Origin of the sequence: Prevotella bivia DSM 20514 (genome assembly GCF_000262545.1) — a bacterium.
Classification (GTDB): Bacteria; Bacteroidota; Bacteroidia; order Bacteroidales; family Bacteroidaceae; genus Prevotella; species Prevotella bivia.
The window spans coordinates 57,672-101,399 of sequence record NZ_JH660660.1 but is presented as its reverse complement, the minus strand read 5'-3'; the positions used below and the strand labels follow the sequence as shown (position 1 = coordinate 101,399).

The following is a 43,728-nucleotide window of genomic DNA, read 5'->3' as shown; positions in this document are numbered from 1 at the left end:
CTTTGGGCCACTGCTCGTCAAAAAGCGTACCCGTCCAGTCGCTTGCACTCTCAGGCAGGCGTTTCTCGCTGCGCCTGCCAAATACCATGCGCTCAAGTTCAAGAATACGACGGGACTTTTGTTCCAGCTCAGCATCCTTAGGCTCAGTAGAAATTTAGTGGGGGATATTTTCATAATTGTTTTATTTTTCTTTCCTTTGTATTATGGAAGAGAAATATCTTTATCAGTTAGCCGAGTTAGTTCTTCCCAGCGAAGTCCTTCGGTATTTTTCAATAGTTAGGATAGAAAAGGATTCTACCTTGTTTCGTATTTATTTAGATGAGAAGATGGAAACGGAACTTCTCGATGACCTCCACTTTGAATCAAAGGGTTTTATGGCAGTAGTTGATATAACGGACTTTCCTATTCGTGATCACAAAGTAATCCTTTCCTTTCGCCGTCGTCGCTGGGTTGATACTCGTACAGGTAAAAGCTTCTCCTTGCCCTTACCCATAGATCTTACTTCCTCTGGAACTCGTTATAGTAAAGAGTTCGGAGCTTTTTTAAAAGAAACGTATGGAGACATCCCCCGTGACCTGCCGTACGCTTGAGGAATTTTATCATATAAATGGACATACTTTTGAGAAGCAATACAAGGAAACTTTAAGTGGTTATAGGGATTGGGAGCAGTTGTCCCATGCTGATAAATGGGTATTGTTTTCCGAGAATATAGGTAAGTTTCTTGCTATTGACGAGGTGGCTCTCTCGAATGGTGAATTATATACCCTCGTTACTAATCGTGATAAACACGGTAAAGAAGGCTGTTTGGTAGCTATTGTGGCAGGTACAAAATCAGATGAAGTCTGTAAGATATTAGATAAAATAGATGAACAACAAAGAGAACAAGTAGAAGAAGTTACTTTAGATTTATCTGATACAATGCGTAAAATTGTACATCATTGTTTTCCTAAAGCTCAAAGAGTTATTGATAGATTTCATATCCAAAAGTTAGCCTGTGATGCAGTACAACAGATAAGAATAGATTATAGATGGGATGCAATACAGGAAGCCACTGATGATATGGAAAATGCTAAATTAGAGGGTAAAAAATACGAACCATTTATTTATGAAAATGGAGATACGCGTAAAGAGTTATTGGCAAGGAGTAGGTATTTACTATTTAAGTCTGCTGATAAATGGACTACAACACAAAAACAGAGAGCTAAAATATTATTTAGAGAATACCCCAAACTCAAGATAGCGTATGGACTATGTCATTCGTTAAGGATGATTTTTGCTAAAAATACTATTAAAGATGCTGCAAGACTAAGCATGGCTAAGTGGTATAATAAGGTAGAAGAAGCTGGATTTCATTCCTTTAATGTGATTGCTGCAACATTCTATGAACATTATAATGATATACTCAATTTCTATAACAACAGAGCTTCAAATGCGGCAGCAGAATCGTTTAACTCAAAAATAAAATTATTCAGAGCCAATCTAAGAGGAGTTACGGATAAAAAATTCTTTATTTTTAGATTAAGTAAACTATATGGATATCCCCACTAAATTTCTACTGACCCGTTTTACGACTGACCCAAAATAAATAGATCCTAAATAAGATGATCAAACCGATAGCATTCCCAAAGCATACAAGACTACCAAAACAACAAAGAGAAGCTATTATAGCTTCTCTTTTGTACACCCTTAGGGATTCGAACCCTAGACCCACTGATTAAGAGTCAGTTGCTCTACCAACTGAGCTAAGGGTGCAAAAATAAAATGTATATACGTGCATCAAAACTGTACACCCTTAGGGATTCGAACCCTAGACCCACTGATTAAGAGTCAGTTGCTCTACCAACTGAGCTAAGGGTGCTCATTTTGTTTTTGCGAGTGCAAAGGTACTACTTTATTACCAAACTGCCAAAACTTTCTATTATTTTTTACAGATATTTTTTACTTAACGACCTCAACTTCATATAAGCACAGCCATACTACTTTATCTTGCACACAAAAATACCACCACGAAATAAAAACAAATATTTGAAAACTTTTCTATCTGAAGCTTCTATTTCAGCTATTTCAACTTGTATCCTGCGCTAAACGCCACAATATGTGCAAGTTCCAAAACGAAGTGCAATAAAAGAGTAGCCCTCACCGAGAGATGCAGACGTTCTCGAAGCGTAGCGAGAGGTTGTCTGCATCTCTCGGTGAGGAAAAAGAAACAACCAGCAATACAAATAAAAAAAAGGAGACCTCTGTCTCCCAAAGATTAACTAACTTTGTATTGTTTATGTATCATCAATTAATCTCGGAGCAAAGGTCGCAAATTTTCGCCTTACTCCAAAAGAAAACAGGGAGAAAAGAGATTGCCGCAATCGTCGGCATCAGCCAGTCAACACTTTCGCGTGAAATCAAACGCAACAGTACGTCATCGGGAAAGTATATTTGGACAAAGGCACACGATATGGCTATGCAGCGCAGAAAGAGAACGGTAAAGAACGCCAGGCTCTCCGATGAATTAGTCTGGAGGATTAAGGAATATATCACTAATGATCAGTGGTCTCCACGACAAATATCAGGTTATCTGCGCAAGAGTGAGGGGATAAAGGTATCCCACCAATCCATTTATAATATCATCCATAATGATACAACAGGGGAACTTGCCAAACACACAAGACATAAGATGAAATACAGGCATCGTCCCAAGGGCAGACATCTTCCAATTAAAGATAGGTTGAGTATCCATGAAAGAAGTAAGGAAGTTGACGGGAAGAGATTCGGAGATTTTGAGATGGACTTAATCGTAGACCCTGACCAGCATGCCATACTCACACTGGTGGAGAAATCCACCAATATGCTACTTATGCAGAAACTGCCATTTGGAAAGCAGTCAAAGCCTCTGGCAAAGGTAGTTAGGAAACTACTGCTACCATACAAAGACAGTCTGAAGACCATTACAACAGACAACGGACCTGAATTTGCAGCACATAAGGACATTACCAAGTTCTTAGGCGTACCCGTGTACTTCGCTGATCCATATTGCTCATGGCAAAAGGGAGCTATTGAGAATACAAATAAACTAATCAGACAATATATACCGAAAAAGGATTCGTTTGAACATTACACAGACAAGAGAATAATGTCGATACAAAAGAAATTGAACGAAAGACCGAGAGAAAAATTAAACTTTTCTACACCAAAGTGTGAATTCTTCAAATACGTTTTATAATTTTGCACTTGCTAGTTGACTCTACGTATGTCTATCAAATACTAAAAACTACTAACAAGTTGATTTTTTACTCTTTCTTTTTCTTATCTTTGCATAAGATAGGCTGCATTCAGCAATAATCAAGCAAGCTTGTATTGCATTCACTTGCACTATCTTTGCATAAGATAGGCTGCATTCAGCAATAGCCAAGCAAGCTTGTATTGCATTCACTTGCACTATCTTTGCATTACAATTAAAATATAAGATACAAAACTTAAGAAAAAGAAAATGAAACCAACATTATTACTTTTGGCTGCTGGCATGGGTAGCCGTTACGGTGGTTTAAAACAGCTTGACGGCTTAGGTCCAAATGGTGAAACTATCATGGATTACTCTATCTATGACGCTATTCAAGCTGGCTTTGGCAAGATTGTATTCGTTATCCGTAAAGACTTCGAAGAGCAATTCCGCACACAAGTATTATCAAAATATGAGGGACATATCCCTACTGAACTCGTTTTTCAAAGCATTGATAATATTCCTGAAGGCTTCTCTGTTCCTGAAGGCAGAGAAAAACCATGGGGTACTAATCATGCCGTACTTATGGCAAAGAATGTTATCAATGAACCTTTCTGTGTTATCAATTGTGATGACTTTTATAGCCGCGATTGTTTTAAGGTAATAGGAAACTTCCTTGCCAACCTACCAGAAGGAGCTAAAAATCAATATGCGATGGTTGGCTTTCGTGTAGGCAACACCTTGAGTGAAAACGGAACGGTATCACGTGGTATCTGTACAACAAACGCCGAGAAGCATCTTGTTGACGTTGTTGAACGTACAAAGATAGAGCGTCGCAACGGAAAAGTACAATATATTGGCGATGAAGGCGAATGGGTTGTTACCGACGATAACACCCCTGTATCTATGAATGTTTGGGGCTTTACACCTGACTATTTCGAATATAGTGAAGCCTACTTTAAAGAATTTCTTTCTGACAAGAAAAACATCGAGAATAAGAAGTCAGAATACTTTATTCCGCTCATGGTAAATAAGCTCATCAACGATGGCACTGCTAGTGTAGAAGTACTTGATACTACAAGTTCATGGTTTGGTGTAACCTACCCAGAAGATCGCGAAAGTGTTGTAACTAAAATACAATCATTAGTAGACGAAAGTGTTTACCCTAGCAAACTTTTCTAACTATAAGCTATTGCAATAAAAAGAATATATCAAAGAACATATCCTTTCGATATGTTCTTTTCCATATAATATTATATGTTTGAACTATTAGAACGGCAAGAGACCGCTCAACTAAAAGAGGCTATCTCTGCTGCCAACAACATTGTTATTTGCGCCCACAAGTCTCCTGACGGCGATGCTATAGGCTCTACCTTAGCGTGGAAGCACTTCCTGCAGCAGCAAGGTAAGCAAAGCGTAAAGGTGTGCTACCCCGATGCCACTCCCGACTTCTTACAGTGGCTTCCTGGCTTTAAAGAAACTCTAAGATACGATAGGCAGACTATACAAGTAAAACAAGCTTTCAACAATGCTGATCTTGTTTTCTATCTCGACTTTGGTCAAAGCTCACGTACTGAAGATATGCAAACAGTATTAGACACTTGTCAAGCACCTATTATCCTCATCGACCATCATCTACAGCCAAAAGGCAATTACCTCCTTCAGGCATCATTTACGCAGCTATCAAGTACTTCAGAAATTATATTCAATCTTATTTACCAACTAGGTGGTTACGATAATATGACAAAGGCTTGTGCCGAATGTATCTATTGCGGTATGATGACTGATACAGGCGGGTTTACTTATAACTCTACCCGACCAGAGATTTTCTCTATTATCAGTTTGCTATTACAAAAAGGCATTGATAAGGACAATATATATAATAAGGTGTTTCATAACTATTCAGAACATGCTTTGCGCCTTCGTTCTCATATCATTTTAAACAAAATGAACTATATAGAAAACCTCCATGCTAGCTATTTCATAATAACCAAAAGCGATCTTCAAAAATTTCACTTTATAAAAGGCGACTTAGAGGGTTTAGTCAATACCCCACAACTCATCAAGGGACTTAAACTTAGCATCTCTCTTCGTGAAGATACAGAAAAGCCAAACCTTATTCTTGTAAGTCTTCGCTCGTCAAATGGTTTTCATTGTCAACCTATGGCAACCAAATTCTTTAATGGTGGAGGACATGCTGATGCTGCTGGAGGCAAACTCCACTGTTCTATGGAAGAAGCCGAGCAAGTTACTATTAAAGCACTGCTTGCATATAGAGGTGAATTAGAAAAGAATTAGAAAATTAGCTCACAAAAACCGTTCATTAACAAAAAAAATACAAAAGCCGCTCTACAATTGTAGAACGGCTTTTTTATATTAAAGTTTGATATATCTTTAGAAGAATAGATAGCGATTATCAACTACATGTGCCTTTAACACTAGATCTTGCATATAGTTACCTACTAGTTGCATTGCTTGTTGAGCAGATTGCTGTTCAAGCTGTGTCTCATTAAACTTAGAACCTGCACGCATAGCCTTCTTTACAACATGGAAAACATATACACCAGCATTACCCTTTACAGGAGCTTTTGAGAACTGACCTTGTGCAGTTGCAGCAACAGCACCAGATAATGCGGGTTCTACTGAACCTACAGCTTGAATAAATGCTGGAGAAGCAAAAGTAATTTGGTTAACAGTAGAAACCTTAGCGCCCTTAGCTTGAGCTGCAGCAATAGAGTTTACACCCTTTAGCTTAGCCATTAGCATTTCTGCTTTCTTATCCTTCATTACTTCACGCTTTAGCATTTCCTTAACCTCAGCATCATCCCAAGGACGATAGCCTTGTTGGTGAATACCATTAAGAGCAAGTACCATCATGTGATCGTTATCGCCTACTTCATAAAGTGGAGAAATATCACCCTGCTTAGCATCAAAGATCCATTTCAAAACATCGCGTGTACCACGAATACCTGCCACATAATGTTCAGCAGTTGTAATACCCTTCAAATCTTTAACTGAATAACCATATTTACCTGCATTCTTTTGAATATCAGCTAAAGTAGTATTCTTAGCTACAAACTCTGAGAATTTGTTGTAAGCAGCTGCACGTGTATCTTTAGAGAAATCAATAGCTTTCTTAATAACAGCAGCTACGGTCTTTGTTTTCATAGCTTTCTTATCAAGCACCTGAAGGATAACATTACCTTGGGTTAAAGCTACGTTCTGCGTAGCGTTTACCTCACCCTTCAAAATTGCCATCAAGAAAGTACGATTATCTTGACCCATGCTAGCAGAACCTTCATATTGTTGTCCTGTCAACCATGTTTTATCTGCTGTCTGACCATAACGCTTAGCAATAGCAACGAAATCGGCTCCACCAGCTAAAGCCTTCTGAATAGAGTCAGCCTTTGCCTTAGCTTCATCAGGAGTGTTTGCAACAACCTGAATCTGACGGAACTGTATAGAGTCAGGCAATTGCTCCTTAGATAGTACACGAATAATGTTTAAAGTATTATCTTGCACGTTTTCAATAACCCCTGTTGTACCTACTGCCAAAGAATCAATCTTAGATGCAATATCAGGATACTGCTGATAAGCCTTACTGCTTACAGGAATACCAAGATAAGGAATCATACTACCGCTCTTGCTTGCAACAGAAGCAACATCTGTAGCAGAAGCCAATTGCTTTTGGATATTGTTCATATCTTTTACAATAGCATTACGATCAGCAGCACTTGCCTTTATTTGAACATCAACATACTTTACATCACGTGTTTCAACAGTCTGACGGAAAGCACCTTTCAACTCCTCATACTTAGCTTTTAGATCCTCATCAGTGATCTTAACATCAGCATCCTTAACACTACTATAAGGAAGAGCTGCAAGCTGAATTTGAGCTTCCTCATTGTTGTCCTTGAAAGCAAGCTTAGCTTCTGCCTTATTAGAAAGCACACAAGAAGCTAGCAATCCTTGATACTTCTGAGCAAGAAGTTGAGAGCGAAGGTTCTTTTCTACAAATAGCCAATAGTTATAAATGCTCTGCATTTGCTCTAGCTGTGGAGATTTTGCAGCCTTAGCCTTATTATAGCTATCAATAAACTGCTTCAACGCATTTACATCGAAACGACCAGTTTGCTGATTAACAAAAGGAGTTTGAGCAAGTGCAGGGTTAGTACCATCATTCAATACATTTTGCATTTCCTGCTCTGTTACTGTTAATCCCACTTTCTTAGCATCAGCTTCTAATACACGATTGCTAACAAGTTGTTGCCATACCTGATCTTTTACCTGATTGAGTTCTTCCTCAGATAAATTATCACGTTGCATTGTTAATTTAATAGCCGACTGATATTCTTCAATCAACTTCTGGAAGTCTTGATTACTGATCTTCTCGCCAAGAATTTCACCCACTTGTGAATGTTGTTCAGCCTTCAAGCCTGAACAAGAGCGGGCACCTTCTTCAACAAGAAAACCAAGCAAGCCTAAACCGATAACTATCATCAGTAAGGCTCCTTTGCTTCTAATTTTTCCTAATGCTGCCATTTTAGATATTTATTTTATTTTTAATTATTATCTTTTCAAAAAGTGCCTACAAAAATACAAACAAAAATACAATTAACATAATTTCTGATGCATTTAATCTTTAGAAAGTACCTTTAATTTAACGAGTTCTATTTTTGTCATAGTCTTTTTTATAATTCGGATTTCATAATTATCAACTTTGACAATCTCGTTTAACTTAGGAAAACTTTGGTAAGTATATAAAACCAATCCACTAAGCGTCATATATTCATCATTCTCTGGAAGATCAAGATCAAACATATCATTAACCTTGTCTATTTCCAAGCGAGCCGACAATAAATACTCGTTATTACCAAGATCTTTAGCTATATATTTGGCACTATCATGCTCGTCTTCTATATCACCAAATATTTCCTCCACAATATCTTCTAACGAAACAATACCACTAGTCCCTCCAAACTCATCTACCACTACTGCTAAACTCTTTTTTTGCAAAAGAAAGATCTTCATAAGATTTTGAGCAGTCATTGTTTCTGGCACAAAAGGCATCTCAAGAATATGCTCCTTCCAAGTTTCTTTATGACGGAAAAGCTCTGAAGAATGGATATACCCTTTAATATGATCAATATCATCAGTATAAACTAATATCTTAGAATGTCCGCTCTCGATAAAGCGTTGTTGAAGTTCTTCTGTACTACAATCTTCCTCTACTGCGTTCAGTTCGGTTCGAGGTACCATGCAATCACGCACCTTTGTATCAGAGAAGTCTAAAGCATTCTGAAAGATTTTTACTTCATCTTCTATTTCATCATCGCTCTTTGCATTATCAATAGAACTTTGTACAAGATAATCAAGATCAACCTTCGAGAAAGTGTTAGTATCCCTTTCTTTATCTATCTTCACACCCACTATACGTAAAAGTATATTAGAAATAAATGTAGCAAACTTACTAATAGGCCAAAGAACAACAAAAAAGAGGTAAGCTAGAGGGGCAAAGAAGGTAAGCAAACGGTTAGGATTACTCTTAAACAATGATTTTGGCACAAACTCACCCGTAAAAAGAATAACAAGTGTAGACAGAAGTGTATCACAAATTACTCTTGTTGCTGGCTCAAAAGCATAAAATAAAGTGGTATCGAAGATCTTAGCAAACAAAATACCATAAATCACGAGTACAATGTTATTGCCTACTAACATCGTAGAAACAAAACCATCTGGGTTTTTATAAAAAACAGATAAACATCGCTGTGCTAGCCCATTTTTTTCCTTATCCATTTCAGCTAACAAACGATTACTTGACACAAACGCTATCTCCATTCCTGAAAAGAATGCAGATAGTATCATGGTAATAACAATTCCTATAATCGAGTCAATATCCACTTATAAGCAAGTTTTATTTTTTAGTTCGGTTAAACACAGGGCCTTTCATGTTATCTTCATGCAGTGTGTCTATAGGAGCAGACGAAGACATGGGGGGCATTGATCCACTGTTCATATTAGGTTCTGCAAAAATACTCCAACCTTTTGGATTTCGGATTTCGTAATCCATCATTTGTTCATCGCTCTTAAACCACGTGCCGCGCATTTCCTTATCTGGTGTCTTTAGATAAGAATAAGCATGCGACCATATTTGATGTTCGCGCTCGTCCCATGTTAGCTGACTACTCCTAAAGACTAACCCATTAGCTGTAAGCACATTTACACGTCCACGAAGCACCCAACGCTGTAGCTGATCATAGTATATTGCAGAGTCGCTTTGAATATATCCTACAACATGTTTCTTTAAGTCGAACTGTGTGAGGAGAATACCTTTATTAAATATCCAGCGAGAAGGGTTACGAAGTTGGTTTACTTCCCACTCTTCAGTTACGATACGATATTTTATCACACCAGAATCGGAAATTAATGTGTTCACACCATAAGTCGTCATTACAGACACCGAATCGCGATCGTGAATGGCAGGTGCAGTATGCTCATGCTCTTGAGAACATGAAAACAATAGCGTACAAAAGCCACTTACAGTAACCAATAAAAATGCTAAATAATGGAATGAACTTTTCATTAATCCCTATTCTACCTTAAACTTAGCAAACCAACGCTCATTAAAGGTTAATCCAACATTAATACGGAACATATTTTCCTTTATCATACCTATAACGCTCTGATTAACCCACTCGGCACTAATATTCAACATGCCTCGGTTGCTATAACCATTTGACAAAGGCAATCCAAGCCCAATTGAAGCAGATAGCTCTTTAGGGCCTTCCTTGCCGTTGATTTTTAAATAAGGTGTTGCATAACTTACACCAGCACGAAAGTGCATACGGTTAATGTATCCACGATACTGATCGCCATTGGTATAATCGGCTCCAAGCGAAACCTTATGCCTATCCTTATATTGATTGGTTACTAGCCCATAGCTTGACACACCCTTAGCATTAGTAGTAAACCGCGGTGCTTCTAAGCTCGACCATTTTTGTAGTTGATAATCAATACCTAATTTTAGCTTATTGCTATGATTATACATCAAGCCTGCTCCAAAAGTGTGTGGGATTTTTAAGCCATCATCAATTTTAAACTGTGTAGTATCTGAAATTGCAGTTTGGGAGTTGTTAGAAATAAGCAAGCATGCTGGATTACCATTTAGTTTATGTCCCAATGAATAGGTTGCACCAATGGTAAGCTCATCTTTCTTCGATAACGGAAGCGTATATTGCATTCCTAAATCAAGCTTATAACTTCTTACAGTCGTATTATAACTCTTTGAAAGTGTCTTTACATAAGCATCGCTATAAGTATTTACGACATTGCGTTCTAAGTTTCCCCAAAGATAAGCAATATTAAAACCAAAGGAGAAATTGCGGAAAGGCATATAACCAGCACCTAGATAAACAGCATGAATACCGCCCTTGCCTGAATAGGTATTAGTGTAAGTAGCATTAACCGATGATGTACTTGGAAAAGCATTTACGTTAGCAGTGTTGCTATAATCGTAACCAATGTTTGTGTATGGCACTAAACCAAAACTCACACCAAAATGCTTAAAAGCACGAAAGGAAGCCACAACATACTCAATATCGGCATTTTTTGCATTTCGCTTTGTACCATTTTCATTAAAATTGGTAAGCTGAATACTTAAACCTGCATCAAAGATGAAACTAAGCGAGTCGACGGATGCGTATGAAGCAGGGTTCTGATAGTTCACCTGATTATGTTCATGAAAACCATAAGCCACGCCAGCCATACCACGATTAAAACTTGTAGATTGTGGAGCTATGGTTCCTAAGCCAAACTGACTATATGGAGAATTGGTGCCACTCTGGGCAAATGCGCCAACTGATGACAAGCCAATTAAAGCTAATGCTATTACTTTTTTCATTCTGTTTGTGAGTGCTTTATTATTTACACATTATATACAATGGGTACAAAGTTATGCAAAAAAATTGGTATTGATTGAAACACATTAGTATAATTTGTTTTTTTAAGGCTTTCTTTGGCATATCCTTTTTTTCTGTTACCTTTGCAAGAAGAATGAGAATACGCTACTTTTACATATTGCTCCTTAGTTTGTTTGCAAATTTGCAAATATGGGCTGATAGTCCTAAAGTAGAACCCTTCGCATTCAATCCTAAAACTTTACAGATTTCTCTCCTTACTTGTTCTCCCGGGAAAGAGGTTTGGTCGCTATTTGGACATACAGCTATTCGCTTCAAAAGCGAGCAAACTAACACCTACGATGGCAATATAGACATCGTGGTAAACTACGGAATGTTCTCTTTTAATCAGCCCAACTTTGTTCCTCGTTTCGTTCTTGGTAAGACCGATTATCAAATGGGCATTATCCCAATGGAGCTATTTATGAACGAATATGCTTACGAAAATAGAGGCGTAACAGAACAAGTACTCAATCTTTCTGAGAAAGACAAAGAAGCTATTGCTAAAGCACTTCTAGTAAACTATCAACCAGAAAACGTAACATACAGATACAATTTCTTTTATAACAACTGTACTACTAAGGCAAGAGATCTTATTGTAGACCATCTAAGTAGTAAGGTAACCTATAATAATAAGGTAGCGGATGTTAGCTTTAGAGAACTTACTCATCGCTATAATGCCGTGGATAAATGGGCACAATTAGGCGATGATTTGTTGCTTGGAATGAAAGCCGATAGTCCTACCAATAGGTCAGAGCAGCAATTTCTACCCAATAATCTGATGTACGATTTTGCCACTGCCACTTATAATGGTAAGCCTTTGGTAAGCAAGACTAACCAACTACTCACCATCACCCCACATAAGGAGAAATCGGGAGAAATAGATTACACTCCTATCTTTCCACCATCCCCAATGTTGTGCGTAATAATATTTACATTTATCGCATTTATTATTAATCTTATAGAGGTAAAAAAGGTAGTCGCTTTTCGTCTCTGGGATGCGTTATTGATGCTCATTACAGGACTAATGGGCGTGGTATTCACCATTATGATTTTCTCCGAACATCCATGCGTTAGTGCTAACGGACTACTCCTTATCTTTAATCCGCTGTCGCTTTTCTTCCTTTATCCTACGATGAAAAAGGACAAAACGCTAAAGAAAAACTTATGGTGGAGACTATGGGCAGTGCTAATTGTAGTGGGGCTTTTAGTGGGTTTTATACAATACTACCCTACTCCTATTGTAATTATGGCACTATTCTTGCTTCTTAATTGTGGCGTTCATGTTTTGCTTGAACACGAAAACAAATTGAAAACAATAAGATAATGTCTTCGATAAAAATGAATAAATACATCACAGCCCTACTCGTTGTACTTGCAACAACTGGCGTAGAAGCACAGACTTACCAATCGGCATTAAAAGCGGTGTTGGGCGATGTAGCTATCGAAAATCCTAATTATCATCAAGTCTATAAGGAGTTTGAGGATAATATTATCAATATCCTTAAATCGATAAACGAAGAAAACGACGAAAATAAAGTAGAACCAACGCATGCAAAACTTTTTGCTTGCCAAATTGACATAACGCTTTGTCAAACCATAAAAGACAGTTATTCATTAAATATTCCGAAGAATAAGATAGTATTACCCAGTCCTTCTACAAATTCTAGTATCTTTATTCGAGGTCCCAATGCTTAGTAAATAATCTCAACAGTTTTTGTTTATTCATTAAACAATGATTGTTTGAAGAGTAAAAGGTACCCTTTTATGAAGCAAAAGGTGATCTTTTACACACTAAAAGGTAACCTTTTACGACATAAAAGATCACCTTTTTAAAAGCATTAGGTAAAGATCTCATTATAAGCAATTTACAGAAGAAGTAATAATAAATAAAGAATAAAATAGAAAAGTAATGAATTTCAACAAAATATTAAAAGCATTATTCGGAGATAAGTCATCACGCGATTTAAAGCTTATCCAGCCATTTGTAGACAAAGTAAAGGCGGCATACCCTGAAATACAAGCACTTAGCAACGATGAACTTCGTGCTAAGACAAAAGAAATACAGCAGTATGTACAAAATGCAGGTAAAGAGCAACGCGAGAAGATAACAGAGCTTCGCGCAACCATCGAAGAAACACCGTTAGAAGAGCGCGAAACTATTTTTGCACAAATAGATAAGATTGAGAAAGAAGCACTCGACAATTACGAAACAGCCTTGAACGAGGTAATGCCAGTAGCTTTCTCTATTGTAAAAGATACCGCTCGCCGATTTGCAGAAAACGAAGAAACAGTGGTTACTGCAACTGATTTCGACCGTGATCTTGCTGCTGATCCTACCAAGGACTTTGTTTCTATTGAAGGCGACAAGGCTTACTACCATAATCATTGGACTGCTGGTGGCAACGACTTGAAGTGGGAAATGATACACTATGATGTACAGCTCTTCGGTGGTACTGTGCTTCATCAGGGTAAGATTGCTGAAATGGCAACAGGTGAAGGTAAGACCCTTGTTTCTACCCTACCTGTATTCTTAAATGCGCTGACTGGCAATGGTGTTCACGTTGTAACAGTGAACGACTACTTAGCTAAGCGCGACTCTGAATGGATGGGGCCTTTGTACGAATTTCACGGACTTTCAGTAGATTGTATCGACAAAACTCAACCTAACTCTGAAGAACGCCGTCGTGCTTATCAAGCAGATATTACTTTTGGAACTAACAATGAGTTTGGTTTCGACTACCTCCGCGATAATATGGCAACATCGCCAGCCGACTTAGTGCAACGTCAGCACAACTACGCTATTGTCGATGAGGTCGACTCTGTTTTGATTGACGATGCGCGTACACCTCTTATTATTAGTGGTCCTGTTCCAAAGGGCGACGATCAGATGTTTGAGGAGTACCAACCATTGGTACAAAACCTATATGAAGTGCAGCGCAAGCAAGCTACAGAATTGCTTTCGGAAGCTCGCCAAAAGATTAGTGAGGGGTTAAAGATGGGCAGTAGCAAGGAAGCCTCTGCAGTGTTAGAAGAAGGTTTCTTAGCGCTTTATCGCTCTTATAAGGCTTTGCCTAAGAATAAGGCTTTGATTAAATTCTTATCAGAAGAAGGTATCAAGGCTGGTATGCTCAAGACTGAAGAGTACTACATGGCTAACAATAACCGTGAAATGCCAAAAGCGGTAGAACCTCTTTACTTCGTAACAGAAGAAAAGATGAACTCTTGCGACTTAACAGATAGGGGTACAGCATGGTTAGCAGAACAAGTAAATGATGCTAAGCTGTTCATATTGCCAGACATTACTACTGAGCTTTCTGCGCTTGAAAAGCAAAAAGACGATAAGGTTTTGACTGAGCAGGAGTACATCGACAAGAAAGATGAAATGATGAACCATTATGGTGTTCAGAGCGAGCGTGTTCATACGTTGCAACAGTTGTTGAAAGCTTACACCATGTTTAATAAAGACGACGAGTATGTTGTTTTAAACGGTGAAGTCAAGATTGTCGATGAGCAAACAGGTCGTATCATGGAAGGTCGTCGCTGGAGCGATGGTCTACACCAAGCTGTAGAGGCTAAGGAACATGTTAAGATAGAGGCTGCTACACAAACCTTTGCAACAATTACGCTACAGAACTACTTCCGTATGTACCACAAGTTAGCAGGTATGACAGGTACCGCTTCTACCGAGTCGGGAGAGTTTTGGGATATTTATAAACTAGATGTAGTTGAAATCCCTACCAACCGTCCTATTGCACGCCATGACCTTGAGGATCGTGTTTATAAGACAGCACGTGAGAAGTATGCGGCTGTTATTGAGGAAATAGAAGCGATGCGCAATGCTGGTCGCCCTACGCTAGTAGGTACAACCTCTGTCGAGATCAGTGAGCTTTTGAGTAAAATGTTGAATATGCGCAAAATCCCTCATCAGGTATTGAATGCTAAACAACACTTGAAAGAAGCACAGATTGTTGCAGAAGCTGGTCGCTCTACTGATGGGTTAGGTGCGGTAACGATTGCTACTAATATGGCTGGTCGTGGTACCGACATTAAGCTTACACAAGAAGTAAAGGATGCTGGTGGTTTGGCTATCATTGGTACTGAGCGCCACGAAAGCCGTCGTGTTGACCGTCAGTTGCGTGGTCGTGCAGGGCGTCAGGGCGATCCTGGATCTTCTGTATTCTATGTTTCGCTAGAAGATAAACTGATGCGTTTGTTTGGATCTGAACGCATAGCAAAAGTTATGGATCGTCTTGGTTTTGAAGAGGGCGAACGTATCGAAAGTTCTATGATCTCTAACAGTATTGAACGTGCGCAAAAGAAGGTTGAAGAAAACAACTTCGGTATTCGTAAGCGTTTGTTGGAATACGATGACGTAATGAATAAGCAGCGCACTGTTATCTATGAGAAGCGTAGGCATGCTTTGATGGGTGAGCGTATTGGTATGGACATTTCTAATACCATTTGGGATCGTTGTGTAAGCATTATTGACACCAATAATTATGAAGGTTGCGTAGAAGATTTCTTGAAAGTAATGGCTATGGAATGCCCATTTACTGAGGAAGACTTTGACACTGTTCGTCGTGAAGAACTTTATGAGAAGGCTTTCCAAGAAGCAATGAAGAACTTTGAGCGCAAGACTGAACGCATTCAAACTGTGGCATGGCCTATTATTAAAGAGGTATATGAGAACCAAGGATCTATCTACCAGCGTATTATGGTGCCTATTACCGATGGCAAGCGTGTATATAACATTCCTTGCGACTTAAAGGAAGCATACGAGACGGAAGCTAAATCGGTTGTTAAGCAATTTGAGAAGAGCGTGCTTCTAAGTATCATCGATGATGATTGGAAAGAAAATCTTCGCCAGCTTGACGAGCTTCGCCACTCTGTACAGAATGCTTCTTACGAGCAGAAAGATCCATTGTTGATCTTTAAATTGGAAAGTGTGAAACTATGGGACAATATGATCAACGATCTTAACAATCGCGCAGCAAGCGTATTGATGCGTGGTCAGATCCCAGAGATGCAAGCAGAAGCTCCTATAGAAGAAGCTGCTCCAGAAGCTCCAACACCAAAGTATGTTGAGCAAAAGGAAGAAATCTTCGATAAAGATCAAGCGAGAGCAGCAGCTCAAGATACACGTGAGACAGCTAGTAGTGCTAACCACACTCCATACGTAGCAGAAAAGACTCCACGCCCTAACGACCCATGTCCATGCGGTAGTGGTAAGAAGTTTAAGAATTGTCATGGTCGCAACTTGTAATAGTCCAACCATATAACACGTTACAGAAGAGGATAAGGCTTACGAGTTTTATCCTCTTTCTGCTAGATAAAAATCCTATATATATTGATTATATATAAAAAGATGCGTATAATATTTTTTATTCTCAACTCCCAACTCTCAACTAGATTGACTACCTTTGCATAAGATAGGCTGCATTCGGCAAATTATAAACAAGTTTATTTTGCACTCATTTGCACTATCTTTGCATAAGATTTAAGTAATCTAAAAACAAAACAAAGAATGAAAGTTTGCATAGCAGAGAAACCCAGTGTAGCACGAGATATTGCACGTATTCTTGGAGCTACTAATCAAAAGGATGGTTACCTAGAAGGCAATGGCTATCAGGTAACATGGACATTCGGACACCTATGCGAACTGAAAGAACCAAACGATTATAGTGAAAATTGGAAGCGTTGGAGTTTAGCAGCTTTACCGATGATCCCACCCAGATTTGGTATAAAGGTTATCCCTGATGAAGGAATTAAGAAACAATTTTCTATTATAGAGAAACTTTACCAGCAAGCTGATGAGATTATCAATTGTGGTGATGCTGGACAAGAAGGAGAGTTGATACAGCGATGGGTAATGCAAAAAGCGGGTGTTAGTTGCCCTGTTAAACGTTTGTGGATTTCATCAATGACTGATGAGGCCATACGCGAAGGGTTTCAAAATCTAAAAGATCAAGACCAATATCAACCGCTTTATCTCGCAGGATTATCGCGTGCCATAGGCGATTGGCTCTTAGGTATGAACGCCACACGCCTTTATACGCTTAAATATGGCAATAATGGCTTTGGAAAAAATGCGCAAGTACTGTCTATTGGGCGTGTACAAACCCCTACTCTAGCACTTATTGTTCAGCGACAAAAAGAGATCGACAACTTTAAGCCTGAACCTTATTGGGTGCTTGCTACTATTTATCGCGGCACACAGTTTACAGCTACTAAAGGGAAATTTACATCGAAAGAAGAGGGTGAACAAGCTTTTTCTACCATAGAAGGAAAAACATTCGAGATTACAAGCGTAACGAAGAAGAAAGGCACAGAGCAGCCCAAACAGCTCTATGACCTTACCTCGCTACAGGTGGATTGTAATCGTAAGTATGGCTATTCGGCAGAGATGACACTCAATCTTATCCAAGCACTTTACGAGAAAAAAATAACTACTTATCCTCGTGTAGACACACAGTATCTTTCTGATGACATTTATCCTAAGTGTCCTCAGATAATGAACGGTATCTTCCAAACTAAATTTGCAGGTGTGGCACCATATACCAATCTAATAAAAACACTTGGAGGAAAACCTCTACTAAAATCAAAGCGTGTGTTCGATACATCAAAGGTTACCGACCACCATGCCATAATCCCTACAGGTATTGTGCCTCAAGGATTGTCTGATGCAGAACAACATATATTTGATCTGATAGCTAGACGATTTATTTCTGTATTTTATCCTGATTGTAAATTCTCTACTACAACGGTGCTTGGACAAGTAGATACCATTGAATTTAAAGCTTCAGGCAAAGAAATTCTTGTTCAAGGCTGGCATGTTTGCTATGCAAAAGAACAGGGGCAAGACAATAGTGAAGAACTAAAAGATAAAACCGAAGAAGCACTCTTACCCACATTTGTCAAAGGAGAGAGTGGTTCTCATTCTCCAACGCTTACAGAAAAACAGACGATTCCTCCTAAGCATTATACCGAGGCTTCACTGCTTCGTGCAATGGAAACGGCTGGTAAGCTAGTAGACGATGATACCCTTAGAGCTGCTCTTAAAGAGAATGGCATTGGGCGACCATCTTCACGTGCGGGTATCATTGAAACGCTCTTCAAACGTCATTACATTCGCCGAAAGAAGAAGAACCTTGAAGCAACAGAAACGGGCATAGCACTTATTGATACCATACAAGAAAAGCTACTAACCTCGGCTGAGCTGACTGGTATTTGGGAGAAGAAACTTCGTGATATTGAGGCACGAAAATATGATGCAGCTACATTTATCAATGAGCTTAAAGAACAAATAAATACGATTGTGTGTGAAGTTCTAGCTGATAATAGCAATAGAAAAATTGCTCACAACGAGGCAAAATAAAACTGTTTACGATGATAAAACTTCCTGAAGCATTCGAGACATATACACGTAACTTAATGGGCGAAGAACTATATAACACGCTCATTAGGGGATTAAACGAAGAGGATTATCCTACTAGTATCCGACTTAATCCTTATAAGCCTTGCCGTGTTAATTTGGAAATTGTGAAAGCTCCAGTACCATGGTGTAAGGATGCTTACTATCTCAACACACGACCTGCATTCACTTTCGATCCTCTATTTCATGCAGGAAGCTATTATGTGCAGGAAGCATCATCTATGTTTATAGATCAAATCATACGACAATATATAACAGAACCGATTTTAGCACTGGATCTTTGTGCTGCCCCCGGAGGGAAAACGACCTGTGTACGTGCGGCTTTGCCTAAAGAGAGTATTCTTATTGCAAATGAACCTATGTGCAAACGTGCGCAAATTCTTTCAGAGAATATCTTAAAGTTCGGACACGATAACGTTGCTGTAACCAATAATTACCCTAAAGATTTTCAAAAAACAAAGCTTCTCTTTGATCTTATCATAGCCGATGTGCCATGTTCTGGCGAAGGAATGTTTCGTAAAGATGCCAATGCTATTGAGGAGTGGAGTGAGGAAAATGTAGAGAAATGTTGGCGTTTACAGCGTTCTATCATTGAGGATATTTGGGACAATCTAAAGCCTGGAGGAATTCTTATTTACAGCACTTGCACCTTTAATGCGCATGAAAATGAAGAAAATGTGGCATGGATACTCTCACAATTCAATGCAGAAAGTATTCCTGTAGAAGTGAAAGAAGATTGGAATATCACAGGATCTCTGATTGGAAATCCTTTCCAATATAAAGAGTTACACTCATCATCTCCTAATATGCAATCTCCGATATGTCATTCGAATTTCTTCGTATATCGCTTTATCCCTGGGAAAACACAAGGTGAGGGCTTATTCATGGCGGCTTTGAGGAAGAATATCAATGACGCTCATTGTGTCAGTACACCTTTCAGTTTTGCTTCAGAGCAAAGGGATAAGGTTGTCAATAAGCTAAAGAAACTCAAGGTAATAAACTTTGGTCCTAAAGAAGGTATCTTAAAAGGAAAAAACATTATACCAGATACAAGTATGGCTCTTTCTGCTTTTGCTGACAATTCGGAATATCCACAAGTGGAGATTGATTATACTACTAGCATTAATTACCTACGTCATGAAGCCATCACTCTGGCTAACAATGCGCCATGTGGTATTGTAGTCCTAACATACAAAGGGCATCCACTAGGCTTTGCTAAAAATCTTGGCAATAGAGCAAACAACCTTTATCCGCAGGAATGGCGCATCAAAAGTACGTATATTCCAGAAGAACCAATCATTGTAAGATAAGATACAAGTAAAAATAAAATAATGAAACAATACTTAGACTTGCTACGCCGCATCACTACAGAAGGTGTGAAAAAAGAAGATAGAACAGGTACAGGAACGCTTTCTGTGTTTGGGCATCAAATGCGCTTTAATATGGCTGATGGGTTTCCTTTGCTCACTACAAAGAAACTCCATTTAAAGAGTATCATTTACGAATTATTGTGGTTTCTTAATGGTGATACCAATGTAAAGTATCTTCAAGAGCATGGTGTACGAATATGGAATGAATGGGCAGATGAAAATGGCGATTTAGGTCCTATTTATGGTCATCAATGGCGTTCGTGGCCAGATTATAAAGGTGGGGCTATCGATCAAATAAAGAATGTTTTAGAGCAAATCAAAAATACACCAGACTCACGCCGTATGCTTGTCTCTGCATGGAACCCTGCTGAAGTAGAAAATATGGCTCTCCCACCTTGCCACTGCCTTTTCCAGTTTTATGTAGCAAGTGGTAAACTATCTCTACAACTCTATCAACGTTCTGCCGATACGTTCTTAGGAGTTCCTTTCAACATTGCATCTTATGCCCTCCTTCTTCAGATGATGGCACAGGTAACAGGACTAGAGGCTGGTGAATTTATCCATACAACGGGGGATACCCACTTATATCTAAATCACCTTGAACAAGTAGAGCTTCAACTTACACGCACTCCTCGTCCTCTACCAAAAATGAACATTAATCCTGATGTTAAAGATCTCTTTAGCTTCAACTATGAAGATTTCCAACTAGAGGATTACGCCCCTTATCCACATATTTCAGGTATTGTTGCTGTATAATTCAAAGTTGAGAATTGAGCCTATTTAAGTTTAAAAGCTAATATAAAGAGGCTCAATTCTCAACTCTCAATTCTCAACTCTCAACTCTTATTTATGCACCTTTCTATTATCGTAGCCATTGCACAAAACAATGCTATTGGTTACCAAAACAAACTTATTTACTTCATCAAAGAAGATCTAAAACGCTTCAAACAGCTAACAACTGGGCATACCATTATTATGGGACGGCGCACATTTGAGTCATTACCAAAAGGAGCTTTGCCTAATCGCCGTAATATCGTACTAAGCAGAAGCGAAAAAAGCTTCCTAGGATGCGATGTTTATCCATCACTTCAGGAAGCTCTTGCATCGTGCCATAATGATGAACACGTATATATAATAGGTGGTGTTTCTGTCTATAAAGAGGCATTAACCATTGCAAATGAGTTGTGCCTTACAGAGATTGAAGCTACTCCAAAGAATGCTGACACTTTCTTTCCGCTCTTCGATCGCACTCTATATACAGAAACTTTCTGCGAAGAACACGAAGCTACAGACGATCACCCAGCGTTTAGATTTGTAAATCTTGAAAGAAGAAAATAAAACCTTACTCACCCTCTTCAAGTTCGAAAATATCATCTACACGCTTCTCAAACACACGTGCTATCTTGAGGCTAAGTAGTGTAGAAGGAACATATTTCTCACTCTCTATTGCTACTATCGTTTGTCGAGACACACCTATGAGCTCGGCAAGTTGTGCTTGTGTCATTCTCCTAATAGCCCGTTGCACACGAATATTATTCTTCATTGCTATTCCTCCTCATTTGATACAAATATAGTTGAAAACGTATAATGAAAAGCACATGGAACAATATGAAAGCAAAGAGAACTACATAGAGATAAACAAAGCCAAAACAAAACCATGTAGCTAGAATTAAAAAGAGAGTAAATACTTTAAAAGACCAAACCAAGGCACGTAAACGTAAGCTATACATAAACTCATCTTCTTCTGCCTCTTTTGAAAAACAAATAATAGAGAGTGAACCTAACGTAAGGATATACAATAACTCAAATAACATGCCTTCATTATTAAGCCTTATAATAGGGCTATTACCAAAAGGACCTACTCCTACTGCTAATGTAGTAAAGTTAATAGTAGAATCATCTAACCAATTTAAGCTATCAATACCAAGCATCATTAATACCAATAGAATAAAACAAGGAACAAGCATACAGTAAGCAAACTTTTTGTACGCATGTGGAAAAAGAAATTCAGATTTCATAAGCTTAATTATTTAGTACACAACACAAAAATACAGTAAACTTTCCATAAAGTCAAGTTTACTATACATAAAATCTGATATATTTAAATTTATTTAAGCAAATAGTGTTGCTTTAACTTTAGTATTAACACTCCTTTTATTCTATTCTAATCTCGCTTAGTGGCTTCATAACAAACTCACGTTCAAGCATCTTGGGATGAGGAATAATAAGTTGTGGAGTATTAATATGCAGATCATCATAAAAAAGAATATCAATATCCATTGGTCGATCGGAATAATGCCCATCTACCGACTTCTTTGTTCTCCCCATTTCCTTTTCAATTGCTTGTGTGGTATTTAAAACTTTCCATACAGAAAGTTCAGTTTCAACCTTTACACAAGCATTAAGGAAAGTATTATTGCTTACAAACCCCCAAGGCTCTGTTTCATAGAAAGAAGATTGGCACAAAATTGTGCCAATCTTCTTATTTATCTGATCTATTGCCTCAAGCATTAATGCGTGCTTATCGCCAAGATTAGTGCCAAGGGCAAGGTAAATAGTGTGCATCGTCCTCTAATCGTTCAGTATTAACATAGAATCGCCAAAACTTCCGAACATATAGCCATTCTTAACAGCTAAATCGTATGCCTCCATGATAAGATCATAACCACCGAAAGCCGCTGTTTCCATCAAAAGAACAGAATATGGATGATAAAAGTTTACAAGCATAGAATCAGCCAAGCCAAAGTTGTATGGAGGGAAAATAAACTTATTAGTCCACCCATCATACTCTTTTAGCAATCCATCTGTGCCTACAGATGACTCACAAGCTTTAACGACACTAGCCCCAACAGCACATAATTTATGACCTCCTAGCTTTGTCTTATTTACTATTTCACAAGCCTCTGCATTGATGTGCATCTCCTCTGAATCCATCTTATGCTTGGTCAAGTCTTCCACTTCAATATCGTGAAAACTGCCCAAACCGCAATGCAAGGTAACAAAAGCACTTTTCAAGCCTTTTATTTCCATCATCTTCATCATGTGTTCTGAGAAGTGGATATTCGTACCAGGAGCTGATACTGCACCTTCATTCTTTGCAAATACCGATTGGAAATTCTCTAAATCATCCGCTGTAGCATGCGCAAATTCTTCTCCTTCTTCCTTAGGACGATTATCAATTATGTAGCGTGGCAATGGAGCTTCACCCAATGCAAAGAGTTCACGCTTAAATTCTTCATGATCACAATCGTAAAGGAAGCGAAGTGTACGACCACGTGAAGTAGTATTATCAATCACCTCTGCCACCATAGTTCCCGACTCGTCAAAGAACAGTTTATTACCAATACGGATTTTACGAGCAGGCTCTACAAGAACATCCCATAAACGCATTTCAGCATTCAATTCGCGCAAAAGGAAAACTTCTATCTTAGCATCAGTCTTCTCCTTTGTGCCATACAATCGTGCTGGGAAAACCTTTGTGTCATTAAAGATAAAGGTATCGCCCTCACCGAAATAATCTAGCACATCGCGAAAGCGTATGTAATCTTCCTCCTTAGGTTTGTCAGTAATATCACCTTTAAACATATCTATTTTACCAGATTTGCGGTGAACTACCATTAAACGACCTTCATCACGACGAACAACAGTAAACTTCTGCTCACTTCCATCTGCGCGCTTTAGCACACGTTCAGAAGAATGTGGATAGAGAGCTACTTGCTCTTCGGGTAAGTTGAATTTAAATTGTGAAAGCTTCATATCGATATTTTATTTTTCTTCGTTTTCTATTGTTTGAGTGTTCAACCATGCTTCAAATTTATCATAGTTAACACAATCGTCTACTTTTATTTCGCCTACTCGTGTTCGTCGCAAAGCAGTAAGATAAGCCCCGCTATTAATAGCTCTTCCAAAGTCTCTTGCCAATGCACGAATATAGGTTCCTTTTCCACAGACCACACGAATGGTAATCTGCATTTTATCTTGATCAAAGGTAATGAGTTCTATCTCATCTATTTGAACTGTTTTTGGCTTCAACTGCACATCTTGACCATCACGCCGCAAAGAATAAGCTCGCTGACCGTCCACTTTCACTGCACTATAAGTAGGTGGCACTTGCTGTATTTCTCCCACAAAGGTTTGTAACGTATTTTTTATCAAGTCCCCTGTAATATGCTCAATTGGAAAAGTTTCGTTCTCCTCATGTTCCATATCATAGCTAGGGGTAGTAGCTCCTAACTGCAAGGTTGCTACATATTCCTTTGTATGCGCCTGAAGCGTTTCAATGAGCTTTGTTTTCTTACCCGTAGCAAGGATTAATACACCTGTTGCTAGCGGATCGAGTGTGCCTGCATGACCTATCTTCACCTTACCGCCATTAGCTTGTGTGCAAAGATAACGCACATGAGCCAATGCCTTAAAGCTGGTAATGCCATAAGGCTTATCTATCGGAATAATTACTCCTTCTCTAAAATTCATATATATAATTAAGGTAGAGCAAAAAATCGTTTAACCGACCATATTCAAATCAACACCCATTGCCAATAATGCTAAAATGATGCCACCAACAATAATACGATACCAACCGAACATACGGAAACCATATTTTGTAAGGAAACTAACAAACCATTTCATTGCCAATAATGCCACGACAAAGGCAACAACACAGCCAAGTCCTAAAACTGTAAGGTTGTGAGTAGTAACCCAACCTGTACCCTCTTTCATTAAATCGAATAAGTCGAGTACAGTAGCTGCAGCCATTAAAGGCACTGCTACAAAGAATGAAAACTCAGCAGCACGCTTACGCGTCAAACCATTTGCCATACCACCTACAATCGTAGACATAGATCGACTCATACCAGGAATAACCGAAAGACACTGAAACAAGCCAATACGCAAAGCTCGCCTTACAGTAACTTTATTTTCTTCTCGTCCTTTATTGAAAATTTTATCGCAGAAAAGCATAAAGAAACCACCTAATACCAAGGTTATAGCAACTACAGACACCGAGTCGAGCAACCAATCGAGTAAGCCGCTTTTCTTAGCAACTAAGCCAACAATACCTGCTGGTAAACAGCCTATAAAAAGCAACCAATAAAAGTTGATAAAACGCATAAAAGGGGTTTTACCATCATCCTCCTCATAAGATGGTACATGCTTAAAACTAAAGAACTTCTTCCAATACAAACATACCACAGAAAGGATAGCCCCAAACTGGATAATGAAGGTAAAAGCATGCACAAACGGATCGCCTTGCTTTACACCTAAAAGATTTTGAGTAATAATCATATGTCCTGTCGATGATACTGGCAAGAACTCCGTCAACCCCTCGACAATGGCAATGATAATCGTTTGAATTAAAGTCATTATTCCTCTGTGTTGCCTTTAGGTTTATAAATAATAGCTCCAATAATAGACACAAAACCTATAAAGGTTACAATAGGAGCTAATGTAATGCGACGGAAGCTAAATATGTCAGTATTAAAGAAATGCTCATTAGAGCTGCTTCCACTCATTAATATAAACCCTAGGATGACAATAGCTATTCCTATTGCCATCAAGATAAAATTAGCTTTACTAAAAGCCAAGTTCTGCTTATCCATATTAAAAAATATCTGAATATGTTTTCTTAAATCTTATACAAATCTCCAGCTTTCATACGCAAGAAGCGATTGACTGATAACCATGAACACAAGGTTGCAATAAAGATACCAAAACCTAGCATAATTACTGCTGTTATCAACAATATTCCCCATGAAAGCACAGTGGTGATCTCTGGCTCGTATGTGTACAAAGAGAATACACAACCACCCAAAACCAAAATCGCTATCAACCCAGAAACAAAGCCTTGCAATACGGCACGTTTCAAGAAAGGTGCACGAATATAATTCCATGATGCACCAACGAGTTTCATCGTATGAATGGAGAAACGGCGTGCATAAACGCTCAAGCGGATAGTGTTATTGATCAACGAAAATGAAACGATAGTAAGCAAAATAGCGATCACTACTAGTACAATTCCTATCTTGCTTAGCATATCATTTACACTCTTTACGAGATCTTGGCGATAAGTAACATCGCTCACACCACGATGCGATTTTAAATCTTTTGCAATCCAAGCAATAGAATCGTTATTAGCATAATCAGCTTTCAAGTTTACCTCTATCTCTCCCGTAAAAGGGTTCTGACCAGCAAATTCAGCAGGGTTAGCACCAAGCTCTTTTGTTCCATCTGCTAATGCTTGTTCTTTGCTTGTATAATTAGCAACATTCACAAAACATTCTGATTTTACTTGCTGATATAAAGTAGCAGCTTCTTGCTCGTCCATATCAGGCTGTAAGATCATCGTAATACTTAGATTTTCTTTCACAAAAGAACTCAAGTTCCTACTAGTAAACACTGTAAGAACCACCATTCCTATTAATATTAACACCATAGCAGTGCTAATACAAAGAGTTACTATTTGTAAACTATGCTGTTTGCGGGCTTTATTTCGCTTTTTTACCATATTCATCAAAGGGTATAATACACCAAAATTTCCACAAAGTTACTTTAAAATCAGGGAATCACAAAAGAAATTATGCTTTATTTAGACTATTCAAAAAGTTTATAAATAAACAGCTTTCCTTATAGCATAGGTTTATAGTAACTTTATTACACTATCAACTAGTACTATAATTTATCCTTCACCCATAAAAGCATAAAATCCCTTTGCAATGTAAAAGGTAATCCTTTGCCATAGTAAGAGCTATTTCTTTTCGAGAACATAGCAAAATAAAAAGACAATTACACCTATATCCAACCTAATTATCCTATTCTGTTTTGCTTAACAAAAAATTCACCTAGTTGAAATCCTTCATTATACAAAGCTTCCAATTTTGCAGTATCTTTTTCCATTCTACTCACTTCTACAGGATGCTCAGGGCGAATGACTATAATTTTGCCTGCTGCTTCAAGCTGATCCACTAGTTTAAGTTGAGCATTATAAACAGCTATTCGCCGACTTAATACTTTACGTAAATTAGGATAATTGCGATAAAGGAAAGGTGGGATTTTTATATCACGACCACTGTTGCGCCACCCTTTGTTTCGTGTGCATACCACAACATTTGTTTCGTGTCCTTTATCAATAGCACGTTCTATAGGAATTGAATCGACAATACCTCCATCAAGCATTGGAACACCATCAATATTAACAATCTTACTAACAAAAGGCAAACTTGAAGAAGCTCTGGCTAATTTATTTACCCTCTGTATATTACCTTCAGTTTCTTCCAAATACTCAGCTTTTCCCGTTAAACAATTCGTCGTAACAAATTCGAAGGAACATCCTCGACTGATATTATTAAAATACTCGGTATAATCGAAAGGAATAAGCTCCAAAGGAAACTTCTCATACAATAGCTTTGGATCAAAAATACAGCCTTGAGTAATCAAATGGCGCAAACCAATATAGTTATATTTGTTGAGCATTTCTATATTTGATATACGTGCACGGCAAGGTTGGCGACTCATATACGATAAGCCATTACATGCCCCTGCCGACACTGCTACAATATACTGAAACCATTGTCCATACATCATAAAAGCATCTAAAACGCCCGATGTAAAAACGCCACGCATCCCACCACCTTCTAAAACAAGCCCTGTATTCTTATTTATTTGCATAAAGTTTCGAATTTTTACATGACAAAGTTACATAATTAAAATGAAATTACTTATCTTTGCAGCATAATCAATATACTATAAAACTTACAACATGTTTAGCAAAGATACATACATAGAAAGGCGTAATGAGCTAAAAAAGCTTGTTAAAAGTGGTATCATTGTTTTATTTGGAAATAATGACTCGCCTGCAAACTGCCCTGCAAATGGATATTCTCCATTTCGACAAGATTCTTCTTTTCTCTACTACTTTGGACAACAAAGAGAGGGTTTGGTTGGTGTTATTGACGTTGATAACGACAAGGAGTTATTAATCGGTAATGATATTGATATAGAAGATATTGTTTGGTTTGGTAGTGTTGACTCTGTAAAGGATATGGCTGAAGCTGTAGGCGTAGCTGCTACTGCTCCAATGAAGCATTTAGATGAGGTATGCCAAGAGGCTATACGCTTAAAGCGTAAAATTCATTTCTTGCCACCTTATCGTGCAGACATTAAAATTCAAATCTTCGATTTGTTAGGCATTCACCCTAGCAGGCAGAAAGAAGCAGCTAGCTTAGAGTTGATTAAAGCCGTTGTCAAGATGCGATCGGTAAAGAGTGTAGCAGAGATTGAAGAGCTAGAACGTGCTGCTATTATTGGCTATAACATGCACACAACGGCAATGCGTATCACCAAGCCTGGACTAACAGAGAAGTTTGTCGCTGGTCAGATAGAAGGCATTGCTAACTCGTTAGGGTCAATGGTTTCGTTCCCTATTATCTTCTCACAACATGGTGAGATTATGCACGGAAATCCATCTATGAACATTTTGAAAGATGGACGTTTGGTATTATGCGATTGTGGCGGTGAAACGATGGAGCATTACTGCTCTGACAATACTAGAACATTTCCTGTAAATGGCAAGTTTACTCAACGTCAGTTGGATATTTATTCTGCTGTAGAGGAAGCACACGATGCCGCATTGGCTATTTCTAAGCCAGGTATGAAATATAAAGACGTACATTTTGCAGTTTGTCGCATTATCTTCGATCGTATGAAGGAACTAGGTCTAGCAAAGGGCAACACCGATGATGCGCTTGCAGCAGGCGCACATGCTATATTTTTACCACACGGCTTAGGACACATGATGGGAATGGATGTACACGATATGGAGGCACTTGACCAAATTAATGTTGGCTTTGACGAAGAAACACGCCCTAACCTAGAACAGTTTGGTACTAACGCTTTACGTATGGGAAGACGTTTGGAAGAAGGCTTTGTGGTTACTGATGAGCCTGGTATCTACTTTATTCCTGATCTTATTGACGATTGGAGAGCAAGTGGATATTGTGCAGACTTCTTAAACTTCGATGATCTTGACAAGTATAAGGACTTTGGAGGTATTCGTATAGAGGACGACATCTTAATTACAAAAGACGGTTGTCGCTTCATTGGTAAAGACAGAATTCCTTATCATCCAAAGGATATTGAGGATTATATGGCTTCGAATTAATAACTAACTATTTATTAACTATAAAATTTAAAACCTCTAATAAGACTCAAAGATTATAAAAAGACAGAGTTTGAAAGGGGCTAAAAAAAGAAGTATGAATAAAATTCTAACATTGACAGCTGCCGTTCTTTTTGCGACATCTGTAAGTGCAGCCGATCAAAAGGAAGCTGCAAAGGCTAACAAGCCTGTATTTACTATTGTAAAGGAGAACCCTATTACAAGTATTAAGGATCAAAATCGTTCAGGTACTTGTTGGGACTACTCTACTTTAAGTTTCTTTGAAGCAGAGATCTTAAAAAAGACAGGCAAAACTTATGATCTATGCGAGAGCTTTGTTGCTAACAAAAACTATATGGATCGTGCTAAAACCGTTGTTCGTATGCACGGTGATGCTCAGTTCTCTCAAGGTGGCTCGGCATATGATGTACTCTATGTTTTAAAAAATTATGGTATTTGCCCACAAGACGCTATGCCTTTCCCTGGTTCTTTGACAGGCGACTCTCTTTATAACTTCAATGAGTTCTTCTCTGTTATGGAACCTTATGTAAAAGCTGTTGCTACTAATAAGGCTCCTAAGATTTCTAACCAATGGAAACAAGGATTACAGTCTATTTTAGATGCTTATCTTGGTAAGTGTCCAGAAAGTTTCACTTACAAAGGCAAGACCTACACTCCAAAGTCTTTTGCTGCTAGTCTTGGACTAAATTGGAACGATTATGAAACATTTACCTCTTATACCCACCATCCTTTCTATACAGCATTCCCTGTAGAGGTACAAGACAACTGGCGTCAGCCTGCTTCATGGAACTTACCTATGGAAGAAATGATGAAGATCATTGATAACGCTGTTATGAATGGTTACACTATTGCATGGGGTGGTGATGTTAGTGAACCAGGGTTCACTCGCGATGGTCTTGCATACATGGTTGATGGCAAGAAGATTCAAAGCACTAAAGGTAGCGATATGGCTCGTTGGTTGGGTCTTTCTGCTGCTAAGAAAAAAGATATCATTGCCGAACTTGGCGTTAACGTGCCAGAAGTAAAGGCTTCACAAGAGCTACGTCAGGAACGTTTTGATAATTGGGAACTTACTGATGATCACGGTATGGTAATCTTTGGTATTGCTAAAGATCAGAATGGCAAGGAATACTATATGGTAAAGAATTCTTGGGGTGAAACAGGTGCTTATAAAGGTATTTGGTATATCACAAAGACCTTCATTGCAGCAAACACAATGGACTTCATGGTTAACAAGAATGCAGTGCCAAAGGATATTCGTAAGAAGCTAGGCATATAATATTGTTAGATCAAAAGAAAATATTAAAAGCGTAAATCTTAACCGATTTACGCTTTTTTTTGTAACTTTACAGCTGAAACAAATTTAAACAAAATGCACTTTACGTGGAAACATATATCACCAACTCAGCAAGAAGAGAGTGCTGCTAAGGAATTAGGAGAGAAGTTGAGCATTAGCCCTATACTCGCCCTTATTCTAATAAGGCGTGGCATCACTACTGAAAGTGCAGCTAAACGCTTCTTTCGTCCGCAGTTAGCCGACTTAATTAATCCGTTTCTAATGAAGGATATGGATGCTGCCGTCGATCGTTTGAATGATGCTATGGGGCGTAAAGAACGTATTCTTGTTTATGGCGATTATGATGTAGATGGATGTACATCGGTAGCATTGGTTTATAAATTCTTGCGTCAATATTATTCAAATATTGATTATTATATTCCAGATCGCTATGAAGAAGGCTATGGAGTAAGCAAAAAAGGTATTGATTTTGCTAAAGAAACAAGTGTAAAGCTAATCATTATTCTCGACTGTGGCATCAAAGCTATAGAAGAGATTACTTATGCAAAGGAGCAAGGCATCGACTTTATTATCTGCGATCACCACGTACCTGACGAAATAATGCCTCCAGCTGTAGCTATTCTTAACCCTAAACGCAAAGATGATAGTTATCCTTTTAAGCATCTTTGTGGTTGTGGTGTGGGCTTCAAGTTTATGCAAGCTTTTGCAAAGAATAATAATATTCCTTTTTCTAGGCTTGTTCCCCTACTCGACTTTTGTGCTGTAAGCATAGCAGCCGACTTAGTTCCTGTTGTAGATGAAAACCGAATTTTAGCCTATCATGGGTTAAAACAATTGAATCAAAACCCTAGTCTCGGCTTGAAAGCTATTATTGATATTTGTGGGCTATCAGAACGTGAACTAGAGATGAGCGACATTATTTTTAAGATAGGACCTCGTATCAATGCTAGTGGACGTATGGAAACAGGCAAAGAGAGTGTAGATCTTCTTGTAGAACGCGACTTTGCTGAAGCTGTAAAAGCAGCTAAACACATTGACGAATATAACGAACAGCGTAAGGGCGTGGATCGTCAGATGACAGAAGAAGCAAACAATATTGTAGAGCGCTTGGAAAACCAGAAACATCAATCGAGTATTGTACTGTATGATGAGCATTGGAAAAAAGGTGTGGTAGGTATTGTAGCTTCACGATTAACTGAAATCTATTTTCGCCCAACTATTGTCCTTACTAAAGATGGAGAGTATGCTACAGGATCAGCTCGTAGTGTGGCAGGCTTTGATATCTACGAGGCTATAAAAAGCTGTCGAGACCTATTAATCAATTTTGGAGGTCATACTTATGCTGCAGGCTTAACCCTTAAATGGGCTGATGTAAAAACTTTCCGTGAACGATTACAAGCCTTTATTGACAACCATATTCAGCCACATCAGCAAGAACCAATTCTTAATATTGATGCCAATATTGATTTTAAGGACATTACTAAGAAATTGCATAACGATTTAAAGCGCTTTGCTCCCTTTGGTCCTAGCAATCCTAAACCAATATTCTCGACAGAAGGTGTATACGATTTTGGTACTAGCAAAGTGGTGGGTAGAGAGCAAGAACATATTAAATTAGAGCTTGTTGACTCGAAATCAAACAACGTAATGAATGGTATTGCCTTCGGACAAAGTGCCTCTGCAAGATATATTAAATCGAAGCGATCGTTTGACATCGCGTTTACTATTGAGGAGAATGTGTTCAAACGCAATCTAGTGCAATTACAAATAGAAGATATTCGACGTACCGAGAGTGAATAGTTTTTTTCTTTTCCGCTTTTTACAGATTAGTACCCATGACCTATAAAGATATTCTACAACAGTATTGGGGGTATGAGAACTTCCGGGGCATACAACAAAACATCATAGAAAGTATAGGTGAGGGGAAAGATACTCTTGGCTTGATGCCTACTGGTGGTGGTAAGTCAATTACTTTCCAAGTACCTGCTTTAGCTAAGGAAGGAGTATGTATTGTAATCACACCCCTTATTGCTTTGATGAAAGATCAAGTGGATCATTTAAAGCGAAAAGGTATCCAAGCGGCTGCAATTTATTCTGGTATGAACCGTAACGAAATTGTAGCTACGCTTGAAAATTGTATTTTTGGAGGTGTAAAATTACTTTATATATCGCCAGAACGTATAGCTTCCGACATTTTTCAGACAAAACTAAAGCGCATAAAAGTGAGCTTCATCACAGTAGATGAAGCCCATTGTATTAGCCAATGGGGCTATGATTTTCGACCATCCTATCTAGCCATTGCAAATATCCGAAAACTTATTCCCAACATACCAATCCTAGCTCTTACAGCAACTGCAACTCCAGCAGTCATTGATGATATTCAAGAACAACTCTGTTTTGCTCATAAGAATGTCTTTCGTATGAGTTTTGAACGTAAGAACCTTGCTTATATTGTACGTGAAACAGAGGATAAGAATGCAGAGATGATCCATATCCTCACTGCCATTCCTAAGACTGCTATTGTATATTGTAGAAGTAGAAAACGAACAAAGGAAACTGCTGAACTACTACTTAAAAAGGGAATTTCAGCCACTTGGTATCATGCAGGGTTAGAGCATACTGTGAAAGATCAAAGACAGACCGAATGGCAAGCTGATAAAGTGCGTGTAATGGTGGCAACAAATGCCTTTGGTATGGGTATAGATAAACCTGATGTTAGGTTGGTTATTCATATTGATTGTCCTAGTTCGCTTGAAGCTTACTTCCAAGAAGCAGGAAGAGCTGGAAGAGATGGAGAAAAGGCTTATGCCGTAATGCTCTACAATGGACATGACAAAGCAAAACTTACCAACCGTATAGAGGAAACTTTTCCACCAAAAGAATATATAAGACAGGTATATGATCACCTAGCTTATTTCTATCAACTAGGTGTAGGAAGTGGTGCAGGGCATACCTTTGAATTTCCTATCGACAAGTTTAGTGTTAATTTCAAACACTTTCCTACTCGTGTTAATTCGGCTTTACAAATCATTCATCGTGCTGGGTATCTTAACTATGAGCCTAATCCTGATAATAGTGCGCGTGTACACTTCTTATTAAATCGTGATGATCTTTACCGTCTCAACGCTCTATCAAAAAATGAGAACGATGTCGTTACAGCGTTGTTACGTTGTTATGGTGGATTATTTTCTGATTACTGCTTTATTGATGAGAGCTGGGTAGCACAGCAAGCAGGCATAGATACGAACCAAACTTATATGGCATTGATAGAACTTAATAAGAAACGTATCATTAGTTTTATTCCTCGCCGTAAGGTGCCTCTTATCACCTATTTACGTGATCGTGAAGATGGTGAGAACCTTATTCTATCAGAGCATATATATGAAAATAGAAAAGCAGAGTTTACAACGCGTATAAATGCAGTGATAGCCTATGCTGAAAATAAAAGAGTATGTCGCAGTCGTCAATTGTTGAGCTATTTTGGTGAAACAAAAACAGAAGATTGTGAGCAGTGTGATGTTTGCCTTTCCGATTATCACAAAAAAGAAAAAGCACAAGCAGCGAATATAGAAGAGCGAATAATGATACTGCTAAGTGATGGTAAACACCATCATATAACAGAGATAAAAGTCATATACGTAGACGAGGTAATAACCTTAAACATCCTTGAAGAGATGTTAGCAGAGGAAAAGGTTATAATAGAAGGAGATATGATAATGTTAGTAGAGCGTTGATTGCTCTATCCTACCCACTCTCACCCCAAGATTAAAAGGACGAGCTTTAAGATACTGATAGAGCGTTTCAGTAGGCTCCACAACCTTACTTCCATTCTTCTTTAAGCTAGAAGCATTCAGTAAATAAAGTCCGTCTTTATGCCAAATGGCTATTCCGAGATGAGTAGTATCTAGGTTCTTCTTATTAGTTACTAACCCTAGAATATCCCCATTATGAATTGCCTTACGTAGGGTAGTATTATCATTGAGTGCAGAAGTAGGAATATAACGTACCACCTTACCATTTGTTTTATCCTCTAAAAGCTTTAATGCTTTTACTCGTTCAGGGTGATTTCGCAGCATATTATACGACAGATAGTTTTCACTCATATAATTTATCTTGAGTGTTTGTGTAGCCGTAAAAGGAAATTCTAGGGTATTCATCTCTTTTACAAATCCCTTCTTCTCATTATCTTCTAACCACCAATCAAAGTAATGTAAACGGTTTTCATAACTAAGCTTACCTCCACGATAACGCACTTGCTTTATCGCATTAAGAAAGTCAGACCATTTTGTTTTATTATTAAATGCACATTGAGCAAAGGCTACCACGTTTTCAACATAAGTGGTGCAGTCCATTCCTTTTAAAGTGATTACTAACCGTTCATCATCTGTTTTATCAAGCGTATGTGCTACATAGGGTATACCAACAAACTGTCTTGCTATATAAATTAAGGTAGTCTCTTTGCTATGCTTCTGGTTATAAATAGCAAACAACTTCATAAAATGCTCTATCTGCTTAACTTCCTCCATATCCATGTTTACAATGTATTTAATATTCATTGTATCACAAGCAAGCGTTTTTAATTGGTCTGGAGTATTCCGTTGAAAAGTTTCTCGCTGTTTAGCCTTGGCAGTACATGATATTAGCAAGATAGCAGTTATTATAGTTATTATCAAATTCATAATTTCTTTTTCTTTTTGGATGCCTTTTTTCTACCAAAGTTTAAACCAGCATAGAGGTTCACACTACCAAAAAAGTTATTCGTAGAAAAGTTTTCTTTCCGATAATTGTAAGCATGTAGAATAGCACTCATACCTGCATACCACTTACTATTATTATATACTAATCCAAACCGACCAATAGCGTCAATATTGATATTCTTAAAATCAAAGTTACCTATATTATTATTACTCTTTAGATCACCCGAACTAGTTTTGTATGCCAGTGCCAAAGATAATGAAGCTGCTAAAAGCCAATTCTTTTTGAACACCCAATTATAAGCATAACCACCACTTATGGATATATCTTTATATTTCACTTGTTCAAACATTATGGTACTATCAAGTTGAGCTTCTGGATTTGTACCCTGCAAGCGATCATGGATAAGACTATTTAGCTCATCCCAATTTACAGACAACTTATGACTTGTATAACCAACACCAATAAGTGGGCTACCTGCCGATTTTCTTTGTACGGTACTCTGACTAAATGCTGCAGGATAAGAGAAATGCCTATGATTAAAAATATAGTAAATATTGAAACCACGGATACTTGAGGATAATCCTCCAAAATCCACCCCACGTAAAGTCTCTGTATTAATATCTTTACCCAAATAGAGTTGGCGAATTTTAAAATCGCTACCTGTTTTGCGATAATAAAGATCAATCCCTATCATGGAAGTATACAAACTCAAATCGTATTCTTGCTTCGTACTTTTACTACCACTAAACAAATCGAAATGGCGTACATCAAGCGTATAGCCTAAAAATATCCACCTCCAGCCAAAATAAGGACCTATCTTTATACTAGCTCTAGGCGCAAGTGAAATACTCTGATGCGATGAGCTACTAAGTCGATAATGTTCGTAAGTATTAGTATTTTGCAACATAACAGTAAAGTTATATCGCTGTGGCTCTATATAAGTTGTGTCTATTTCGTTAAAGCGATGCACTACTTTTCTAGCCTTGCGCAATTGTCGTTGATACCATTGGGAAGTAGTATCTCTTCTCATCCACCGCACAGTATCTAAATTACTTTCCACAATATCTTTCTCCTTTATCTCATTAGCAAAGGAAACTTGTGTAAAGTAAAGAAAAAGAAGGCATAATAATCCTAAGCGCAAAACAAATGTTTTCATAAAAAAAATCGTAGTGAGTTTTTTCTCACAACTTTCCCTAGATCTTACCCAATATTCTATCCATAACCCAATTAGTAGGTGTTGCACTAATACTTGTACATTGGCATACTCCCAATCCCTGCATATCCTCAATAACCGATTTGATAATAGGCAACTGAACATAGGCAGGATTTTCCACTTCTATATTCTTAATCCCCTCACTCGTATGTAAACGAATAGGGTCATAAGTATATACAGAGAAAGCTAGCCTACCCTTTTCGCCAAATATTTCTATTCTATCTTCACGTGCGCTCTCGTGGGCAGCAAAGCACCAAGCACCACTAGCCGTCAGCCCACTCTCAAAGCGAAATACAGCATTAACAGTATCTTCTACTCCATTATATAATCCTCGCCTATTTGCCGTATAGCCATGCGCCTTTACGATAACACCAAATATGTCTTGCAACAAATCGAGCTGATGTGGGGCGAGATCATAAAAATAACCACCTCCTGATATATTCGATTGCAAACGCCACGGAAGTTCCTCGCCTTGAGTATAGTCAAGATCGCGTGGTGGAACAGCAAAACGCACCTGAATAGTAAGTACTTTGCCCACAACCCCTTCAGTAATCATCTGCTTTACTTTCTGAAAATAGGGCAGATAACGTCGATAATAAGCCACATAACATGGCACTCCCGTTTTCTCCGAAATACGATTAATACGCACACAGTCATCATACGAAGCTGCCAATGGCTTTTCGATATAACAAGGCTTACCTGCCTGCATTGCCATAATGGCAAAAGTAGCATGGGCAGCAGGTGGCGTTGCTATATAAATGGCATTTACATCGGGATCGTCCACTAAAGCTTGAGCATCGGTATACCACTTTCTTATATTGTGTTTTTCTGCATACTTGCGCGCTTTTTGTTCGCTACGGCTAAACACAGCCATAACATGCGAACCAGCAATTAGATTAAACGCTGGACCAGATTTCTGCTCGGTAACCTCGCCACAGCCTATAAACCCCCAATTTATTTGTTTCATCATTGCGTATTTTCTGCAAAAATACAAAATTCTCTTAACCTAACAACCACTACTGTTTACTTTTTAGTATCTTTGTAACTAAATATTTAGCAATTATGATTATTAAAAATTCAGAGTTTACAATATCTGCTCCCACAGTTTCTAAATGTCCAGAAGATAACAAGCCCGAATATGCTTTTATAGGCAGGTCAAATGTGGGCAAATCAAGCCTCATCAATATGCTTTGTAATCATAAAGGTTTAGCAAAAACTTCATCTAAGCCCGGTAAAACATTGCTTATCAATCATTTTATTATCAACAAAGAATGGTATCTTGTCGATCTTCCTGGCTATGGTTATGCAAAGAATTCTAAATCTGTTCGCGCCAAACTAGAACAGATGATAGCACAATATATCTTACAACGCAAACAACTCATGAACGTGTTTGTTTTGATAGATATTCGCCATGAACAGCAAACTATCGACCGCGAGTTTATCGACTGGCTAGGTAAGAGCAATGTGCCTTTTTCTATTATATTTACAAAGGCTGATAAGCTGACGGCAGGTAGAGCAAAGTCGAATGCGCTCCTTTGGATGAAAAAGCTAGAAGATACTTGGGAAGAGTTACCCCCTTATTTCATTACCTCTGCCGAGAAAAAAACAGGAAAAGAAGAGGTGCTTGATTATATTGAAAGTATAAACGCTAATATTCAGCAGGGGTTGGAAAAGCCACACTAATTTGACCCACGCTGGCAAGTATTTTAGACCCAGTAAGGTTAAAATAACCAGCCCCACCTTGCCAAAATAAGAATGACCCTTTGAAACGCTAGTTTTTTAGGGTCATTTTGTAGTTTTGTGTTACTGTCCTGGTCGGCATTAAAAACATAAAACTATTATTTATATGACAAAATTAAAGAATTTATTGCGCTGTTACGCATCTGGTATGGGAATAAGAAGTATTTCTAGTACTTTCCATATATCTCGTAACACCCTCCGCAAGTATGTCCGTAAATTCCAAGAAAGTGGCTTGTCTATGGAGCAAATTCTGTCGCTTTCAGATGATAAGCTAGCGGACTTGTTTTCAGATGGGCATTCTCGTAACCGTCCGCCTTCTGCTCGTAAGTTGGAGTTAGAGGCACTTGTTCCTGATTATGTGAAACGGCTTAGCAAGAAGGGTGTTTCTATCTTATCTCTTCACACGGAGTATCTCAAAACTCATCCTAATGGTTACCAGTATTCTACTTTCAAACACGCAATCCATGCCTACAGATGTCAAACACGAGCCGTAGGACATGTAGAGCACCTTGCTGGCGATCAGATGTATATTGATTATGCGGGTGATAAACTAGAGATAGTCGAAGAACAGACGGGTGAGGTGCGGAAGGTAGAGGTTTTTGTGGCTACCCTTCCATGCAGTCATTACACCTATTGCGAGGCAGTGTGGTCGCAGAAGAAGGAAGACCTTATCGTTGCTTGCGAGAATGCTCTTCATTTCTTTGGTGGTGTACCCAAGGCTGTTGTGCCTGACAACTTAAAATCAGCCGTTATCCGCAGTGATCGTAATGAGCCTGTTATCAATGACGACTTCGCTGCTATGGCTGAATTTTATGACATGGCTGTTTATCCAGCTAGGGTGCGCCGTCCCAAGGACAAGGCACTGGTTGAGAATGCTGTAAAGCTAATGTATCGGTCGGTATATGTAGATATTGAAGGGCAAATTTTCCATAATCTAGAATCACTTAATATTGCTATACGCACATCTTTAGAAGCATTTAATAGCCGTAGATTGAGTGGACGTAAGGAATCCCGCCAAGAACTATTTGAGGAAATGGAAAAAGATTTTCTTCGTCCTCTTCCTACCGCTCGCTATCAGATGAAGTCTAGAAAGTCTGCTACTGTCATGGCTAATAGCTTCGTTATGCTAAGAAAGCATAGTTATAGTGTTCCAACAGAGTATATCGGCAAACGTATGGAGCTTATTTACGATAATGACAATGTTCAAATCTACTATGGGTTAAAGTTAGTTACCATCCATCAGCGAGATGATACTCCCTATACCTACTCACAGAAAGATGCACATAATCTTCCTGGTCATCATGGTAGCTTTGAAAAGGATTTGGAGGAAATATATCAACGGGCAGGGCAAATAGACAACATCCTTCTGCTTTATCTCAAGGAAGTCGCTACGCAGATGAAATATCCACCAAAAGCCTTCCGCTCTTGCCGTGGTATCATGTCGCTGGAGAAGAAGTATGGCATGGCTCGTCTAGTAGCAGCTTGTAACTGTGCTTCGGAAGGACGACGCTATGGCTATAATGAGATAAAGGATATACTACAGAAGGGTGATGATGCTTCCTATATATCTATGGATGAAGATAATATGGAGCTATCTCCTGAATATAAATCAAAAACGCATAAGAACATACGAGGCAAGGATTATTTCTCAAAGCAATTATCCAATAATAACAATAATAGCAAACAATTAAAGTAAACAACTATGGAACTAAATAATAATAAGACAGCACCTATTGTGCAAGAAATGGATAAGAATCAGTTATCTCTTGATTTAATGCATAGAATGAGGCTTACGGGTATGGCAACTGCCTTTGAAGAAAGTCTAACAACTACAATTGCAGATACGATGACACCAGATGCCTTTTTATCATGGCTCTTATCTCGAGAATGGGACTATCGTTCCGCAGCTGCTATTGAAAGACTCATAAAATCAGCAGGGTTTAGATATAAAGCCTATCCTGAGCAAATAGATTATAATATCAATCGCAACCTTAGCCAAAACAAAATGGAGAGAATACTCTCACTTGATTTTATCAAGCAAGGACGCAATATATTTATTACTGGTTCATCAGGAACTGGTAAAAGTTTTATCGCTACAGCTATAGGCTATCATGCTTGTAAAAATGGTATTAGAACGATGTATGCTAATATGTCAAAATTACTAGGGATACTTAAAGTCGCCAAGAATAAAGGAACGTTAGAAACAGAGCTAAAGAAGATAGAGCGATGTCGCTTGTTAATCCTCGACGATGCCTTCCTTGTACCTGTAGATGCAAAAGAGCGTCCTATATTACTTGATATTATAGAAGATAGGCATGAAAGGAAGTCGATTATCATATCTTCTCAACTTCCTGTGGACAACTGGTACGATGCAATAGGCGACCCTACCGTGGCAGATGCTGTACTAGATAGAATCGTGCATAGCTCATATCAAATAGAACTAACTGGAGAGAGTCTTAGAAAGATAAAAGCAAAGAATATTGGTAGGTAATAGCGAAATAAAATGACCCACCCGACCAGGGCATTTAGTGGGTCAATAATAAATCGTTTTACTGGGTCTAAAATACTTTGCCAGCGTGGGTCAAATTAGTGTGGCTTTTCCAGGGGTAAGACAAATGGCACAGAAACCTTATTTAGATGTCCAAAACTTATCAAAGAGTTTTGGCGCACAAGTTCTGTTTACTGATATGTCTTTCTCCATTGCAGAAGGACAACATGTGGGACTAGTAGCTCAGAATGGTACAGGAAAGTCTACCCTACTTTCAATTCTAAACGGTAAAGAGAGCTACGACGCAGGAAATATTGTTTATCGCAATGATATCAAGGTAGGACTACTCGAACAAACAACACAGTTTGACCCTACAGAAACTGTGCTTGATGCTTGCTTCAATCATCAAGGCAGTGAGGAGAAAATTTTAAAAGCTAAACAAATCCTCACTATGCTGAAGATCTATAATCTTGAGCAACCAATGGGCGAACTCAGCGGGGGACAACAGAAGCGCGTGGCACTGGCTAACACTTTGATTTTAGAGCCCGACTTTCTGATCCTCGACGAACCTACCAATCATCTCGACCTAGAAATGATAGAATGGCTGGAGAATTATCTTCAACGTGGCAACAAAACCATCCTTATGGTTACCCACGATCGTTATTTCCTAGATAATGTATGTAATACGATCATTGAACTAGACAACAACACGATATATACTTATAAGGGCAATTATGCCTATTACCTTGAGAAACGTCAAGAGCGTATTGATAACACAAGAGCAGAGATTGCTCGTGCCAATAATCTATACCGTACAGAGTTAGAATGGATGCGCCGTATGCCACAAGCACGTGGACACAAAGCACGCTATCGAGAAGAAGCTTTTTATGAACTAGAAGCAAAGGCTAAACAAAGAATTGAGGACAGACAAATTCGCTTGAAATCGTCTAACGTATATATAGGTAGCAAGATCTTTGAGTGTCAATATGTGTCGAAGAAGTTTGATGATAAAATTATCCTTAAAGACTTCTATTATAACTTTGCACGCTTCGAAAAGATGGGTATTGTGGGTAACAATGGTACAGGAAAATCTACGTTTGTTAAGATGCTACTTGGAACAGTTGCTCCCGATAGCGGTAAGTTTGACATTGGAGAAACCGTGCGCTTCGGTTATTTTTCGCAAGATGGATTACAATTTCGTGATGATCAGAAAGTTATTGACATCATCACGGACATAGCCGACTATATTGACTTAGGCGGCGGGCGCCACATGACAGCATCGCAATTTCTACAACATTTCCTTTTTGAGCCAGAGCAACAACACAACTATGTGTATAAACTTTCTGGAGGAGAGAAACGCAAGCTATATCTATGCACTGTACTCATAAAGAACCCTAACTTCTTAGTACTTGACGAACCTACCAACGACCTAGATATTCAGACACTACAAATATTGGAAGAATATTTACAGGACTTTCCCGGATGTGTCATTGTAGTTTCGCACGATCGCTATTTTATGGATAAGGTGGTAGACCATTTGTTGGTGTTCAAAGGCGAGGGCGAAGTGCAAGACTTCCCCGGTAACTATACTCAATATCGCGACTATAGCCGTTTGAAGTCGAAAGAACAAGACGCCGTAAAGCCTGCTAAACAAACATATACCGCTACTCCAACGCCTAAGAAAAGCAACAACAGTTTAGGTGTTCGCAAGATGTCCTTTAAGGAGAAATACGAATACGAACAGATAACGAAGAAAATAGAAACGCTAGAGGAAGAAAAACAAGCTATAGAAGAAGCACTCTGTTCGGGTACGCTTTCCACAGAAGCGTTGACCGAGAAGAGCAAACGCCTTCCCCTTATCAGCGCAGAACTCGATGAACTAGAAATGCGCTGGCTGGAGTTGTCTGAATTGATAAGCTAAATTGTCGCCTTTCACAATGAAAAGTAGGCATAGTGAATAAGAGCCTTTACTATAAAGTATGGTACTCTTATTCGCTGTATAAAGCTACCTCACATATAAGGATGGATGAGCTTTTTTATAGCAATAGATTATCATCTTTATCCTAAAACCTTACCTATTATTATGTAAAAGGTTATCTTTAGCGTTTATTTTTAATTTATTTTTAGTTTTAAAATAAATTAAAAACGAATCAAAAATAAATTATTTTTCAACTCCAAACTTTACGTTTTATACAAAAAAAGCTTACCTTTTATTGTTTAAAGGGTAAGCTTTTATTTTTTTCTTATCAGGTTTTACCAATCTTTATGCGCTCTTCAAATGTACCATAATAGGCATAAATTTGCCCATAATGATAACCACGACTTTCTTATTTTCTAATGACCTATTTGGGTTTTTAAAAGTTTATCGATCTGTATTATACACCGCCTTATAGTGGCTTCGAAAACTGCTTATCGGTGTTCAGCATCATTGGGTCGAGCGTGGCTGCCACATTGCGAACAAAGGGGCGAGCAGATGTGAGCACTGTTAAGGATGCATCAGAAAGCGTAATAAGTCCATCGTTTTGCATTTCATCTAAAATATCCTTTTGGAAGTTTATTGAACGCATCAAAGCCTCCTTTGAGATATTAAGTTCACGAGCTATAATATCCCATTCTATATGGTAATTACACATAAGCTGCTCTATCACCGCTCTAACAATCTTTTGTTGCGGAGAAAGCAAATAACCCTTACTTATAGGAAGATGATTATTAGCTAATGTTGATATATATTCATCAATAGATTTTGTTCCTTGTGCATAAGCAGTCTCTAGCTGACTAATACCTGTTACCCCAAAAGCATATACTTGCCCTGTGGTACGGCGAGTGCAATAACCTTGGAAATTGCGATGTAGCTGATGGGTATTAAGTGCCATTGCAAGTTCGTCGGTAGGCAAAACAAAGTGGTCGAGTCCTATTTCTTTATAACCTGCTTCTAATAAAACTTCTTCTGCCTTCTTAAACATCAAAGACTTACTTTCGCTTGTAGGCAATCCTGCACGCTCTAAAATCATTTGGCGTTTGAATATCCATGGGCAATGTCCATAGCTAAAAGTGGTGAGACGGTCGGGATAAAGCTCTATAGCCTTATGGATAGTATTCTGGAAACTTTCTGGCGTTTGATGAGGAAGTCCGAAAAGAAAATCCATATT

Annotated in this window: 37 protein-coding genes and 2 tRNA genes (1 of these 39 cut by a window edge); 20 read left to right on the top strand and 19 right to left on the bottom strand. The window is 38.4% G+C overall.

All coding sequences use genetic code 11. The annotated features are described in order from the left end of the window. Positions 1–203: 203 nt before the first annotated feature. Positions 204–590: an ISAon1 family transposase N-terminal region protein gene (locus PREBIDRAFT_RS02800; protein ID WP_004336204.1), complete on the top strand. Its 387-nt coding sequence runs from the start codon at positions 204–206 to the stop codon at positions 588–590. Next, positions 556–1,548, top strand: a complete 993-nt coding sequence (locus PREBIDRAFT_RS02795; protein WP_004339125.1) for an ISAon1 family transposase — start codon at positions 556–558, stop codon at positions 1,546–1,548. The genes PREBIDRAFT_RS02800 and PREBIDRAFT_RS02795 overlap by 35 nt, the downstream gene beginning before the upstream one ends. 131 nt (positions 1,549–1,679) lie before the next feature. On the opposite strand, the gene PREBIDRAFT_RS02790 is transcribed toward PREBIDRAFT_RS02795, so the two are convergent. After that, positions 1,680–1,752: transfer RNA gene (locus PREBIDRAFT_RS02790), tRNA-Lys, on the bottom strand. 33 nt (positions 1,753–1,785) lie between these two features. After that, positions 1,786–1,858, bottom strand: a tRNA-Lys gene (locus tag PREBIDRAFT_RS02785). 417 nt (positions 1,859–2,275) lie between these two features. On the opposite strand from PREBIDRAFT_RS02785, the gene PREBIDRAFT_RS02780 reads away from it, so the two are divergent. From PREBIDRAFT_RS02780 to PREBIDRAFT_RS02770, 3 genes are all read left to right on the top strand, one after another. After that, positions 2,276–3,214 carry an IS30 family transposase gene (locus PREBIDRAFT_RS02780; protein WP_036875421.1) on the top strand — a complete coding sequence of 313 codons (939 nt, stop codon included), beginning with the start codon at positions 2,276–2,278 and terminating at the stop codon, positions 3,212–3,214. A 267-nt stretch (positions 3,215–3,481) separates the two neighbouring features. Continuing rightward, positions 3,482–4,393 carry a nucleotidyltransferase family protein gene (locus PREBIDRAFT_RS02775; RefSeq protein WP_004336094.1) on the top strand — a complete coding sequence of 304 codons (912 nt, stop codon included), beginning with the start codon at positions 3,482–3,484 and terminating at the stop codon, positions 4,391–4,393. A 75-nt stretch (positions 4,394–4,468) separates the two neighbouring features. Beyond that, a complete protein-coding gene (locus PREBIDRAFT_RS02770; protein ID WP_004336097.1) occupies positions 4,469–5,509 on the top strand; it encodes a DHH family phosphoesterase in 1,041 nt (346 codons plus the stop codon). A gap of 96 nt (positions 5,510–5,605) precedes the next feature. Here PREBIDRAFT_RS02770 and PREBIDRAFT_RS02765 read toward each other — a convergent pair whose 3' ends face one another. The 4 genes from PREBIDRAFT_RS02765 to PREBIDRAFT_RS02750 all read right to left on the bottom strand — a co-directional run bounded on the left by PREBIDRAFT_RS02765 (position 5,606) and on the right by PREBIDRAFT_RS02750 (position 11,111). Next, entirely contained in the window at positions 5,606–7,753 is a 2,148-nt protein-coding gene (locus tag PREBIDRAFT_RS02765; protein WP_004336099.1) for a peptidylprolyl isomerase, read from the bottom strand. A gap of 93 nt (positions 7,754–7,846) precedes the next feature. Further along, entirely contained in the window at positions 7,847–9,112 is a 1,266-nt protein-coding gene (locus PREBIDRAFT_RS02760) for a hemolysin family protein (protein ID WP_004336108.1), read from the bottom strand. Between the two features lie 13 nt (positions 9,113–9,125). Then, complete coding sequence (lptC, locus tag PREBIDRAFT_RS02755; RefSeq protein ID WP_004339119.1) at positions 9,126–9,794, bottom strand: LPS export ABC transporter periplasmic protein LptC; 669 nt, start codon at positions 9,792–9,794, stop codon at positions 9,126–9,128. Between the two features lie 6 nt (positions 9,795–9,800). After that, positions 9,801–11,111, bottom strand: a complete 1,311-nt coding sequence (locus tag PREBIDRAFT_RS02750; RefSeq protein ID WP_004336112.1) for an OmpP1/FadL family transporter — start codon at positions 11,109–11,111, stop codon at positions 9,801–9,803. Between the two features lie 152 nt (positions 11,112–11,263). Here PREBIDRAFT_RS02750 and PREBIDRAFT_RS02745 point away from each other — a divergent pair, with 152 nt between their 5' ends. The 7 genes from PREBIDRAFT_RS02745 to PREBIDRAFT_RS02715 all read left to right on the top strand — a co-directional run bounded on the left by PREBIDRAFT_RS02745 (position 11,264) and on the right by PREBIDRAFT_RS02715 (position 21,309). Next, positions 11,264–12,493: an Lnb N-terminal periplasmic domain-containing protein gene (locus PREBIDRAFT_RS02745; RefSeq protein ID WP_004336114.1), complete on the top strand. Its 1,230-nt coding sequence runs from the start codon at positions 11,264–11,266 to the stop codon at positions 12,491–12,493. Between the two features lie 14 nt (positions 12,494–12,507). Continuing rightward, entirely contained in the window at positions 12,508–12,864 is a 357-nt protein-coding gene (locus tag PREBIDRAFT_RS02740; RefSeq protein ID WP_238295892.1) for a hypothetical protein, read from the top strand. A gap of 214 nt (positions 12,865–13,078) precedes the next feature. After that, positions 13,079–16,432: a preprotein translocase subunit SecA gene (secA, locus tag PREBIDRAFT_RS02735; RefSeq protein WP_004336118.1), complete on the top strand. Its 3,354-nt coding sequence runs from the start codon at positions 13,079–13,081 to the stop codon at positions 16,430–16,432. Positions 16,433–16,693: 261 nt separating this feature from the next. Continuing rightward, positions 16,694–18,544, top strand: coding sequence for a DNA topoisomerase 3 (locus PREBIDRAFT_RS02730; protein ID WP_004336120.1), 1,851 nt, complete (start codon positions 16,694–16,696; stop codon positions 18,542–18,544). A gap of 11 nt (positions 18,545–18,555) precedes the next feature. Next, on the top strand, positions 18,556–19,911 hold the full coding sequence (locus PREBIDRAFT_RS02725; RefSeq protein WP_004336122.1) for a methyltransferase RsmF C-terminal domain-like protein: 1,356 nt from the start codon (positions 18,556–18,558) through the stop codon (positions 19,909–19,911). Positions 19,912–19,932: 21 nt separating this feature from the next. Beyond that, on the top strand, positions 19,933–20,727 hold the full coding sequence (locus PREBIDRAFT_RS02720) for a thymidylate synthase (RefSeq protein WP_004336124.1): 795 nt from the start codon (positions 19,933–19,935) through the stop codon (positions 20,725–20,727). A gap of 93 nt (positions 20,728–20,820) precedes the next feature. Beyond that, positions 20,821–21,309 (top strand): dihydrofolate reductase, encoded by a 489-nt coding sequence (locus PREBIDRAFT_RS02715; RefSeq protein ID WP_004336126.1) that lies wholly within the window; start codon positions 20,821–20,823, stop codon positions 21,307–21,309. 4 nt (positions 21,310–21,313) lie between these two features. On the opposite strand, the gene PREBIDRAFT_RS02710 is transcribed toward PREBIDRAFT_RS02715, so the two are convergent. From PREBIDRAFT_RS02710 to PREBIDRAFT_RS02670, 9 genes are all read right to left on the bottom strand, one after another. Beyond that, positions 21,314–21,514, bottom strand: a complete 201-nt coding sequence (locus PREBIDRAFT_RS02710) for a helix-turn-helix transcriptional regulator (protein WP_004336128.1) — start codon at positions 21,512–21,514, stop codon at positions 21,314–21,316. Then, the gene (locus PREBIDRAFT_RS02705) at positions 21,504–21,989 is read right to left on the bottom strand and encodes a hypothetical protein (RefSeq protein ID WP_004339113.1); all 486 of its coding nucleotides are present in this window, start codon (positions 21,987–21,989) and stop codon (positions 21,504–21,506) included. The genes PREBIDRAFT_RS02710 and PREBIDRAFT_RS02705 overlap by 11 nt, the downstream gene beginning before the upstream one ends. A gap of 136 nt (positions 21,990–22,125) precedes the next feature. Next, positions 22,126–22,536, bottom strand: coding sequence for a 2-amino-4-hydroxy-6-hydroxymethyldihydropteridine diphosphokinase (folK, locus tag PREBIDRAFT_RS02700; protein WP_004336132.1), 411 nt, complete (start codon positions 22,534–22,536; stop codon positions 22,126–22,128). A gap of 6 nt (positions 22,537–22,542) precedes the next feature. Continuing rightward, positions 22,543–23,727, bottom strand: a complete 1,185-nt coding sequence (locus PREBIDRAFT_RS02695) for an S-adenosylmethionine:tRNA ribosyltransferase-isomerase (protein WP_004336133.1) — start codon at positions 23,725–23,727, stop codon at positions 22,543–22,545. Positions 23,728–23,736: 9 nt separating this feature from the next. Next, entirely contained in the window at positions 23,737–24,444 is a 708-nt protein-coding gene (gene truB, locus PREBIDRAFT_RS02690; RefSeq protein WP_004336136.1) for a tRNA pseudouridine(55) synthase TruB, read from the bottom strand. A gap of 30 nt (positions 24,445–24,474) precedes the next feature. Then, positions 24,475–25,332, bottom strand: a complete 858-nt coding sequence (locus PREBIDRAFT_RS02685; RefSeq protein ID WP_004336138.1) for an undecaprenyl-diphosphate phosphatase — start codon at positions 25,330–25,332, stop codon at positions 24,475–24,477. Then, entirely contained in the window at positions 25,332–25,568 is a 237-nt protein-coding gene (locus PREBIDRAFT_RS02680; RefSeq protein ID WP_004336142.1) for a DUF3098 domain-containing protein, read from the bottom strand. Before PREBIDRAFT_RS02680 ends, PREBIDRAFT_RS02685 begins: the two co-directional genes overlap by 1 nt. 26 nt (positions 25,569–25,594) lie before the next feature. After that, on the bottom strand, positions 25,595–26,473 hold the full coding sequence (locus PREBIDRAFT_RS02675; protein ID WP_004339110.1) for a cell division protein FtsX: 879 nt from the start codon (positions 26,471–26,473) through the stop codon (positions 25,595–25,597). Between the two features lie 299 nt (positions 26,474–26,772). After that, positions 26,773–27,633, bottom strand: coding sequence for a patatin-like phospholipase family protein (locus PREBIDRAFT_RS02670; RefSeq protein ID WP_004336148.1), 861 nt, complete (start codon positions 27,631–27,633; stop codon positions 26,773–26,775). 91 nt (positions 27,634–27,724) lie between these two features. On the opposite strand from PREBIDRAFT_RS02670, the gene PREBIDRAFT_RS02665 reads away from it, so the two are divergent. From PREBIDRAFT_RS02665 to PREBIDRAFT_RS02650, 4 genes are all read left to right on the top strand, one after another. Then, positions 27,725–29,125, top strand: coding sequence for an aminopeptidase P family protein (locus tag PREBIDRAFT_RS02665; RefSeq protein ID WP_004336150.1), 1,401 nt, complete (start codon positions 27,725–27,727; stop codon positions 29,123–29,125). Positions 29,126–29,219: 94 nt separating this feature from the next. Then, positions 29,220–30,422 carry a C1 family peptidase gene (locus tag PREBIDRAFT_RS02660; RefSeq protein ID WP_004339108.1) on the top strand — a complete coding sequence of 401 codons (1,203 nt, stop codon included), beginning with the start codon at positions 29,220–29,222 and terminating at the stop codon, positions 30,420–30,422. Between the two features lie 93 nt (positions 30,423–30,515). Next, the gene (recJ, locus tag PREBIDRAFT_RS02655; RefSeq protein ID WP_004336153.1) at positions 30,516–32,240 is read left to right on the top strand and encodes a single-stranded-DNA-specific exonuclease RecJ; all 1,725 of its coding nucleotides are present in this window, start codon (positions 30,516–30,518) and stop codon (positions 32,238–32,240) included. Positions 32,241–32,275: 35 nt separating this feature from the next. Further along, positions 32,276–34,174, top strand: coding sequence for a RecQ family ATP-dependent DNA helicase (locus PREBIDRAFT_RS02650; protein WP_004336154.1), 1,899 nt, complete (start codon positions 32,276–32,278; stop codon positions 34,172–34,174). Here PREBIDRAFT_RS02650 and PREBIDRAFT_RS02645 read toward each other — a convergent pair. From PREBIDRAFT_RS02645 to PREBIDRAFT_RS02635, 3 genes are read right to left on the bottom strand one after another with little or no spacing between them, the layout of a single operon-like run. Next, complete coding sequence (locus tag PREBIDRAFT_RS02645) at positions 34,160–35,119, bottom strand: N-acetylmuramoyl-L-alanine amidase-like domain-containing protein (protein WP_004336155.1); 960 nt, start codon at positions 35,117–35,119, stop codon at positions 34,160–34,162. The genes PREBIDRAFT_RS02650 and PREBIDRAFT_RS02645 overlap by 15 nt on opposite strands. Continuing rightward, on the bottom strand, positions 35,116–36,294 hold the full coding sequence (locus tag PREBIDRAFT_RS02640) for a DUF4421 domain-containing protein (RefSeq protein WP_004339105.1): 1,179 nt from the start codon (positions 36,292–36,294) through the stop codon (positions 35,116–35,118). Before PREBIDRAFT_RS02640 ends, PREBIDRAFT_RS02645 begins: the two co-directional genes overlap by 4 nt. Before the next feature lie 37 nt (positions 36,295–36,331). Then, positions 36,332–37,318, bottom strand: a complete 987-nt coding sequence (locus PREBIDRAFT_RS02635) for a Gfo/Idh/MocA family protein (protein ID WP_004336157.1) — start codon at positions 37,316–37,318, stop codon at positions 36,332–36,334. Between the two features lie 95 nt (positions 37,319–37,413). Between PREBIDRAFT_RS02635 and yihA the strand changes: the two genes are divergently transcribed. The 4 genes from yihA to PREBIDRAFT_RS02615 all read left to right on the top strand — a co-directional run bounded on the left by yihA (position 37,414) and on the right by PREBIDRAFT_RS02615 (position 42,500). Beyond that, positions 37,414–38,034 (top strand): ribosome biogenesis GTP-binding protein YihA/YsxC, encoded by a 621-nt coding sequence (yihA, locus tag PREBIDRAFT_RS02630; RefSeq protein ID WP_004339101.1) that lies wholly within the window; start codon positions 37,414–37,416, stop codon positions 38,032–38,034. A 163-nt stretch (positions 38,035–38,197) separates the two neighbouring features. Beyond that, positions 38,198–39,787: an IS21 family transposase gene (istA, locus tag PREBIDRAFT_RS02625; RefSeq protein WP_004337046.1), complete on the top strand. Its 1,590-nt coding sequence runs from the start codon at positions 38,198–38,200 to the stop codon at positions 39,785–39,787. Between the two features lie 6 nt (positions 39,788–39,793). Further along, a complete protein-coding gene (gene istB, locus PREBIDRAFT_RS02620; RefSeq protein ID WP_004337048.1) occupies positions 39,794–40,582 on the top strand; it encodes an IS21-like element helper ATPase IstB in 789 nt (262 codons plus the stop codon). Between the two features lie 124 nt (positions 40,583–40,706). Continuing rightward, on the top strand, positions 40,707–42,500 hold the full coding sequence (locus tag PREBIDRAFT_RS02615) for an ABC-F family ATP-binding cassette domain-containing protein (protein ID WP_004338786.1): 1,794 nt from the start codon (positions 40,707–40,709) through the stop codon (positions 42,498–42,500). 466 nt (positions 42,501–42,966) lie between these two features. On the opposite strand, the gene hemN is transcribed toward PREBIDRAFT_RS02615, so the two are convergent. Continuing rightward, positions 42,967–43,728, bottom strand: the 3' portion of a protein-coding gene (gene hemN / locus PREBIDRAFT_RS02610) for an oxygen-independent coproporphyrinogen III oxidase (RefSeq protein ID WP_004338785.1). The gene runs 603 nt beyond the window's last position; only the last 762 of its 1,365 coding nucleotides appear in the window; its start codon lies off the right edge, out of view; the stop codon is at positions 42,967–42,969.

What these genes read in the sequence shown, in the direction of transcription:
- PREBIDRAFT_RS02695 (WP_004336133.1), bottom strand. Translation starts at nt 23,727, where the DNA reads ATGAAGCTTTCACAATTTAAATTCAACTTACCCGAAGAGCAAGTAGCT.
- istB (WP_004337048.1), top strand. Translation starts at nt 39,794, where the DNA reads ATGGAACTAAATAATAATAAGACAGCACCTATTGTGCAAGAAATGGAT.
- PREBIDRAFT_RS02685 (WP_004336138.1), bottom strand. Translation starts at nt 25,332, where the DNA reads ATGACTTTAATTCAAACGATTATCATTGCCATTGTCGAGGGGTTGACG.
- secA (WP_004336118.1), top strand. Translation starts at nt 13,079, where the DNA reads ATGAATTTCAACAAAATATTAAAAGCATTATTCGGAGATAAGTCATCA.
- lptC (WP_004339119.1), bottom strand. Translation starts at nt 9,794, where the DNA reads ATGAAAAGTTCATTCCATTATTTAGCATTTTTATTGGTTACTGTAAGT.
- folK (WP_004336132.1), bottom strand. Translation starts at nt 22,536, where the DNA reads ATGCACACTATTTACCTTGCCCTTGGCACTAATCTTGGCGATAAGCAC.
- PREBIDRAFT_RS02725 (WP_004336122.1), top strand. Translation starts at nt 18,556, where the DNA reads ATGATAAAACTTCCTGAAGCATTCGAGACATATACACGTAACTTAATG.
- PREBIDRAFT_RS02680 (WP_004336142.1), bottom strand. Translation starts at nt 25,568, where the DNA reads ATGGATAAGCAGAACTTGGCTTTTAGTAAAGCTAATTTTATCTTGATG.
- PREBIDRAFT_RS02640 (WP_004339105.1), bottom strand. Translation starts at nt 36,294, where the DNA reads ATGAAAACATTTGTTTTGCGCTTAGGATTATTATGCCTTCTTTTTCTT.
- PREBIDRAFT_RS02645 (WP_004336155.1), bottom strand. Translation starts at nt 35,119, where the DNA reads ATGAATTTGATAATAACTATAATAACTGCTATCTTGCTAATATCATGT.
- truB (WP_004336136.1), bottom strand. Translation starts at nt 24,444, where the DNA reads ATGAATTTTAGAGAAGGAGTAATTATTCCGATAGATAAGCCTTATGGC.
- PREBIDRAFT_RS02635 (WP_004336157.1), bottom strand. Translation starts at nt 37,318, where the DNA reads ATGAAACAAATAAATTGGGGGTTTATAGGCTGTGGCGAGGTTACCGAG.
- PREBIDRAFT_RS02800 (WP_004336204.1), top strand. Translation starts at nt 204, where the DNA reads ATGGAAGAGAAATATCTTTATCAGTTAGCCGAGTTAGTTCTTCCCAGC.
- PREBIDRAFT_RS02795 (WP_004339125.1), top strand. Translation starts at nt 556, where the DNA reads ATGGAGACATCCCCCGTGACCTGCCGTACGCTTGAGGAATTTTATCAT.
- PREBIDRAFT_RS02665 (WP_004336150.1), top strand. Translation starts at nt 27,725, where the DNA reads ATGTTTAGCAAAGATACATACATAGAAAGGCGTAATGAGCTAAAAAAG.
- PREBIDRAFT_RS02715 (WP_004336126.1), top strand. Translation starts at nt 20,821, where the DNA reads ATGCACCTTTCTATTATCGTAGCCATTGCACAAAACAATGCTATTGGT.
- PREBIDRAFT_RS02720 (WP_004336124.1), top strand. Translation starts at nt 19,933, where the DNA reads ATGAAACAATACTTAGACTTGCTACGCCGCATCACTACAGAAGGTGTG.
- PREBIDRAFT_RS02705 (WP_004339113.1), bottom strand. Translation starts at nt 21,989, where the DNA reads ATGAAATCTGAATTTCTTTTTCCACATGCGTACAAAAAGTTTGCTTAC.
- PREBIDRAFT_RS02615 (WP_004338786.1), top strand. Translation starts at nt 40,707, where the DNA reads ATGGCACAGAAACCTTATTTAGATGTCCAAAACTTATCAAAGAGTTTT.
- PREBIDRAFT_RS02765 (WP_004336099.1), bottom strand. Translation starts at nt 7,753, where the DNA reads ATGGCAGCATTAGGAAAAATTAGAAGCAAAGGAGCCTTACTGATGATA.
- yihA (WP_004339101.1), top strand. Translation starts at nt 37,414, where the DNA reads ATGATTATTAAAAATTCAGAGTTTACAATATCTGCTCCCACAGTTTCT.
- PREBIDRAFT_RS02650 (WP_004336154.1), top strand. Translation starts at nt 32,276, where the DNA reads ATGACCTATAAAGATATTCTACAACAGTATTGGGGGTATGAGAACTTC.
- PREBIDRAFT_RS02780 (WP_036875421.1), top strand. Translation starts at nt 2,276, where the DNA reads ATGTATCATCAATTAATCTCGGAGCAAAGGTCGCAAATTTTCGCCTTA.
- PREBIDRAFT_RS02750 (WP_004336112.1), bottom strand. Translation starts at nt 11,111, where the DNA reads ATGAAAAAAGTAATAGCATTAGCTTTAATTGGCTTGTCATCAGTTGGC.
- PREBIDRAFT_RS02675 (WP_004339110.1), bottom strand. Translation starts at nt 26,473, where the DNA reads ATGGTAAAAAAGCGAAATAAAGCCCGCAAACAGCATAGTTTACAAATA.
- recJ (WP_004336153.1), top strand. Translation starts at nt 30,516, where the DNA reads ATGCACTTTACGTGGAAACATATATCACCAACTCAGCAAGAAGAGAGT.
- istA (WP_004337046.1), top strand. Translation starts at nt 38,198, where the DNA reads ATGACAAAATTAAAGAATTTATTGCGCTGTTACGCATCTGGTATGGGA.
- PREBIDRAFT_RS02745 (WP_004336114.1), top strand. Translation starts at nt 11,264, where the DNA reads ATGAGAATACGCTACTTTTACATATTGCTCCTTAGTTTGTTTGCAAAT.
- PREBIDRAFT_RS02660 (WP_004339108.1), top strand. Translation starts at nt 29,220, where the DNA reads ATGAATAAAATTCTAACATTGACAGCTGCCGTTCTTTTTGCGACATCT.
- PREBIDRAFT_RS02670 (WP_004336148.1), bottom strand. Translation starts at nt 27,633, where the DNA reads ATGCAAATAAATAAGAATACAGGGCTTGTTTTAGAAGGTGGTGGGATG.
- PREBIDRAFT_RS02770 (WP_004336097.1), top strand. Translation starts at nt 4,469, where the DNA reads ATGTTTGAACTATTAGAACGGCAAGAGACCGCTCAACTAAAAGAGGCT.
- PREBIDRAFT_RS02710 (WP_004336128.1), bottom strand. Translation starts at nt 21,514, where the DNA reads ATGAAGAATAATATTCGTGTGCAACGGGCTATTAGGAGAATGACACAA.
- PREBIDRAFT_RS02740 (WP_238295892.1), top strand. Translation starts at nt 12,508, where the DNA reads ATGAATAAATACATCACAGCCCTACTCGTTGTACTTGCAACAACTGGC.
- PREBIDRAFT_RS02730 (WP_004336120.1), top strand. Translation starts at nt 16,694, where the DNA reads ATGAAAGTTTGCATAGCAGAGAAACCCAGTGTAGCACGAGATATTGCA.
- PREBIDRAFT_RS02775 (WP_004336094.1), top strand. Translation starts at nt 3,482, where the DNA reads ATGAAACCAACATTATTACTTTTGGCTGCTGGCATGGGTAGCCGTTAC.